Origin of the sequence: Paenibacillus sp. IHBB 10380 (assembly GCF_000949425.1) — a bacterium.
Lineage (GTDB): Bacteria > Bacillota > Bacilli > Paenibacillales > Paenibacillaceae > Paenibacillus_AQ.
Window position 1 is genome coordinate 5,592,331 of the sequence record NZ_CP010976.1, and the last position, 57,671, is coordinate 5,650,001.

Here is a 57,671-nt window from a genome sequence, read left to right on the forward strand (position 1 = left end):
ATACAAAATTTCGTAGTTACTAGATTGGGATAATAACATCATTTTTTATTAGATTCTAAAAAGATACATAATTCACCAAGATGAATCGTACAAGAATCAAATTGGGAGCTGAAGCATGTGAATAATCTAACCTCCATGGGTGAATGCAGAGATAACAGGAATAAGATGACAAGAATGCAGGCGAATAGCTCAACTCAAACAAAGACCATACATAAACTACATGATCTCTCACAGATCCATATGAATTTCACATTTCCCTTTATACAGGAGAACTCACCCCGTGTATGCTTTATATTAAGTAACCGAGCATTAGAATCGATGCTTAAAGCGCTGTATATGAAAGAAAATAATAGTGTATTCCCTCCACATTCATTATCACTGGAAGATGTGGTTCAATTCACAGCTCAAGAGTCAGGCCCTGATTTGGATACTGTTATGTTTATTCACTCCATTCACTATCTAGCAAGTCTCAAAGACATCTCCCTTATACACCAAATGCAATCGGCACATCTCAAGATGTTGATGAAGAGAGTGGACGATGTATTAATTCACTTATCACCGCGAGTCACGCTCCATCCATCAGAGCAGTATCATTCCATTTTCTAATAGAAGCATTGCATTAGCTATTCGAGGGTTAAATTGTGGATATCTTAAAATATAATGAGCTCTATGCTGATTTTGTGGATAACAAATATGAGTTTCTTACACTTGTACACCGGATTATCCAGTGTATCAACAGGGTAGGCGTTGTTTATCCGGGAATATAAAGAGGACGATATATAAGTTAATAAATCCTCCATTGTATTTCAGTAAACATTAGTTTGATTTGTTTCATAAAGATCAGATTTAAACACTATTTTTCATGCTAATATATGATTGAGCCCCAAAAAGGTCATCTCATTTGTGATATAGACCTTTTTGAGGGCAATCAATATATAACTATTAAAAAGGGTGGTGCTTTACTTGTTAGATAGGGGAAATAAGATTGCCAGTGTACTTACATGGATCGGGGTTGTTATTATCGTAGCGGGTATCATTGTAGGTGTGGTATTAGGGAGAGAGAATGTCGGTACCTATACAGAGACATATGAACAAGTGTGGTCATTAACAATCATTTACTGGGTTACAGGATTGATATCAGGAATGTGTATTATCGGATTATCAGAAGTTATAGAACAATTACATAGAATAAATTTGAAGATTGGGAAAGGACCAGAGCCAGAAGATGATGATTTGGAATTATTAAATGGTTAATTCGGGGGTTGAAATGTTGGTAAATATAGAATGTCCTATAGAATTGCTTGAATATGAATTATATGAAAGCAAAAGTACTGGCAAGATTTACTGTTCATTAACGTTTAATAGCGTGTCAGACAAAATTATTAAAGGACTTAAGGCTACGATCTATTGTTATGACCAATTTGGCGATTCTATTGGGGAAGGAAATAATAGCTTAGAATGTAAAATCGAATTTAAAGAGGGTTTAGTACGGAATCGAAAACGAAAAACGGACAACAAGATACCACTGTCCGATTTTCAAAATATTAGAAAAATAGAAATTGATGTAATAAAAGTCTTATTTGATGATAAATCGATCTGGAATAAGGACACATCAGAATCAGAAAAAGTCGAATTGACCAAGATAGAGAATAAAATGCTTTTAGAATTTGTTAAGGGTCGTGCAGGAACGGATGCCAAGTACTTTGCTAAAAAGTATGATGATAAATGGATATGTGTTTGCGGAAGACTAAATCATGACGATCAATCCACTTGTAAAAGGTGTAAAAGAGGAAGGGATGATGTTTTAACTGAGTATAGCGATGAGGAAAAGATTAGGAACGATGTGAAAGCCAATGAAGAAAAGAAGGCTGAAAGACAAAGAAAGGTAGAGGAAGAAAGAGAACAACAATTAGAAATCACCAAACAAAAGGCAAAGAAAGTGACTAAATATAGTTCTATTGTTGCTGTTATAATACTAATCGTTGGAGTAACTGTATTTGGATTTATAACGAAGTTTACGTTTTCTATGGCAAATCATCAGTTGTTAAAGGATAAGGATAATCCAGTGGTAGAAACAATAAAAGATGAGAATTTAGTGAAAGATGATTTTTTATTAGAGAATGGGGCTGAAGAAGACCTTCAGAATAGCGGTGAAGAAAAGCCATTACTTGTGGACGGCATTATCGACACTTCATTTGTATGGGGTGGAGGAAACAATGCGCGTGGAGATTTCACAATTAAGTATCGTAAAAACGGTAGCGTCAAAAATAAACAGATGAATGGTATTCTTGAGCCCCTCATTGTGGATATTGATAACAATGGCGTGAAAGAGATTGTGATGAGTTATAGAATAGATTTACCGGAACTTAGTAATGCCGACATGCCGTATTGGGACGATGTATATGATTTCAATATTGCCAAGGAAGAGTTGGTTTTTGCGAGCAGAGAATATCCAGAATATTATCGAAGTTATTTCATACCGTCCATTAAGAAGCGAGAAGCTAGAAGCACTAATGCTGCTGAAAAACATACACACGAAGTGCTTATACGAGCAGCGAATGATTTGATTGATGGGAATTTCAATCCTGATGTTAATCAAGAGAAAATCACCAAACTACTGGAAGATAATACATTTCCAGATGATCTGAAAATTACTATACAAAAAAATAATTTTTACATTCACGGTATTACACTTGATATGAATATAAGTCAGGCCATTAAAATGCTGGGTAATCCTGATGAATCTTTTGAGGTTGACTCGAAAGTCGCAGTTTGGTATTTGGAACACAATTTAGAACTAGTTGCCGAATACTACGGTGAAACAATACATTATATCGCGTTAGGAGAATTTGATCAGATGGCCATGGAGCAAAGCATGAGTAACTTGGGTGAGGCTACTAAAGAACACCAAAACGGACACTTGTACATTACTCCTAGTCAGCATCTTTTTTATAGCGTCATGTCAAAGCCCGGAAGCTTCAGGGTAGAACTTACGCTTCCAGGTGAGCCATAGAGCTAATTAATACTAGATACTGGTTCGACTCCCCTTGGCTCCATCCGTAATAGCAGTGAGTGTGCCCTTAAAGGGCATGCTCACTGTTTTTTTTCTGTATAATGAACTCCAATGAATATATATATATAGAAATCAGCTACAAAAGAAAAAGAGAGGCACTGAAATGCCTCTCTTCCCTAGAATAATCCTTTCACCTGTATTCCTAACAATCCCCGCCAGATCTGGTTCAAGCTCTAGTCACTAAACAGGATATCGTTTATTTGAAAATGAACTTTTTTAAGATCATAGATAACCATTGCAGGTAGAGCTGCGTCTCCTGGTGGTCCGTCGATCCGGCCAAATATAACAACAAACGCTTGGCCTATGATGAGCCCAAGCGTTTGTTGTTTGCTGGTTGAAAAATGATATCTTATTGTGCTTTTACAAATTCAGCCGATTGTATACCAGCTTGGCGACCGAAGATAATGATCTCCGCAACAGAGTTGCCGCCGATCCGGTTTTGGCCGTGCAAGCCGCCAGTAAGCTCGCCTGCTGCAAACAAGCCAGGAATGGCTTCGCCATCTTTATTCAACACTTCTGTGTTCGTATTGATCTTCACGCCACCCATGGTGTAGTGAATCCCAGGGGCGATTTTAATTGCATAGTATGGTCCACTGGACAAGTCGTTGTCCATTGCAGTTGTTCTGCCGAATTCGGCATCCTTTTTATCCTTCACCGCGTTGTTCCATGTATCCAGTGTGGTTTGGAGCTGATCTGCGGGAACACCTATTTCTTTGGCTAATGCCTCGATCGAATCCCCTTGAATGACAAAGCCCATTTTTTCATATTGTTGAATCGCTTTAGCGCGGGATTTTACGCCGGAATCAAATACAAGATAAGCCGATTTTTCAGGCAGTGTATTGATTGCAGCGGTGACATTGTCCCGAGTATCCAGTTCGTTTGCGAAACGTTTACCCTCACTGGAAACGAGGATCGCTCCTTCACCGCGAACCGCTTCCCCAATGAGGTAGGATTTCTCTTGCTGTACCGTTGGGTGAACTTGGATTTGATCCATATCGACCGTTACACCGCCGAGTTTTTCAATCATCTTGATGCCGTCACCGGTGCTGCCTTCTTGGTTTGTTGTCACAAGACCTTTCAGATCGGAGCGAACCTCGGCAATCATGTCCATATTGGAGCCGTAACCCCCGGCTGTAACAACGACAGCATCCGCTGCAATATTTTTCTCATCATTCTGGTCGAAGATAACTTTGACGCCACTTACTTTGCCGTCTTGTTCCGTAATTTCCATTACATTTGCGTTCACAAAAAGTGGGATTTCTTGTTCTTGTATGTTTTTCAGCAAACCGTTAACAAGGTATTGTCCTACCGCTGAGCCATCTTCAGGACGGTGTGTACGCTTTTCGCTCATACCGCCTGTAATCGTGATATTGTTCAACCGAATCCCAATGGAATCCAGCCAATCGATCGCACTCGCAGAATTGTCAACGAAGAAACGAAGCATCTCTTTGTCGTTTGTATCATGACCGCCTTTTAACGTCTCTTCATAAAATGAATCATTGCTGTCGTTAATGCCTTGCTCTTTTTGGAACTTGGTTTCAGAAGCATTCATTCCTGAAGATGATTTTGTTGTATTTCCGCCGGCCATCGGCATTTTTTCAAAAATAACCGGGTTCATGCCTTTTTCTTTTGCCTCAAGTGCAGCAGACATAGCAGCACCACCTGCACCGACAATGATAATATCATATTTATCTTTGAGTTGATCGATTGGTGTATAGCCGACTTGAGACGCCCCCGAAACAGCTTCCGTTTCTTTGGTCTCTTCTTTTTTGTCATTGCCCTGACTCTGGTTTTGATTCTGGTTCCCGTTGCCGCATCCCGCGATCGCGAGCATGAGAGAGAGAACGAGAATAAGCGTTGTTGCTACGTTCTTTTTCATGTTTGACCCTCCGCTTTTATATGTCTGTTATCTAGATGAACGTAAAGAACCCAACAAAAAAGAAGGGAGTAACGGAGAAATTGAGAAGTGGAGGAGCGTGAGCTTCGCCTTTGTTCTCCGAACTTCAAATCTATCACGGTTACCTCCCCTGTCTGAATCGTTAGTCTTTTAGGTTCACTTCATTGTAATACACCATCGGTCCTATATATAGTGATATATTTCACAATGTTTTGGTTTTCGTCTGTAATCATGCATCAGGCGGGAGGGCTAGATGGCTGATTGCAAGGTCTAAAGTCTGTAGGTAGCTCTAACTTTAAGGACGCTAAAGGTCATTGGGCAGTAGATGCAATTGCTACATTAAAAGCAAGTGGTATTATTAATGGTTACTCAAAGGGTCTTTCAAGCCGAATCAAAGCATCCCTAAAGCGGAATTTTGGCTATGTTTTCAAAAGTAATTAACACGACTTCACCTTCAAACCCGACTAAGTTCAATGATGTTTTGGGTAGATGGGCAGAGGATGCGCTTAACGGATTATCTGATAGCGATATTGTAAAAGGGCGGGTGAAGGGATCATTCAAGCCTAACGCTAGAGCTACAAGGTCAGAGTCGTTACTCATGATCCTGCGCATGCTAAACGTCAGTCTTGGTCTTTTACTAGACATAGTAGTTTCATATTACATGAATAAGGTAGGTACTGATAATACATAATTTACCGTATTTCTGTCATCCAATATAATTTCAAAAATCCTTTGTTAATATAACATACAACACATGTGGAGTGCTGTGTGTTGCTGGTTAGAGGGTAGTGACTAGGACCACATCAGAACAGCCCGATCATTTGGTGACCGGGCTGTTCTGATTTTGCAACCAGACTGTGACTATACCAGTGTAAACTAGGGTAAGAATCTTATATGCTACAAGTCTATTTATTCTTCAAATTAATTTTGAATGCATCCCCCTCATTGCCACCAAAAACGATCATCCCACCTTCAGGTAGTACTACCGAATGATTGCTCGTTGCCTTTGAAAAGTTCACAACCATTCCATTCGCGTCATAAACGGCAAATCCCCCACTTACCGGAGTCTCAACGTTCATGACTCGATTGGCTGATTTTCCATCAATCTTATACCATACAGCCTGACCATTGGATGGTATGGTGCTAATCGAGGAGTTCCCTTCATAAATGGGTTGAATCGCATCTTCACTTATATAGGATTCTCCATCGATCATTAATTGCTCTGTATGGTCCATGTTATAGAAATTCAAATCAAAAGCATCTCTTCCGCTAAAAATAGGAATATCAAATACATTTACTGCTTTATTCTTATCAACAATTTGAGTGCCGGATGCGTATCCATGGTTGACATCAACGGATAAATTTAAGGCCAAAGACGCCTTAATCATATACTTGAATGAAGTTATCTTTTCATCCAAAGCGTAGTAATTTTTTCCATTTCTTTGTTCCCATACCGTTTGAGTTGACTGATTTAGAGGATTGGAATCTAACTTTTGATACTCATACGTTACCATAACCGTTTGACCTAATCCCGGAAAATTCAAATAATTGCTAAGTTTTAAATAGGTTTTTCCATTCTTCGGTTGGTCAAAGCTTATGGTTACATCCCCATCGTTGTTTTTGAATTGTCCTTTGCCTATATATACATATTTTTGAGGCGGTATCAATCCGCTTAGAGCGGGTAAATCAATCTCTCCGTTCTTGAACTCCAGATTTACCGTTTTACCTACGTTACCGTATAATCCAGAGTAAGCAAGCAAATCCGACGGCATATCCACTTTCAATGGAGGTTCAAATGTTTTTTCAGGCAGGAGCTCTTTAATGATGCCTTTGACTCTTATATATTCCAATAAAACATTGGATGCAAAAATACCATTGTAGATAGATTTCCCTCCAGATGAAAGTATAGCTATAGAAATATCATGTTCGGGTAGGGTAGTCAAAACAGCGTGATACAGTTGCGTATCTCCACCTTTGGATAAAGCGGTTATTCCGTAATCACTAAACGGTGCTAAACGAACGGCATCCCAACCAAGACCATAATTAATGCTGTTTGTCTCTTCAGAAACCCACACTCCCTTTCTATACTCATGACTTTGCATAGCCTTTGCTGACTTCTCAGATAAAATATCCGTTCGATTTCCGATTAATACTTCAGAGAACTCAACTAATTCTTCGGCCGTGGAGTAGAGGCCTCCTGACCCAATGAGATTGACATTCTCAACGGGTAAAGCCTGATCTATCGCAGGAAAATAAGTTTTTGCGAGCTTGTCTCTATCAAATGAATCACGTGGTGTTTTAGTAGAGCTTAAATGAAGAGGCTTGCTAATAAAGGTTTCAATGAATTCGCTGTAACTTAACCCGCTTACTCGTTCGATCAAGATTTCAAGCAGTTGAAAACCATCGTTACAATATACCGAGGATTCGCCTGGGTTTGACTTTAACCTTTCTGATTGTAGTTTGACCAATAATTCATCATGATTTTTCGTATCATTGTCATCGAGCAAAAAGCTATTCTCGTAGTGACTACCATAAAGTCCTGAAGAATGATTCATCAACATGCGCGGTGTAATCTTTGTGTATCGTTCATCTGCCATTTTAAAGTCCTTGATATACGTGGTTAGTGGTTTATCAATATCAATTTTATTAGAATCAGCTAGCATCATCGCTGCAGCAGTTACATACACTTTACTTACCGAGCCTATTCCAAACATCGTGTCTTTGGTTATCGGATTCTTGGTCGCTTTATCGTATACACCAGCGCTACCCGATAAAACAATGGATCCATGGTCCATAATTGCATACTGCAATCCACTTACACCATAATCGGACACGATCTTCGAAGCCAGCCCCTGTGCCTTTTCTTTTACAGTATCAGGATTCGTTTGAGCAAAAGCAGATGTGACCGGTATTGCAATAAGCATAGTGGTCATTAATATAGAAACCATCTTCTTCATTATTTGTTCCTCCTCGTATTCTATCTAGACTTTACTTGCTGAATTCAGCATACAAGGAAGAGGGCTGTTATATTAAAAAATCACCCTGAAACGAAAAAAACAATCCCTAAACAACATGTTGTCTAGGGATTAATCAGAAGCCCGATCATTTGGTGATCGGGCTCTTCTCGATAAGAATCTTATGTGCTACAAGTCTATTTATTCTTCAAATTAATTTTAAATGCATCCCCTTTATTACCACCAAAAACGATCATCCCACCTTCAGGTAGTACTACCGAATGATTGCTCGTTGCCTTTGAGAAGTTCACAACCGTTCCATTCGCATTATAAACGGCAAATCCTCCACTAACCGGAGCCTCAACGGTCATGACTCGATTGGCTGATTCTTCATCAATCTTATACCATACAGCCTGACCATTCGATGGTATGGTGCTAATCGAGGAGTTCCCTTCATAAATGGGTTGAATAGCATCTTCCCTGATATAGGATTGTCCATCGATCATTAAATGCTCTGTATGGTCCACGTTATAGAAATTCAAATCAAAAGTATCTCTTCCGTTCAAAATAGGAATATCAAATACATTTACTGCTTTATTCTTATCAACAATTTTAGTGCCGGATGCGTATCCATGGTTGATATCAACGGATATATTTTTGGCCAAAAGCGGTTTGAGCAGATACATCATTGAAGTTATCTTTTCATCCAAAGCGTAGTAGTTTTTTCCATTTCTATGTTCCCATACCGTTTTAGTTGACTGATCTAGAGGATTGGAATCTAACTTTTGATATTCATAGGTTACCGTAACCGTTTGACCTAATCCTGGAGTATTTATATAAGTGTTAAGTTTTAAATAGGTTTTTCCATTCTTCGGTTGGTCAAAGCTTATGGTTACATTCCCATCGTTGTTTTTGAATTGTCCATTGCCCGTATATACATATTTTTGAGGCGGTAGCAATCCATTTCCTAGCTCGGGTAAATCAATCTCTCCGTTCTTTATCTCCAGATTTACCGTTTTACCTACGGTACCGTATAATCCAGAGTAAGCAAGCAAATCGGATGGCATGTCCACTTTCAATGGAGGTTCAAATGTTTTGTCAGGTAGGATCTCTTTAATGATGCCTTTGGCTTTTGTATATTCTAATAAAATATTAGATGCAAATATACTAGTGTAGGTACCACTCCCTCCAGATGAAAGCACAGCTATAGAAATATCATGTTCAGGTAGGGTAGTCAAAGCAGCGTGATACATATACGTATCTCCACCTTTAAATAATGCGGTTATTCCGTAATCATTAAACGGCGCTAAACGGACGGCATCCCAACCAAGACCATAATTAATGGTGTTTGTCTCTTCAGAAACCCATACTCCCTTTCTATACTCATGGCTTTGCATAGCCTTTGCTGACTTCTCAGATAAAATATCCGTTCGATTCCCGATTAATACTTCAGCGAACTTAACGACTTCTTCGGCCGTGGAGTAGATGCCTCCTGTCCCAATGAGATTGGCATTCTCAACGGGTAAAGCCTGATCCATCCCAGGAAAATAAGTTTTTGTGAGCCTGTCTCTATCAAATGAATCACGTGGTGTTTTGGTAGAGGTTAAATGAAGAGGCTTGCTAATATAGGTTTCAAGGAATTCACTGTAACTTAAACCGCTCACTCGTTCAATCAAGATTTCAAGCAACTGAAAACCATTATTACAATATACCGAAGATTCGCCGGGGTTTGACTTTAAGCGTTCTGATTGTAATTTGCCCAATAATTCATCATGATTTTTCGTATCATTATCATCAAACAAAAAACTATTCCCATAGTGACTACCGTAAATTCCTGAAGAATGATTCATCAACATGCGTGGCGTAATCTCTTTATATCGTTCATCTGCCATTTTAAAGTCCTTGATATACGTGGTTAGTGGTTTATCAATATCAATTTTATTAGAAGCAGCTAGCATCATCGTTGCAGCAGACACATAGGTTTTACTTACCGAGCCTATTCCAAACATCGTGTCTTTGGTTATCGGATTCTTGGTCGCTTTATCGTATACACCAGCGCTATCGGATAAAACAATGGATCCATGATCCATAATCGCATACTGCAATCCACTTACACCATAATCGGACACGATCTTCGAAGCCAGCTCCTGTGCCTTTTCTTGTACAGTATCGTTATTCGTTTGAGCAAAAGCAGGGGTGACCGGTATTGCAATAAGCATAGCGGTCATTAATACAGAAACCATCTTCTTCATTATTCATTCCTCCTCGTAATTCTTTCTAGATTGTACTTGCTGAATTCATCATATAAGGAAGAAGGCTGTTATATTAAAAAGCACCCTGAAACGAAAAAAACAATCCCTAAACAACATGTTGTCTAAGGATTGTTCGTTTAAAATGGCAGTAGGACCATATTATTAAATTCGTTATGTTTCGTTTCAATGGTCATATGACCACCGTACTTGTCGCAGATTCTAGCTATGTTTGTTAATCCAATACCATGAAATTCCGGGTTTGGTTTGTGGCTATGTAAGTGGGCAACTTCATTCTCCATATGATTCAAGATGTGAATGAGAAGGGTAGACTCGGTAGAATGTATTTTGATAAGAATGTACCTATCTTCTGCGATTTTTAACTTTTTAGAAGCTTCTATTGCGTTATCTAGCATATTTCCAATGACAACACATAAGTCATAACGGTCAATATGGATTTCTTCTGAACATAAGTTAAGCTTTGTATCTATTCTTATGCCATTGGCTTGTCCAATATTAAGCGTATTTGTGACAAGGGCATCTATAACCAGATTCCCCGTATTCACCCGTTGATAGGCTCCTTCGACTTTATTTAATGTAGTCTTAATATGTTCCAGGGCTGCTGCTAACTCATTTCGCTTAATACACTCTTCGATATACAAAAACTGTTGATTCGTATCGTGAATGATTCTTTTAATCGATTTGAAGCTGTGAACGACTTTTTCGTAATTCGCATCTTGATAGTCCATCTGATGTTGCAGCTGAGTATTCTTATGCATGAATTGAAATTTATCAATGATATTATCAAAAAGAAAGACAATCATAACGTTTAAGAAAAGAAATCCAATGACTGTAATGAAAGAATAGACGTTCTTATAAGTTAGAATATCCAGTTGGTATATACTTACGATAGGAATAACCAAAAATAAAACGTGGTAACGATAATGCAAAGAGAAACTTCGGCGTTTTGCAAGTAGTCGTATGATCTGAATGACAGCAAACATGATCATGTTACTGAGTAAAATAGCTTTCGTGTAGGCGATTTGATCTTGTTCATTTCCAGGGTCAAAGCTAAAGTCAACGGAATCTAGGGTATAAAAAAGATAAAGGGATATAAAATGAGAGAGAGACATTAAAACACAGTAAAGTATAGAAAAAGTGAACTTGGTTTTAAATTCTACTTTATAAGATTGCGCAAAACTAAATATCACAAGCAAAGATAGAATCGAAGATAAAATAAGAGAGACAGGAATAACTAGATATAGGTAATCGAGCAACCCAAAGATAATGAAGTAAATGAATCGGTTTTGCTTTTTAACTGATTTATCAAAAACCGAGTTGAAGAAAAAATTAACTTGAACACCCATCACAAGTACAATGCTAAAGACAATAAGAAAATGATTTGGAATCATATCAATCGACCTTCATAATCATAAATTTGGTGTAAACATCTTTAACCTCTTTAATTTTAGAACGGCCTATGGGTAATTCCAACCCATTGGACATTAGAACAACTCCGCTAGCAAACTTCCTCACATGAAGCAGGTTAATAATAATGGAACGATGGATTTGCAAGAAGTTACAATCTTTTAAGGCCAAAGCATAATCTGAAATGATGCCTTTGCTTTCATAGGTTTGATTAGCAGTAATAAAATGTAGTTTGCTTTTCATAGTTAGGCTTTTGGCAGCTTCAATACTAATGAGATCATCATATTTTATAACGATTTCCTCATAGGCTGATTTGATGACCATAAACTTTTTATCAAGCGCTTGAAAGTATTGGCATAGCTTTATGATTTTCTCCTCCAAGATCGAGGGGGCAATGGGTTTTATTAAATACTGGAATGTCATGACGTCAAAACTTTCCACCATATATTTAGGGTAGCTTGTCAGAAAAATAATTTGTTCATCCAGGTTATTTAACCCTCTTATTGTTCGGGCTGTTTGAATTCCGTTTATCCCACTCATTTCAATATCCAAAATCAGAATATGGAATGGAGTTTCATGACGCTCATAATAGGATACCAACTGCTCTCCCGAGCCGAATAATTCGATTTCAAATTCTATATTTGTCTTTATCGACAAAGTAATGAGGATGCTTTTAACAAGCTCTCTTTGTTTCTCCTCATCATCGCAAATAGCCACTCTATACATAAATGATATACCCCTCATCCATTCCCTTTATTCTAAAACTCTATATAAGCATGATACAACCTTTTGACTTTATATAGATAACTTTTGGATGAAATGCAAATTTGAATCCCTCAAAATCACTTCTTATGTGATGAAATGCCTTTTCAGAGATGAAACCTAATCTAGAAAGCATGATCAGGGTCTCTAACTTGAATTTTTTTCTTCCAGTCTCTGTATTGTTGTTTCGCTTGGAATAACATTTGATTTGCTAGAGTTGCAGGTTTGGTGAGAATAAACCAAATTCCATAAATAATCACTATACAAATACAACCAAGGAATTACATGATCAATGGCCGGTCTCATCAATGATTTTATTTCCACAATGAAAACAACTAAGAAAGGTGGGGGATTACAGAATGGATTACCTATTGGGGTACAATGGAAATGAGGTTTAACGAAAGTCAGATTTACCAGATTGAGAGTAATGCTAACATTTTACGTGTTTTAGAGCGTACATTACCTATCAACCAGAATTAAAGCTAGCAGCGTATTAAATCCGATCAAGACGGTAAAAGTACTGCAACATAGAACTGTTTCCAGTTTTATTCACAATATTTACTTTTTTTGTATTTTTATGAAAATATTAATATGTTATAGTTATCTAGTAATTAAAAATAATGTAAAAAGAGGGAGATTTGAAATGTTGAAAAAAGGCAAACTATTTGTTGGATCTTTGTTAAGTGTGATGTTATTGTCCGGAGTAGTAGCGTATGCTGGTACTAATTATACTTGGAACGAGTCTAGAACATTACCTGGTGGTAATGGTAATGTTACCTCATCTATTCAAGTAAAAGCCGGTCCCGGTGCTGCAGATTTAAGCATGCATGCCACTGCAGGATTGAATGTGGATGTGCGGACGGACGGACCTGGAGCTACAGGATCGTACACAAGAAATGTACGAGGTGGAAATACCTATAGACCTTCTGCGCCACAACCAAATGGTTCAGATGTTCATTTATTCTTTAGCTCCGATCTCTTTAGTCCTGATTCTACTATTACTTATGACTGGAGAAGCAATTAAATTAGTTCCCATATTCCCATATTCAGTACTAATTTTATATTCATTCTTAAAGAACGACATAGATTCTGTCGTTCTTTAAGAATTTTGTTTTTCAATACCAAGAAGGCTACAGCTAAATATGTTGGAAAGATATTGAAAGGATGTTTTCATGACTACACAATACTCCATAGTGAAAGAGATAAAGAATACCCTCTCGGTCAAACGCATCTTGATCTGGATCCTCCTTATGTTATGGCCTTTTTTGAATTTTATGCTTCAGCGCAACAATTATTCTTTCCGAGACAAATTGGATGTGTTCACTTTTATGCTTGAGGGTGTATTGCCGCTTGTTTTCGTACTGCTTGCTACATTAGTTTATTTAGGTTCTTTTTCACAGGAAATAAAAAAACGATTTTTAGTGTATACTCGTTTGCGAATTCCACTTCGAAAGATGCTACGCATCAAGTTTGCTGCTAATTTCCTGCTTACGTTCGGTGCTTTTTTTGTTTTTACGTTTGGATATTTCCTTTTTTCTTTTTATATTGCACCTATACTAGGATTAATTCAATATCATCCTGAGGTGTATAAACTTAATGAAGTTACTGTTGTTGAGGACTCTTACACGCGTCATACGTTCACACAACTGCTACAATACGGCTCCTTAACCTATGGTTTTCTTTATTCTTGTTGGGTGGGCCTTAACGCTGCTGTCTACGCTGCACTGGGTTTCTTTATGGTATTAATAGTACGAAGTCAGTTTTTGGCCCTATCTATTCCATTTCTCCTGTACATTGTTGGAAGCTTCGTGCTGGGTGCAGCTGGTTTAATGCATTTCAGGTTTCCTGATGCTATATTCCCTTATAGTTATATGCAGGTGCCGATATGGACAGCATTTGTACCCTTTCTATTTCTTATCTTCATTTGTGTCATTATATATATATATGTTAATAAACGTTTGGAATGGATGGATAACGTCATATGAGATACCTTAAACAGACTTTGGACGAATTCACAACATGGAAATGGATTTTTTTAATGGTCATTCTTTTCCCGTATGGATGGAGTATCCGAACAACTGTTGTAGCAAATGCAAACCTTCAGCAGCTTCCGCTGAACCAATGGGATATCATTTTCACCTTTTTGAGTAATCCATTCCTGAACATTTATTTTTATTTACCTTTTTGGTTGTTTTTTTCAAGCCGCCTCATCATAAAAGAATGGGATTACACACTACTCATTCGAATAAAGAGTTTTCCCAAATGGATACTCTATACCATGATTAGAATAAGCCCCATTCTCTTGATCCTTCAGTTTCTCTGGATTGTGATCAGCTTTTTAGTAACGATGGGTATACCACCAGAAAACAGTTGGAGTATCTGGGGATCAACAGCTACTTCTTTGAATAATTTTATTTTTACTTTGCAGCTGACCGGGTTATCTCCATGGTTGGTGTTGTTTTTACAAACGGCTTTGTTAAGCCTTTTTTTGATTACTCTTCATGTTATCATGGCTTCGGTGTATGTACTTTTTCCAAAGATGAGTGTTATAGCGGGGATGGGTTTGTTTCTTTTTATCGGAACCATCATCTCTTATAAAGTTGTCCCTGATCAATTCAATTTGGGAAGAGTATCAAACTATATCATTCTTGCTTTTTCGTATTTCTCTTTTGGTTCAGTTTTGCCGGCCTTTATCGTACTGACCTTAATTATAACAGTCTGTTTTGCCCTCGTAATCCTGTGGAGTAAGGGGCAATTCCAGTATGTATCAAATTTCGTCTCTGATAACTATCGCTTTATTGTGTATAGCCTAATTTGCTTAATTGGGATTGCCTCGCCATTCATAAATTCAGGAATGGAAGATATGACGGTCTGGGAAAACCTATATTTTCATTTTTATGGTGTGTCTGAAGATGGGTTTTCATTTTATGTATATATATATTTCTGTATCGTGTTTTTAGGTTTTGTGTATTTATTTCAACTTCATCTGAGCCACATAATGGATGGATACATTTATTACCTGATGATTCGGTACAAGTCCTTATATCGTTGGTTTGGCCAGTTAATGAAGAAGACGATTTTGGGTGTGGTAGCGTTACTACTGCTTTTGGCTGGTATCACAATTGTACTAGGTCTTATGCAAGGACGGACTTTGGAACCGTATGCTACCCAAATTATAGCTGGACGATTTCCTTATCTACTGTATCAATTTTTTGTTAATGGGTTGTTACAGATGCTTAATTACATACTTATTGTATTTATTGTAAGCTGGATCTGGCAAGAAGCGACGTACAGTCTGATCGCGTTAGGTGTCCTCATTGTGACAGGCTTGCCCTTTCTTAATATTCATCAATGGTTGCCGTCAGGACTAAATAGCATGGGCTATATTACCGGAGACGGTAGAGGCATCTTTCATATAACGATAGTGTTAGCGATTTATCTCCTCATAGAGCTCGGTATTATTTTCTATTTGTTTAGCAAACGAAAAATTTCATTTTAGCAAAGGAGCCCCATCTTATGACATTGATTAACATTAAGAACGTGAGTAAATCCTTTAAAGGCATTCAACTATTTGAAAATGCATCGGCACAGTTTAAAAAGGGAAATATTTATGGGATTATTGGGCATAACGGTTCCGGGAAATCGGTCTTATTCAAAATGATCTGTGGATTTATACGTCCAGATACAGGAGAAATCACAATTGATCCAGCCTACTCCGATAAGCAAACAAATTTCCCGAAAAACTTCGGCATCATTATTGATCGTCCAGGCTACATAGACGGGTTGACTGGATTTGACAACTTGAAGAGGCTTGCCGATATTCAACAGTTAATTACTAATCAGGAGATCAAAGATGCAATGACACTCGTTGGTCTCAATCCTGATGCTAAACAGAAGGTGAAAAACTACTCACTAGGCATGAAACAAAAGCTTGCACTGGCCCAGGCTATTATGGAGAATCAAGAAGTTTTGATTTTAGATGAGCCGTTTAATGCTTTGGACATTGATAGTGTTCAATCCATCCGCGACATGCTTTTAACTTTCAAAAAAGAAGGGAAAACCATTATCCTAACGAGTCACAACCAAGAAGATATTGATTTATTATGTGATTACGTCTATCAGATTCGCCAATATGTGCTCGAGGAAGTATCATGTAAAAACTAAATGTCAAAATCAGTTGGCAAGCTGTTGCTTTGGCTGATTAAACTAACGGTGGCGATTGGTTCACTTACTAAAACGTATCGAATTCGAGAATATTACAATAGGAATAGATACCTGATGAAGTGAAAAAATAGATCCTTATTTTATTATTATTGAAGATTACTGTATCAACAGCATGCATCAAATATTAGCGGCATCGGGCTACTTATTCGGGATAGAGCGCCAGATAATTGGTTGGTTGGAGATGACTAAGAAAGTCGTCCTATACATTTTTGATAATGGAAATAGATAACTCTTCTTAATCAAGAGAAGATTGGTAAAATGAGACTACATCTGTATACCTCTTTCGTTGTTAGGTGGTACTTTCAACTATAGAGGATACAGGTGTTTTTTTGTATATTCACCTTCAAGAATAGACTTTGATATTGAGCCGTTTAATGACATAACTTATTAATCTTATTAAGCGTTTAATCTTTATGTTGAAAAGTATCTTTTTCCGTTGATTATACAACTTGTTCGGACGATACAGTCTAATTTATAGTAATATTGGGTAAGAACGGAGTTTACTTTTTTTAACATTACAAGAACATTATTTATAATTTTATTATTTAGAGTGAAAGAAACCAAATACCCCTATTTTTACGTGACTCTATTCTTTAGTCTATGAAAAATATGAATCATTTAATCTTTGAAGAAATAAGAGCGCTTTCAAACATCGATTGGGAAGGGATGTTACAGAAAAATCGAACATTATTTATATGTACCAAATGATAACTATAATGGAGTGGTATAGATGATTCAGGTGGAAGGAATCTCGAAGGAATACAAACAATTCAAACGATCATCAGGCATCATTGGATCGATGAAAAATTTATTTTCAAGAGAACATACGCTACTTAAAGCCGTTAATCAAATCTCCTTTTCAATAGAAAAAGGTGAGGCAGTCGGATATTTAGGACCCAATGGTGCAGGGAAATCAACGATGATTAAAATGCTTACGGGCATTTTAGTTCCGACATCGGGGACGGTCACAGTCAATAACCTTGTTCCACACAAACATCGTAAGGAAATCGCAAAAAGGGTGGGTATTGTATTCGGTCAACGGAGTCAACTGTGGTGGGACCTTCCGGTACAAGATTCGTTCGAGCTTCATAGACGTATTTATAATCTTCACGATACGGACTATCGAAAAAATATGAATATATTTTTGGAATTACTGAATTTAAAAGAATTTATTACACAACCAGTAAGACAATTAAGCCTTGGTCAGCGAATGAGAGCAGAGATTGGTCTTGCACTTCTACATAATCCGGACATTCTTTTTTTAGATGAACCAACCATTGGATTAGATGTTATTGCGAAGGATAACATTAGATCTTTTATAAAACAAATGAACCGTGAACATAAAGTATCTATTCTATTGACCACTCATGATCTGAAGGATATTGAAGAGATTTGCCCAAGGATGCTGATTGTGAACAAAGGGGAACTTATCTTTGATGGAACCGTTGATCAATTAAAGTCAAACCTTTCACCAGGGAAAATAATTACGATTGAATTCGAATCTAATCCTGGAGATGATGTTGAGTTAGAGAATGCTGAACTAATTGCTGATCATGGAATAAGGAAAACTTTTAAAATTGATAAAGGTTTGGACTCTGCCATTGATTTTGTCCAAAGTGTCTCTAAGCGCTATCCAATTAAAGACTTCAGTCTTCATGATTCTGATATTGAGGACATCATTCGAATGTACTATCGGAGTTTGGATAACGATAATAACATTGGATTCGCCAACCAAGAGAAATTGAGTGTGATTTAGTTATGATGAGAGCCTATTACGCAATCACATGTAAAGCATTTTTCCGCAATACGGCGTATCGTTCAGAAGTCTGGCTACGAATTTTCGGCAATATCTCCATCGTATTTATTCAGATTTCCATTTGGAAGGCATTACTCGGAACTGGAACGTTGAATGGCATCGATATAGAAGCCATGATTACATATTCGCTTATCAATGCATCTGTTTCTATGATTTTAATGAACAAGGTCATTTATGTTGTAGATGATAAGTTGAAGACAGGTGATATTATATCGGATCTATTGAAACCGATCAGCTACCCGTTGCTATTATTTTATGATCAGTTAGGCAATGTTGTTTTCCAAATCATGTTTACCGTGGTTCCGACGATATTCATTGCATGGCTGTTATTCGGTTTTAGTGTCCCAACAGATCCTTATACCATTGTGGCATTTGCAATTAGTCTATTGCTAGCGTTAGCAATTTCTTTTTTGATGGGCTATTTAATAGCACTGGTGTCGTTCTGGTTTCTGACAACATTCGCCTTGGATTGGATGGTTACTGCATTGATAACCGTATTCTCAGGCTCATTTCTTCCGTTATGGTTCTTTTCAGCGGAATGGAAATTGGTTGCTGATATTCTCCCGTTTCAATTCTTAGGATTTGTACCAGCAGCCATATATATGGGGAAGATGGATGCAAGTGAAATCATATGGATGATCATGAAGGGAAGTGTGTGGATTCTGCTACTTTGGCTTGCAACCCAGTTCCTCTGGGGCAGGGCTATCAAAAGGCTAGTGGTACAAGGTGGTTAATGCAATATAGCTAAGGGTGGGAATCCATGAATATACGTTTATTTTCATATTTTGTTACATTGATCATTAAATCTCGCATGGAATATAGGGGCGCATTTTTGATTGGTGCAGTTGGCCAGATCACAGGTTATGCAGCCAACTATCTCGTTATTTGGCTACTTCTACAAAATTTCGATACCATTAATGGCTGGAGTTGGTCAGAAATTGCCTTCTTATACAGCTTAAATATACTTACATATGCCATAGGAGCATCTTTTACTTACACACCGATGGTGAGTTTAGACCAAACTATCATTAATGGTGATTTTGATAAGTATTTAACGAAACCATTATCTCCATTTACGTACTACTTGGCTAACTTGTTCAACATCGGTTATATTGCGCACATTGTTATATCATTACTTGTCCTTCTGTGGTCGATAACTCAAGTTGATGTGAGTTGGACGGCTGTTAAGATTATCTACCTTGTTCTCGCAGTTATCAGTGGTTCTTTCCTGCAGGCAGCAGGTTTAGTTGTGATTGGTTCTTTATCCTTTATTTTTCTGCGTGTAAGATATTTGTTCGAGATTTTCTTTAAGCTGAAGGAGTTTATTGCATATCCAATTTCGATATACGGAACCCTGCTGCAAATGATTCTGACCTGGATTATTCCTATTGCCATGATTAATTATTATCCAAGCATATATCTGTTTGATGATAGTGTACTAACCAATAAGATCCTTGGTATCGTGGCACTAGCCATTGGCCCCTTAGCTTTCTATATTTCCTATAAGTTATGGATGTATGGAGCAAATAAATATCAGGGGGCAGGAGGTTAGATGCTCATTTTCTAAAGGAAGCATTCCTTCATTAGTTCGAGGCGAAGTTGTGGATATCCTAAAATATAATGGGCTCCATCTGATTTTGTGGATAAGAAATACAAGTTTCCTTACACTTGTCCACTTGATATCCACTGTATCAACAGTATGGATCAAATATTAGCGCATACACTTAATCAATCCGATAAAGAGTTCTCACCGTCTACGCACTATGAATGTTAAACTCAAAAACCTCTTGCCATTAGGGCAAGAGGTTTTTCGGATTGGCTTATTCAATGCGTAATAATGAATTGGTTATCATCAAGAATGATACCGTTGATTTTCCTGCACCAGCGGGTCCAGAAATGATAAATACAGTTTTCATAGATAGATTATCCATAGGTACAACCTCACCTTGGGCGTAGTTGAGCTGTAGATTCCCGCTCAATCAGTGTCGTAGGCAGCAATGTTTCCATAAAGGGTTCATCTTTATGATTCATTCGCCAGAAAAGTTGTTCTATCGCTTTTTTTCCATATAATTTTAAATCGATCGCCATACTGGTCGTTGATGGTGTTGCGATACGTGAGAGCTGTCCGTTATCAAAGCTGCAGATGGATATATCCTCTGGAATTTTGAGACCCATTTGTTGAATTGCCGCATTGATAAGAAAACCCAATCCGTCGTTGACGCAAAACCATGCGGTCGGCTGAACGGGAAGGTTTACTAGGCGTTGTAAAATCACATCCCCTTGTTCGACAGCATCATTGATGATGAAGTGTGGATTCGGAGTGATTCCTCGCTCCTTCATTGCCATGGTGTATCCTTCCAATCTTTCATAATAACTTGGAGAAAAATGAATATCTCCCATAAAGCCAATGTCATGGTGTCCTAAATCAAGTAGATACTGAACAGCATCAAAGGCACCAAATCGGTTGTTTGTTAGAATGGAGTCGGCATAAATTCGTGGGTGATGATGGTCAATAAGTACGACAGGGATACCCGTAGAAATCACTTTTTTCGTATATTCCGTATCAATATGTGAAAGGATTAGGATTCCATCTACATTTTGGTTTTCTAAAAAAGAGGGAAGGATCAATTGATCGATCGCTTCTTGTGAAATGGACTGAATGTGCAAATTCATGCCCCGAAGAGCGGTCTCGCGTTCAATAGTGAGATAGATTTCTCCAAAAAAATTGGTTTGGGAAAAGGCGAAATCAGAAGCGATCAGCGCAATGTTGCCTGTTCCTTTTTTTATTTTCAGTTTACGGCTTTGAGGGTACATGTAGCCCATCTCATCTGCTGTTTTTTGAATTAGGTTTCGAGTTTCTTCGCTGACCCCATCTTTTCCACTGAGCGCTTGCGACACGGAGTTTTTAGAAATATTTAATTTATCCGCTATATCTTGCATGGTCAACTTTCTTTTCATCATGTCATACCTTTCTAAACAGTATTGTTCCATACAAATTTCGGTATAAGGATCTGCAAATAATCTCATAATGTATTCATAAGCAATTTCATGAAGCATGTCAAGTAGAGAGTGGACAAAAAATGAAGGTTTCATGTTATCGCTTTCTTCTATGTGTTACGTGGTGTTGCGTGAAAAAAGCTAACGAATAGGTTATAGAAACATAATAACATACATTTTGTAACGTTACAAATTAAATGTTGTAATTTAACAACTTCTTTATTTTTTGATAAAAGTTAAAAACAATTGACTTTAGCGCTATTTAGATTAATAATGTGAATACAAACGCTTTCAATCAGGTTAATAATTAATTTGGTAACGTTATTTATTAGTTACAAAAATAACATTAGGGGGTTGAAGTAATGAAAAAGAAGTTGGCCATGTTATTAATTTTTACTGTTGCGATTTCAATGCTCGCGGCATGTGGCTCGAAAAGTACGGATAACAAAGGTACGGCTGAAGGTGTCACAGCGATTGAGTTCTGGACAGCGAATAATCCGCCTCAGCAAGCTTATTGGGAAAGTTTGGCTAAAGAATACGAAACTGTGAACCCTAAAATAAAAATTAACGTAAGTCCAATGAAAGAAACACCAAGCTCTGAGGCGAATATTCAATCCGCTATTGCTGGAGGAAGTGCGCCAACGCTATCGGAAAATATTTCTCGTGGTTTTGCCGCACAACTTACAAACAGTAAAGCGCTTGTACCGTTGAATACAATGGCGGGTTGGGATGATATCGTTGCGGGACGTAATATGACGAATACGATTGAATCTTGGAAATTTTCCGATGACAACCAATATGTTCTTCCCATTTCTTCCAATGCTATGTTGTTCGGATGGAGACTTGATATTTTGAAAGAACTGGGCTATAACGAGCCTCCAAAAACATACAGTGAAATGCTAGATGTTGCTAAGAAGTTGAAAGTGAAATACCCTGACAAATATGTATGGGCAAAAGCAGATCTTGCAGATCCAGCGGCATGGAAGAGATGGTTCGACTTCTTTATGCTCTATAATGCAGCTTCCGATGGTAATAAATTTATCGAAGGTGGTAAATTCGTAGCGGATGATAAGGCGGGAATTGCAACGTTAGGTCTTATGGACAATTTGCGCAAAGAGAAATCGTTGCTTGCAGAGAATATAACAGACCCATTCGAGACCGGAGTAGGTATTTTTACAGATATTGGTCCATGGACACTCAACTACTGGGCAGAGAAATTCCCGGAATTGAAATATAACGAAACATATACATTAGCAGCGCCTCCTGTTCCGGATGATGTGAAGGTAGATCATCCAAAAACTTTTGCAGATACCAAAGGAATAGTAATCTATGCATCTGCACCAAAGGAAAAGCAAGAAGCAGCTATGGAATTTATGAAGTGGGTATACTCTGATGCGAAACATGATTTGCAATGGTTTGAGAAAACAAATATGCCTCCAGCTCGTGATGATTTGTCGACCAACGATGTGTTTAAAGCATTCCTAGATGAGAATCCAGCACTTAAGAAGTATGCTGAAGCTGTACCGTACGCTGTACCTCCAATGGACAACGCGAAATTTAATGAATTGCAAACTTTTATCGGACAGGAAGCTGTGAATCCAGTTGTTCGCGGCCAAATTGATCCGACAACGGGTTGGAATAACATGAAGAAAGCTATTGAAGAGGCTCTTAAGTAATGGAAACCAAAAATAATAATAAGTTGGGCTGGTTATTTGCCAGCCCGTACCTTATTTATGGATTCGTATTTTTCCTTGGTCCATTAATTTGGTCACTTTATCTTGCGTTCACCAACTGGGATTTGATCGCTCCTAATTACGATTTTGTTGGATTTTCTAATTTTATTAAAGCTTTTAAAAATCCAGCGGTACAATCGTCATTTTGGGTTACTTATAAATTTATGATGGTTTTTGTGCCATTGGTCACAGCAGCATCACTTGCAGTGGCAATGATTGTACAGGGACTTCCGAAATTGAAAAGTGTTTTTTTAATTGGTTTCTTCTTACCGTACCTATCTTCCGGTGTTGTATCATCGCTGATTGTAAAAGGACTTTTATCTTACAACAGCCCGGTTAACGCTTTTTTAAGGGACACCTTTGGCATTAAAATAAACTGGCTTGGCACACCATTTACAGCACTGATGATCGTGGCCTTAATTATTGCTTGGAAATTTGCCGGTTATTATGCGCTAATTCTCACATCAGGCCTTGAAAGTATCGATAAGGAAGTCTATGAAGCGGCAGCGATTGATGGCGTAAGTCGTAGACAACGTTTCTGGACAATCACGCTACCGTTATTATATCCAGCCATCTATACGACGCTGATTTTATCCTTTGGCGTAACATTTGGTATTTTTACCGAGGTGTATCAATTAACGGGTGGTGGTCCAAATTATGCGACTAACACATGGCAGATGGAAATCTATAATCAAGCGTTCAAAAACTTGCAAGCAGGTTATGCTTCAGCGATAGCTATTCTCGCTGCGATTGTCACATTCATTTCGATCTTTGTCATTAAAAAATTGTTAGAAATGTGGGGGAAACGAAATGGTTGGGTCTAATGATAAAAATAAGCTTAGTTTAACCATCCGTTATAGTGTGGCTACCCTTCTGCTTCTAGTAATGGTATTTCCGTATCTTTATATGGTGTTAAACTCTTTTGCGGATTGGAGCCAAGTCGATCGACAACTTATTCCATCAAGCTACTCGTTAAAATCGTATTCATGGTTGTTTAGCGGTGGGGAGACTGGAACACCAAGACCGTGGCTGAATTCCTTTTTTAACAGTGTTATCGTTTCGGTTGGTTCTACAGTTCTAATGATGGTGTTTGGGATCATGGTAGCTTATGCGCTTGCTAAAATTAAATTTAGAGGTCGGGATGCAGTTAACAATTTCGTTCTGTTTCATATGTTTTTCCCGGCGATTATTTTGTTGATTCCGAATTTTTTGGTCATCCAAAAAGTTGGCTTATACGACACCTATTGGGCGATGATTATTCCAAAGGCAATGAGTTTATGGGCGATATTTATGTACACAAACTTTTTTAAAGCGGTCCCGACGACGTTTATTGAAGCGGCGAAGATAGATGGGGCTACGGAGTTTCAAATTTTGTATAAAATTATGGTTCCGATGTCCAAGTCCATTACGACGGTTATTTTCTTATTCCTACTTATGGAACGCTGGACAGAACTTCTGTGGGATATGATCGTGGTACGCAGCGACGAAATGCTGACACTTAACGTGTTATTGTCACAAATGTTCGGTCCGTATGCAGGTTATCCGGGCCCAATGTATGCAGCATCTGTACTCTTGACGTTACCGATCATTATTCTATTCATCATTTTTGGTAAGAGATTTAAAGAAGGCATGCAGTTTAACTTAAAATAGTCGTATTTTATACTAAAACAAAAAAAGGAGTTAATACATCGTGAGTTTCACACAAAAAGAAACGAAAACGTGCGCGACATTGTTACGTGAGTATCAACAGTCGAATAAAACGATTCGTAATCCAGAAAAATTAACATTCATGGGTGTTGGCGATAAGGATGTCTATAATATTACAGCCCCGTTTGAAGATGAAGGCGAACAGGTTATTGCGGGGCGCGTAGAATCCCGGGATAGTGAGTATTCTGAAATTGTTTTCTTTGTGGAGCGGGATGGGGCTTGGATACCACGTGAAGGTGCGCCCATTTTTACGCTTCAAGATCCGTTCTACACGAAAATTGCCGGGGAGCTTGTGCTTGGGGGTGTCCAGATTTATCCGCATCCCAATCCAACCAAAGATAGCATATTTTCATGGCGTACGGTGTTCTATAAAGGCGCTCGAATTGCAGAGCTTAAACCGTTTTTTACAGGACCGAGCGGTATGAAAGATTTACGGTTGGTGGAATTGATAGATGGAAGCATCGGTGTATTGACAAGGCCGCAAGGCGAAAAAGGCGGACGCGGTAAAATTGGTTTTACACGTATTTCATCTTTAAAGGATTTGACGCCCGAAGTGATTGAGGAAGCGCCGCTATTGGAAGGGCAATTCATCGAGGAAGAGTGGGGTGGAGGCAACGAAATTCATCTGCTTAACAACGGATTGTTAGGAATTCTTGGTCATATTGCCTGCTTCGATACGGAGTTAGACCGCCATTATTATTCTATGGTATTTGTATTAGATCCAGAAACACGTGAATTTTCGGATATTCGCTTGATTGCCGTTCGTGCTGAATTTGTACCAGGTGTATCGAAACGTCCCGATTTGAGAGATGTCGTTTTCAGTGGAGGGCTCGTACGGAATTTGGACGGTACAGCAAATTTATATGTAGGTCTCTCTGATGCAGAAGCGCATCGTTTGACGATGGCCGATCCATTTATTTCATTTGAATGATAAGGAGTGTTTATTGTGAATATATATCGTTATGAAGAGAATCCAATCATTACCCCAGCAGATGTGACACCCTATCACCCTAATTTTGAAGTCATTGGTGCTTTCAATGCAGGTATTGCTCAATACAACGGTGAAGTGCTTATGTTGCTTCGCGTTGCGGAGCGTCCCATCAGCGAGGATCCACAGATTGTAAAAGCGCCGATTTATAATCCGAAGACGCAGGAGCTTGAATTGATCGAGCTACGTACTGACGATGAGCGTTATGATTTCTCTGATCCACGTGTGATCAGAGATCGTACAGGCAGTTCTGGATTTGCCTATTTAACGTCGATCTCCTATATTCGTATTGCACGTAGTAAGGATGGACATCACTTTACCATAGATGAAAAGCCGTTTGTATATCCTTCAAATGAGCAAGAAACGTTCGGGATTGAGGATCCTCGTGTCACTCAAATGGGAGATACGTACTATATTTATTTCTCTGTCATTTCCCCAGTAGGTATTGGTGAATCCATGGTTTCTACGAAAGATTTTGTGAATATCGAGCATCATGGCATGATATTCAGTCCGGAAAATAAAGATGTAATTATTTTTCCAGAGAAAATTAACGGTAAATACTATGCGCTTCATCGCCCGACGACGAAAAGTATCGGGAATCCAGAAATTTGGATCGCTGAGTCTAACAATTTATTGTATTGGGGTAATCATAAACATTTGATGGGGCTCCGTAAAGGAATGTGGGATAGCGGACGTATCGGTGGAGGTGCGGTACCTTTCAAGACGGATAAAGGCTGGTTAGAGCTCTATCATGGAGCGACACTGGATCATCGTTATTGTATGGGTGCAGTTCTCCTTGACTTGAACGATCCTACAAAAATTATTGCGCGTTCGGACAAGCCTGTAATGGAACCTGATGCAGACTACGAGAAAAAAGGTTTTTTTGGAGATGTCGTATTTTCCTGCGGCGTTATCGTCGAGGGTGATATTGTGAAAATGTACTACGGTGTAGCAGATACCTCTATGGCTTGCGCGGAACTAAGTCTTCAAGAGATTCTTGATAGTTTGATATATGTATAAATAGCGTTACGCCAAGGCCTGATTCGTTAGGCTTTGGTTTTTTTAGTTAAACGCTTCAAAATTTAAGATTTAGACAACAAGGAGAACAAATATGAAGCTGAACGACAATTGGAAAATTCGTGATTTTGTTGTTGGGGAAGCGAGAGACTTAGAAGTGGCATCTCCCGAATATATCGATTACTACTGGATCTCTGCTAACGTACCGGGAGATGTGCACTCTACATTAATAGATCGGAACATCATTGACGATCCATTTTTTGGTCACAACGATCAAAAATGCCGCTGGGTAGAAGAGAAGGTTTGGTGGTACCGAACGGTGTTTCATTGTGACGATCCATTACAGGATGGGGAACGAATGGAGCTGGTGTTTGATGGTCTGGATACATTCGCTACCATTTACTTAAATGGGGTTGAACTTGGCTCAACCGACAATATGTTTATTCGACATACGTTTGAAGTGACACGGGAATTAAGGCGCGGCAACAATACGCTTGCTGTTAAATTTGATCCGATCCGTGAACGGGTAGGCCATCAAGTTCAGAATTATTGGTCTGGGTTCAGTAAAAAAAGGATTTGGACTCGCAAAGCGCAGAACCATTTTGGTTGGGATTGGGGACCTCGGCTTGTATGTGCAGGGATTTGGCAGGATGTTCATCTCGAGAAACGGACTTTCGCTAAAATTGATCATGTGTTTGCCAGAACTGTGCGTTTGGATGAAACGGCGGCTGAGGTGCAGATCGATGTAGAGCTTCAGACTTTTGACAAAAACAAAAATTACGAGACACAAGTTCGCTTGGCTTACGGTGATCAAGAGATCACGGCAACTGCCATGTTTGAAAAAGGTAAAGCGTATATGACGATGCGGGTGGAGGATGCCAAGTTATGGTGGACACATGATCTGGGCATCCCTCATTTGTATGATTTGCATGTCGATGTTCTCGCCGATGGTGCATATATAGATGCACATGTTCAGAAGTTTGGTATTCGTACGGTGGAAGTGCTCCGTCACGATGAGCAGGGGAATGCTTGTTTTACGTTCGTGCTAAATGGCGTCAAAATATTCGCCAAAGGAGCAAACTGGATTCCAATAGATAGTTTTATTGGAAGTGTTTCCGATTTCAGATACTCTCACCTGATACAAATGTCCAAGGATGCGAACATGAACATGTTACGAGTCTGGGGCGGCGGCGTTTATGAACGCGATATTTTTTATGAGGACTGTAATCGACAAGGTATTTTGGTATGGCAAGACTTTATGTTTGCTTGTGCACTCTATCCTGACTATAACAAAAATTTCATGGATAATGTCCGTCGTGAAATTACGGAGGTAGTCAAGCGCCTCCGCAATCACCCTTGCCTTGCGATGTGGTGTGGTAACAATGAGAACGATTGGCTTTATGAAGCGCTGCATTCCTCTGGTGAAATTAAAGATCCGTTCTACGGAGAGAAAATATATCATGAAATGATGCCTGAGATTTTAGAAGAGCTAGATCCTACACGGTTGTTCTGGCCAAGCTCGCCGTACGGCGGTAATGATCACAACTCGCGTGAAGAAGGCGATACGCACAATTGGCAAGTATGGCATGGAAACATAGAACCGCGGACATTTGGGGAACCTCAGCTGCAAGATTATAGTGTAGAGGGTCTCTCTTTCAAAAAATTCAAAGGAGACACCACTAAATTTTCTAGTGAATTTGGGATGCATGCTTCATCCAATCGTTATACGCTGGAACGGAACATGCCGAAGGATATGTTCTATTGGGGCAGTGAAGAAATGGCTTATCGCAATAAGGATAAGTATTACCCCAAAGGGATTTTACTGATGAAAGGGTACACTGGTGTACCTGAGGATATTGAGCAATATATGGACTTTTCAATGCTAACACAGGCGGAAGGCTTGAAATATGGAATCGAGCATTATCGACGTAATAAACCGGAAACGAGTGGAGCGTTGTACTGGCAGTTGAACGATTGTTGGCCGGGTACGAGTTGGTCTGTTATCGATTACTACGGTTTGCCGAAGGCTTCATATCATTATTCACGTAAATTTTTTAGTCCAATTTTGCTTACGTTGGATCACGATGAAGGTGAAGATTTGAAATTATGGGCTTTGAACGATCTGCGATCTGCGTACAATGATGAGGTAGAACTTGCTGTTTATGATTTCAATGGGGAGAAAAAGTTCAGCCGTACCTATAGCGTATCGATCAGAGCGAATAGCGGTGAACAAATCGACGTGTTGCCTGAAAGTGAGGCAATAAACGGGCTTGATCCAGCTGAAGTGGTTATCGGTATTCGTTCTATGCAAGAAAGAACGGAAGTGAATTATTATTTTTTCCGGGACCATAAAGATATGAAGTATACGACCGCCAAGCTGACGGTTGACATTGACGAAGGTAAATCAGAACTACGTATTTCGACGGATCGGTTTGCACGTATGGTGAAAATTGAACTTTCGATGGCGTATCTAGTTCTTAGCGACAATTTCTTTGATTTGCTTCCAGGGGAGACGAAGGTGATTAAGATTCATCAGGCACAAGGACAGGCAATTCCTTGGGAAAGTCTACGAGTACAAGCGATCAACAGCAAATGAGAAAGGGAGTGGGGAACATGAGAGCCGCAGTGTTGCGAAAAACGGGAGAAATAGAGTTATCAATATGGAAGGAAGAGATGCTGGCTCCAGGTGAAGTGCGTGTTCGGGTGAAGTGCTGCGGCATTTGTGGTACAGATCAGCATATTTACCACGGCCATCCTGGATCAGCGGCAGTAACTCCGCCGATTGTTCTAGGACATGAACTTGCCGGTGAAGTCATTGAAGTCGCTAGCGACGTCATTTCTTTACAGATGGGTGATCGTGTTTCGGTCGATCCGAATATATATTGCGGCAGCTGTCGTTACTGCCGTAGTGGTCGGGCGCACCTGTGCGATCGGTTAGAGGCGGTCGGTGTTACACGGGACGGTGGAATGGGCGAGACTTGCGCTGTACCTGCAGCGAACTGCTATCGTTTGCCGGATGGCATGAGCGACATCGAGGGCGCTATGGTCGAGCCACTTGGCTGCGTGCTGCACGGAATGAGGAAGCTTTACATTCGTTCGACCGATACGGTGCTTATTATCGGCGGCGGCTTCATAGGCCAACTTTTCTTACAGCTTGTCAAACGGCAGGGAGCGGCCCGCATTGTCGTAAGCGAGCCGGCAGATAGCAAGCGCGAACAACTGCTTCGACTCGGGGCGGATGAAGTAATGGATCCCCAAGAAGCGGCACAGCAGCTAATAAACGATGCCGATGTTGTTATTGAGTGCGTAGGACGCAAAGAATCGATGGAATTCGCCATAGAAGCGGCGCGTAAAGGCGGGCAGGTTCTTCTCTTCGGCGTGTCTTCGCCCGAAACTACAATTCAACTATCGCCATTTTCGGTATTTTCCAAGGAACTGAAAATTATGGGATCTTTCATTAATCCCTATACGCATGAAGAAGCGATTTCACTTCTTCATAAGCAAATCGTACAGGTTGAGCCGCTGATTAGTCATCGTTTTCGCTTGGATGAAATTCCAGATGTGATGGGATGTTATCCAACGCTCCAAGTAAGTAAGGGTGTTATCCTTTTTTAAGTTACTAGAGAAACCTTGCCTGGAAGGGGCAAGGTTTTTTTGTTCACTTATATTCTCGACCTAAGAGATAAGCGTGGTTCAGTAGGCCTTCGATGTATTCGTTGGATTCGGACAGTGTGTCGTATAAGAACTCGACCTTGGATTCTTTCACTCTTGCGTAACCAGCGATCGCGTTATTCAGGTAATGAGTAATCATATCGTGGTATTCATATTTGATTAAATGTTCTTGATCCCCGCCGGCTAAGCAAATCCATAGTACTTTCTTAGAAGTGAATTCCTTGAGTAAACCGATGTTCCATACTTTATCCAGATACCCTTTTAACATGGAAGGGACGCTGTACCACCATAGAGGGAACACGAAGACAAGCGCATCGGCAGCGACAACTCGATCCATTTCCTTCCGTATTTCAGGTGAAAATTGCTTATCAGGACTCATCCAATCTCGTTCATCTTCTGCTGTATATACGGGATTGAATCCGTCTCGATCCAAGTCCATTATATCTACTTCGTGGTTATTCTGTTTCAAACCCTCAACAAAACGATTCATGACGGCATAGGTAAGGGAATTTTCTCTGGGATGAGTGACGACTAATAGAACTTTCATGTGTCAGAAACCTACTTTCTCATATATGATGTGGTGAACATGATTACAGATGTTATTATGAGTAATATGATATTAGATGTGAAGTACGCACTTTGAAGTACAGTAGGTACTTTGAAGTTCCTTAGTTCTTTTTCGGAGGTATGAATGAGTGGGAAGGAGAAGGTTCAATGAAAGAAAATACAAAAAAATATACGATAGGGATTGAGGCAACGCTAGAGGTAATCAGAGGAAAATGGAAGGGGATCATCGTATATCATTTGACAACGGGGAGAAAACGAACCTATGAACTGCGAAAGCTAATGCCTAGCCTCACCCAAAAAGTACTTACGCAGCAGCTTAGAGAGCTTGAAAAGGATGGAATCATTATTCGAATCATCTATAACCAAATCCCCCCAAAAGTAGAGTATGAGATTAGTGATTATGGGTGGGGTTTGATAAATATACTGGATAGTGTTTGTTTATGGGGAGAAGAGCATCTAGATAAAGTTTATGGAGATAAAACATTGGTACTAAAGGCTCAAAGTGACGTGAATTTCTGACACTGCAAACGAAGCGTTGAGGGTCGATGTCCTCGACGCTTCGATGTCCCTTTCGATAGAAACTCTTATTTATTAAAATTCAAATTGAAGTCTTTGAATAAATCTTTTCGAAACCTGTGAAGGATGCTTTCCCTTATGAAGAACCCATCCATAGTGAATAGGTTTTAAATTTGGTATATCAAGCTCTATAAGAACAATGTCAGATATGTTGTCCGCGAATGAATACTCCAGCCCGATCGTAATAGCCAACCCACGTTTCACTGCATTTTGAATGGCCTTCGTATTATTCGTTGTAAAAAGGATATTTGCATTTCCATACTTAGAAATTAAAGCGTTCGTATCGTCCCAAAGATCCTTATCATCATACAATACCAAAGTTTGTCCAACTAATTGTTTGGGAGTAATTTTCTTTTCAAAGGCAAGAGGAGAATTTTTATTTACTCCTACAACCATTTTCCCTTCTAACAGCTTTTCAAACGTCAGATGCCCATTTCTTTCTATAACATCCTCCGATAACACGATTAATCCAATATCAATCTTACTTTGTTCCAGATCATTTAATATTTCATTAGGTCCCTTTTCAAAAATCTCTATTTTGACATGGGGATAATCTTCTTTGAATGCCGAAACCACATCTATGAGTAAATGCATAGGACCTGGTATGGTAGCTATCTTTAATTCACCGCTCAAGGTGTTGCTGAAGCTTCTAGCTTCTTCTTTTAGTTCATTCACCTTTAATAAGACTTCATTCGCTTTCTTAATGATCTGTTTTCCTTCTACTGTTGGGATGGCACCTAAACCACGGGAACGTGTAAATAAGGTGATGCCTAATTCTGTTTCGAGTAAGGAAATCGATTGGCTGATTGCTGATAAAGTGACATGAGAGTTCTGAGCAGCTTTTGTAAAAGATCCCGTATTTGCTACATCTACAATATATTCCATCTGTTCAAAATTCATCGTCAGTTCTCCTTGTTAAGTTTTAATTAATTATAAGTAAGAATAATTAAATTTTATTTAAATTTAAAGAGAGTTAAAATAGGCCCGAGGAAACTTATAAACCCAATTGAATAACCTCATTGCTATTTAAGTATAATACAATACCGCATAGGAGGAATAATCGATGAACAATAAAAGAGTAGCCGTGATCACAGGTGGCGCAAGCGGAATAGGGAAAGCAACAGCCTTAAAATTTGCAAGCAAAGGGGATCAAGTGGTTGTCGCTGACTTTAATGAAGAAGCCGGCAACGAGACGGTTGGACTCATTAAAGAGAGCGGCGGCGAAGCTATTTTCGTCAAAACGGATGTATCCAAGTTTGAAGATGTTGAGGCACTCATTGAACAAGCAGTGACTGCTTTTGGCAGAGTAGATGTTATGTTTAACAATGCTGGCATCGGGCGAAATACGCCTGTCTTGGATCAAAACATAAATGACTACCATAGTGTAATCAATGTGAATCAGCATGGGGTTGCACATGGCATTATTGCGGCAGGCAAGAAAATGAGGGAATTAGGTATTAAAGGGGTTATTATCAATACCGCTTCTGTGTTTGGATTCCTAGCATCACCAGGAACCTTTGCGTACCATGCTTCCAAAGGTGCTGTCATTATGATGACCAAATCAGCGGCTTTAGAATTGGCGCCGTATGGCATACGGGTCGTTGCGGTTGCACCAGGTGCAGTTGACACACCCATTATTCAGGGATATAAAGATCAGGGCTTAGTCGAATCCATGAAAGCAAAAGTAATCGGAAATAAATTAACACAACCTGAGCAGGTAGCCGATTCCGTGTATTTGCTGTCATTAGAAGAAGCAAGTGCAATCAATGGTAGTGTTGTCATGGCTGATGAAGGATATGCTTCTTTTAAATAAATGAATGCTAAAAGGCTAAACACCGTTCAACCTTTCGGTAGTGAAACTAACTACTTCGATAGAGAGCTACCGGTATAGTTAGTTTTTGTGTTTTAGACCTATACAGCATGATTTGTGGGTTCAATTGCTTCTTTCTGCTGAACAAGCTCGTCTAGCTGTTCATTACCCCAGTTGCCGAGCTAACTGGGAGTAGAAGCTCCAGCTGGATACGTACTAGAAGGTACTGTAAAAGACGGAGTAACAGGAGACGAATTGACCGTTGTTGATCATACGATTATGGTTCAATTGTCAAGCACTACTCCTAATAAGACATTTGTTTTTGCAAATGAAGCCGTTAATTCGAATGTTCAATTCACGAAACAAAATGAATTAGCTGGTCCATTGCAAGGTGCACAATTTGGATTGTATCCTCGTGGAGCGTCTGCAAGTTATACACCACTAGCTACAGCAACGAGTACAAGTACAGGTGCCGTGTCATTTACGAATGTAGACTACGGAAGTTATGATATTCGTGGAATTTCAGCGCCAACTGGTTACCGTACATTTACGCGCGAAGAGATGATTGTCATGCTTATGCGTCTTGTGCAAGCAGAGGCTTTGCCTAGTCAACAGCAAGTGGACTTTAAGGATTGGAAAGATGTTGGTGGATTTGCTGAAGAAGCTGTACAAGAAGCTGCAAAAGCTGGGATCATTAGTGGCTATCAAGGGCGACTACGTCCTAAAGGTGAGGCTTCTCGTGCAGAAACTAGTGTGATGCTGCTTCATTTGTTGGAATTGGAAACACGAATTCAATCTATTTTAGATAAGCAGTAACTAAAGCGAGTCTTCTATTTAATGTAATCATGTAAGAAAAGCTGTTGAGGCTACCATCCCATAGGGCCTAACCACGATGCATCGGCGAATTGTGGATTTAACCAACCACAGTTCGCCTCCATATGTCAAATCCACATCATGGAGTTTAAAGATGACTTCCACATGCCTTTCGCAGACGATCACCTTTTCCACATTAGCTACCGATGAACTTCTTGATTTCAGGAAGATCGCGGTTTGCGATGTGGGCTCCAAACTGAGAAAGCAGTTGTCGCAGAGTATTCTCTGTGAGGGCTGCTTTTTTTGTAACTTTCTCAGCCGCTATCGGCTGGGTTTGGACTGGAAGCGTAATGAACTGGACTTACAGTGGTATCCAATAACTATGTATCGGACTCTTGACAAGTGAGGTTTACTACAATAGACTTATTGTCACAAGGTTTACTTCAATAAACTTATAAAGGGGGCGATCAGAATGGAATCGTACAAATTATTCGATGCCGAATACAAATTTGCATACCTGATTTGGGATAATGAACCCATTAATTCTACAGATCTCGTAAAGCTAAGCCAGACGATGCTTGGCTGGAAGAAGTCCACGACCTATACCGTTTTAAGAAAGCTGTGTGAGCGGGGAATCCTTAAGAACGAGGAAGCAACGGTCACTGCCATTGTTAAAAAAACAGATGCACAGAAATACGAAAGTCAGACGGTTGTTGAAAAAACCTTCAACGGGTCTTTGCCGCAGTTTTTAACCGCTTTTCTAGGTGAAAAGAAACTGTCTGAGAAGGAAGCTGAAGAGTTGAAGCGGATTATTGAGGAGGCAACCCGATGACGAACCTGTTTCTTATTATCCTTAATATGAGCATTACGGCAAGCTACGTGGCACTTGTGGTTATCATGGGGAGATTTCTTTTGAAGCGTGCTCCTAAAATATTCTCTTATATCCTATGGTCTGCCGTAATCATCAGACTGGTCATCCCCGTTAGTTTCACTTCAAGCTTCAGTATATTACGACTGGTGCAGCCCCAGGCCAAAGCTGGCACAGGTTTCATGGAGTTTGTGCCGCAGGATATTGGGATGCAGCTAAATCCTGTTGTGGATGCTGGAATTAGTGGGATAAGCCGTTTTGTAAATTCATCCCTTCCAGCTTCTAACCCGATGGCGAGCGCAAATCCTATGCAAATCACTATGTGGATCGGAAGTATAATCTGGATAACAGGCGCAGCCATTCTCCTTCTTTACAGCGTCTTTTCGTACTTGAAAATACTGGCCAGCGTCCGAACGGCAACCCTCGTCAAGGATAATATCTTTGAGACTGACCAGATTGCGACACCCTTTGTTTGCGGTTTTTTGAAGCCGAAAATATACATTCCGACCAGCATGAGTGAGCATGAGCTGTCTTACATTTTACTGCATGAGCAAACGCATATCATGAGACGAGATTATCTGATAAAACCTCTTGCGTTTATGATGCTTATCGTCCATTGGTTTAATCCGCTTATGTGGCTGTCTTATGCGCTTATGAGTAAAGATATGGAAATGTCCTGCGATGAGCGTGTCGTGGGCAAGATGGGCCACCAAATTAAAGGAAGCTACTCAACCTCCTTGCTTTCTCTTTCAGTAAGCAGAAGTGGGTTACTAACTGGTAGTCCTCTTGCCTTTGGAGAGAGTAATATTAAGGAAAGAATTAAAAATATTCTCACTTATCGTCAGCCCTCTTCTTGGATGGTCGCAGGCTCTATGCTCGTTATTACAGCCTTGGTTGTAGGATGTACAGCCAATCCTAAGCCTTTACAGCAATCGTCGCAGCCATCCTATTCCGGATTTAATATGGATAAGCTTATGGAGAACAAAACACTTTATGTGGGTAACCATAGCAAGGTAGGTGGTCTCATCAGTGGAATGCCCAAGCCAATAGGTTTTGAAGTTAATGGAATTGAACTTCAAACGAAAGCTCAGCCTTATGGATTGACCATCAATTATATAATGAATGACTCTACTGATGTGAAAAAAGAGGGGGCAATAAGCGGCGAATCTTTTTATCATAATTCCATTCTGCTCTTAAGCCTGATTGATAACGTCGATAGTATTACCACTTCGATTGTTGACAATACGGGTCAATATGATGGCGTAACGTATAGCTTTACGTTTACAAGAGAACAGGTCGACAAACTGCTTGGAGAGGATGTCCAGCATTATGCTACAGACGAAATAAGCCTGAGGCAACTGATCGATCGTTTAAACAGTCTACCCATTAATGAAATCAGTAAGACCATTTAATGTTTGTCCATGAAAATAAAACCCGAGCGATGGACACTTTCATGTGGCCTCACTCGGGTTTTACAGAACATCTATATAACTGCTTCATTTCTAGTGGTAGTCGATAGGAGGTGATTGACGATCATTGCTGCCTGGCCTGCCCAGTCGACTTGCATCTGCTCACTTGGCTTGCGCTGAATATGCATCGTTGCTTTCGTCGTTGCAACAGGGGGGGCTCTCACATATTAACTCGATGGCTCTTTCGCATTAAAATATTCAGAATGATAGATGAACAAGGTTAAGTTATTTCTAAGGGGAGATCCTAGACGGGCGAGATTACGCCACCTCCCCAACCAACCTCAACATTACGATTCGGCGAAATGTGGTTTTGCACAGCCACGGCTCGCCTCCATTAGTAAATCCACAACCGAATGAGGTTGTGGATTTACTAATTTTGGAAGGGATAAAGTTTCTATAAATTGTAGCGCGGTATGGGTTATTAATGTAATGGGACGAAATCAGGAATTCTAACCGGAATTCAGTGGTGCTTACACTTATGCTATAATTTAATAAAGCGCTTCTGTGCTTTTACGAAAAATTGGATAAAGGGTGCATTGACCAACCATGTATGAGAATCAGACTTCTATGCACCACAAGCTGTTTATTATCGGCGCAGGTGCTGCAGGACTAATGGCCGCTGTTACTGCGCGGGATCTGGGTATCGATACTGCCATTCTGGAGAGTAACGACCGGATTGGAAAGAAGATATTAATGACAGGTGATGGCCGTTGCAACATTACGAATGAATCCACTGCGACGGGTACGGATGAAGCGGTCGCTTTATCGCGCAAGTATCACAGTAATCAGGCTGGATTTCCATTGACGGTATTGCAGCAATTTGGCATCCGTCAAACCATTGATTTTTTTTCCGCGCTCGGGCTTCCGCTTACAAGATTGAAGGAGGGCATGATGTATCCGATGTCGCTGCAGGCTGCATCGGTGCTGGATATTTTTGAGCTTGCGCTGGAGGATCGGAATGTTCCGGTATACCTCAATAACAAAGTGTTGGATGTTACCGTTTCGACGGATCATCCGCGCTTCACGATAAAATGCCAAACGGAGACAGAGGAGCAGGTTGTTTATACCAGCGAATACCTGTTTCTATGTGCGGGTGGCCTTACCGGTCCGAATGCGGATAAAGATAGTCCTGGTTATACGCTTGCCGAACGTCTGGGGCACACCTTGGTCGAGCCAGTGCCGGCCATTGTGCAATTGAAGCTACAGAATCCGCATATGAAGGCACTGTCCACTATCAAATTTCAGGGACAAGCTCATATTATCGTCAACGGTAAAGTGATAGGTAGCGAATATGGTGAAATTGCCTTCACGAACTATGGCATCTCCGGCCCGCCAATTCTCCAGCTAAGCAGGAAGGCTGCGTATCATCTCACAAGAGGAAAATCTGTAACAGTGTCAGTTGATCTGATGCCAGGACGCACGGAGGAAGAGGTAGCTGAACTTTTGGAAATGCACTGGGAGAGCTTCGGACACCGGACTGTTGTGGATTCGCTCGTCGGAATCTTCAACAAGAAGTTGGTTCCTGTCCTGCTGAAGGAAGCTGGTATCGATCAGCAGCCAGACCTGCTTTGCCAGGATCTATCGTGGAAAACCAAGGGAAAACTTTATCGAATCTTGAAGCATTGGGAATTTAAGGTGACTGATACCAATGGTTTCGCGAATGCGCAAGTGACAGCGGGCGGCATCGATACGACTGAGATAATAGAAGGAACGCTAGAATCCAAGCTAGTACCTGGGCTTTATTTGGCTGGCGAGGTGATGGATGTAGACGGGGATCTCGGCGGCTATAATTTACAATGGGCCTGGAGTTCCGGTTATGCGGCCGCGATGGCGCTTGCTAAGCAAATGTAATGAATTCATAGGAAAAGGGATGCATCGATCAACATGTATGAGGATCAGACTTCTAAGCACCACGAGCTATTAATTATCGGTGCAGGCGCTGCAGGTATAATGGCTGCCGTTACTGCACGGGACCAAGGTATTGATACCGCAATTATTGACAGCAATGACCGAATTGGGAAGAAAATATTAACGACGGGCAATGGGCGTTGCAACATTACGAACGAATCCACTGCGACGGGTACGGATGAAGCGGTCGCTTTATCGCACAAGTATCACAGCAATCAGGCTGGATTTCCATTGCATGTGCTGCAGAAATTTGGTATCCGCCAAACTATCGATTTTTTCTCTTCGCTCGGGCTTCCTCTTATAAGCTTGGAGGATGGTCGGATGTATCCGATGTCGTTGCAAGCTGCTTCTGTTCCCGGTGTTTTTCGGCTTGCGCTGGAGGATCGGAATGTTCCGATATATTTCAAGAATAAAGTGTTAGATATTATCGTTTCGACGAAACATCCGCGCTTCACGATTAAATGCCAAACAGAGACAGAGGAGCAGGTCGTTTATACCAGCGAATACCTATTTCTATGTGCGGGTGGTCTTACCGCTCCGAAAACGGGAACGGATGGATCTGGTTATACGCTTGTCCAACGTCTGGGACACACTCTGATCGAGCCTGTGCCGGGGATTGTGCAATTAAAGTTAGACTATCCATATTTGGAGGAACTGTCCGGCATCAAATTCGAGGGACATGCTCATATTATCGTAAACGATGAAGTTATCCGCACCGAATATGGAGAAATTCTATTTACGGCCTATGGCATCTCTGGCCCGCCAATACTCCAGTTAAGCAGGAAGGCTGCGTATAATCTCGGCAGAGGAGAATCTGTGACATTATCGGTTGAATTGATGCCGGACCGTACGGAGGAAGAGATAGTTGAGTTTCTGGAAACGCACTGGGGGATCTTCGGACACCGGACTGTTGCGGATTCCCTTATCGGCATCATCAACAAGAAGCTGATTCCTGTTCTGCTGAAGGAGGCGGGAATTGATCAAGAGCTTCATCTACTTTGTCAGGATCTATCGTGGAAAACGAAGAAAATATTGTATCGAATCATGAAGCGTTGGGAGTTTGAAGTGACCGATACCAATAGCTTCACGAATGCGCAAACAACAGCCGGTGGTATCGATACGACTGAGCTAATCGAAGGAACGTTGGAATCTAAGTTAGTACCTGGGCTCTATTTGGCAGGCGAGGTGATGGATGTGGATGGAGATTGCGGCGGTTATAACCTGCAATGGGCCTGGAGCTCCGGTTATGCCGCCGCGATGGCGCTTGCTGATCGACGACGTGCAGGCACCACGTAAGGGGATAGATGCTTACTGACTCCTGGCACGTTGCGGTGGAATACTTGCATGCATTGAACACACGGCGGCGAATTGTGGTTTTGATCAGCCACGCCTCGCCTCTCCATAATAAAAACCCGCTCATTGAGCGGGTTTTTGCCTATTTAATGGTTAAAAGAGATATTTATAGACCCCTTTTTTTGTTGTTGTGACTGTAATGCTTCTATTCTATCATTCCATTCTTCCATTTTATGATTCAGTGGGGGAATTAACATACCTTTTACATCTTATTGACGCGGAGCGCATACAAGGCTGATATATTGGGGGTAACAAGGGGTGATGGATATGAAAGAATTGGAAGAATCGTCCTCCGTGGCTTCCCAGCCTGTTCTTGCAAGCGATAGATATGGTTGGGATAAGCTTCAGGTTTCGCAATGGTATAGCCCGCAACAAGCTTTCAGCCCTTCGTCGGAGTCTAAGTATTTGATAGGGATTCATTGCACAGCCTACTATGAAAATTACTATACGATTCATATTACCCCATGTAATGAGAGTATTCTTTGCCCTTGGGGCAGAACCTCGCTCTATTTTCTGAAAATTGAAATTACGCCTTCGGTCATCGAAGAGATCGCTCGTGAATCTGGTTTTCTGACAGAAGGCCATATACAATTGGATCGCAAATTTCATGTCAAAGATTCCAAGCTTCTGCAACTAGGACTCTGGATGCTTGAGGAATTGCAGAATGGCGGAGCTAAAGGAAAAATATACAGCGATTCATTAGCTAACATGTTGATCATTCATTTGTTACAGCACTATTCTTCCGTGATCCCCCAGCATTCGAACAGCAAAACGCCAGTCAATCAAGAAATTTTTCAGGTTATCCAATATATGCGCGAGAACTTGGAAGAGGAAATTCAACTGACGGAGCTAGCCTCGATGGCCAATATGAGCCAGTCCCATTTTATTCGTATTTTTAAACAGCAGACGGGATTTACGCCTCATCATTATTTAATTCGCCTAAGAATCGAACGTTCAAAATTTCTTATTCGCTCAGGTAAAGTCGGCTTAAAGGAAGTTGCCGCTCAGGTTGGTTTTGCCGATCAAGGGCATTTCACCAGATTGTTTAAGCGTGAGACAGGTCTTACCCCGAAACTTTATGCTAATCAAATCTCTTCGAAACCTAACCACGCGATTTATTGATTTATTGTTGTAAATGAGAGTTTTGTTCAAGGAAAGAAGTGTTTTGTTCAATTGGAGGGATAGAGGCTAGCCCTATAATAAGGTTGAAGCAAGGCGCGAAGGTGTCGGGCTACAACCTTATTAGGAGGAGAGAAACATGAAATTAACGAGATTATTCAGTCTGGTTTGTGTGGGAGTTCTTACAGCCGGTTCCTTATCTTTGGTAGCATCCGCGGCGCCTGTCGAAACGGGTAACCCGGCAAGCGAAGCTGTAGTTGCGACTGCAGATGCAGCTGCGGCTACTGAATCTTGGCATGAGGTATCCAAGCAAACCTTCAGGTTGCTTGACGCCCTTGAACGAGGTCAAGGCGTAACTACAGATGGAAGTTCATGGATCTTTAGTTCGCCGTATGGTCTCTTGCGTACTGCATTGGATGGCAAAACCGTGAAGGCGCGGAATGCATTGGCTATTCCGTCGGAGATTTCCGCCCTAGGTGGAGACCACATCGGCGATATCTCCTACTACAATGGTAAAATCTATGCTCCCATTGAAGACGGCAAACATTACGAGCATCCTTATATCGCCCTCTATGATGCGAATACCTTGCAATATACGGGAACTTCATACGCGTTGCCGCTGAGCTTGCATATCGGTGGCGTGCCTTGGGTTGCGGTAGATGCCGCCCGCGGACAGGTATACACTGCCCAGTGGAGCGATGCCAGCGTATTGAATGTGTTGAGCCTCGATGACATGCATCTAATTAAAACAGTTCCTCTTTCTCAAAGTATCGATCGAATTCAAGGCGCTGAAATGTATAACGGTTTCCTATACGCATCGTCGGATAACGGGACCCAGACCGTCTATCGAATCGATCCGGATACCGGCCTCGTGTCCGTTGCCTTTGACCGAAATTTATCCAGCGGCTCTGAAGCGCAAGGGATCGCCGTTTTACCGACTGACAATGGCGCTCAACTCCATATTCTTGACGTAGGTTCGAATCGCATCAGTTTGAACTTTCGCCATTATGCGCTCTAATACGAAACGAAGCGAAAGAAGGGGCTACCAAAAATGTTAAAGCAATCAAAGTTAATTTTGTTGTTGCTATTGGTTTCTATAATGGCGGTAGCAGGCTGCGGCCAATCGAATAACAATTCAGTGGGGACGGACGGCAACGCCGCTCAACCTTCAGCAAGCGCAAGTACACCAGAATCACCGGAATCTAAGACAGTCGAGATCACATTCTATTATCCGGTTAACGTTGGCGGTCCGCTGACTAAAGTGATTGACGGGATGGCAAACACATTCATGGAAAAACACCCGGGTATTAAAGTTAATCCCGTGTACACAGGCAATTATGGCGATAATACTGTGAAAATCCAAGCAGGCGTTCAGGCCAAGCATCCGCCGGATGTAGCTGTCATGATGTCGACGGAATTATACAGTATGTTGGATATGAATGCGATCATTCCGCTTGACGATTTTATCGCGAAAGACGCGGATATCCAGATGACGGATTTTTATCCTGCCTTTTTGGAAGATACGCAGACGGAAGGCAAGACGTACAGCATTCCGTTCCAACGGAGCACGATTGTCATGTACTACAACAAAGAAATGTTTAAAGCCGCAGGTATGGATCCGGAGAAGCCGCCTGCAACATGGGATGAGCTTGTGACGTATGCCAAGCAGCTGAACAGGGACGGTCATGTAGGCTTGGAAATCCCGGGTAATGACGATTCCTATTGGATGTTTCAAATGCTTTCGCGGCAAAATGCTGCTGATCCCAAGCAAAATATAATGTCCGCCGACGGTAAAAAAGCGATGTTCAATACTCCGGAAAACGTTGAGGCGTTGCAATTCTGGCTAGACTTGTCCCATAAACACAAGGCAATGCCGGAAGGCGTTATTGATTGGGCTACGGTGCCGACCGACTTCATTCAGGGCAAAACGGCGATGATGATGCATACGAGCGGCAACTTGACGAATGTGAAAAATAACGCCAAATTCGAGTTCGGCGTGGCGTTCCCGCCAGCGCAAAAGCAATTCGGATCGCCTACGGGCGGCGGCAACTTGTACATTTTTAAGGACACGCCTCCCGAGAAACAAGCTGCGGCTTGGGAATTCGTCAAGTACATGACAGCTCCGGAGCAGTCCGCGCTATTCAGCAGCTCATCGGGTTATGTCGGTGTACGGAAATCTGCGTACGATACGGAAGCGATGAAGAAGTATACGGCGGATTTCCCGCAAGCTCTCGTTGCACGGGATCAATTGGAATACGCGTTCAAAGAACTATCGACCCATAACCATGGTAAAGTGTCGACGGCGATTACAAACCAGATTCAAGCTGCTTTGGCCGGACAAATCGATGCGGCTGGAGCGCTTAAGAAAGCGCAGGAAGAAGCAGATCAGGCGCTTGCTCCCTTCAATAAGTGATCATGAATGCAGCTAAAGGCTAAATGTTCGAGTTACGTCAGGACGGCCATGTTCGCTTGTCCTGGCGTATTTCGTTCATTCGATTATCATGAAACTCTGATAAGGAAGGACTGAATGGTATGATTGCCGGATGGAGTGAGAAGCTTAGACGAAACGGATTTGGCTGGGGACTTGTTTTACCTTCGCTCCTGTTTCTATGTCTGTTTACCTATTACCCCATGCTGAAATCTGTTTGGCTTAGCTTGTACGAGAAAAATTTAGCGACGCCTGAACCCATATTCGTGGGATTCGGCAATTACGCGAACCTGTTGAAAGACCCTGTCTTTATAAAAGTGTTCGGTAACAATATATGGTTTGCTATAGGAACAGTACCGACCTCATTAGGGTTGGCTTTCTTGATGGCACTGTTTGCCGACAAGGCGATGAAAGGCAGGGGACTTGCGCGTCTTGCTTTTTTCTATCCGAATATGATACCGATGATCGCAGTGGCGAACATTTGGTTGTTTCTGTATACGCCGCATTTCGGTCTTTTTGCGAGGCTTGCTTCCTGGATCGCGGAGCAGCCGATTAATTTACTCGGAACGCCGAATACGGTGATGGGTGCTTTAATGTTCATGATGGTTTGGAAGGAAGCCGGCTACTTCATGATTTTTTATTTAGCGGGAATGCAGCAGATTCCGAAAGATTTATATGAAGCAGCTGCGGTGAACGGCGTCGGCGCGCTCGCTTCCATACGGCGGATTACCATACCGCTTACGATGCCGACAACGTTGTTCGTGGCGGTTGTAGCCATAACGAATTCTTTTAAGCTAGTCGACCATCTCTGGATAATGACTAAAGGCGGGCCGAACAACGCGAGCAACTTGCTGCTTTACTATATCTACGACACGACCTTCAATTTCTACGATCAGGGAATGGCCGCTTCGATGACCGTGGTGATGATTGTGTTGTTGCTCGTCATTTCTTCTATGCAGTTTTTTGGCTGGGATCGTAAAATCCATTATGAATAGGAGGGAGTTCATGGACAATCCATTAAAGCTGCCACTGTTGATGAAACAGAACAAACGTAAGCCTTTAGAAGAAGATCGCGCTCTGAGCTCGGAAAGTTCGAGACGTCGAATCCTTCAGGTGCTGTGGCATGGGATCGGCTTCGGCTTTGCTGCTCTATGGATTCTACCTTTCGTTTGGGTCGTCAGAACGGCCTTCCTTCCAAAGGAATCCGCCATTGGTTCAGGGTGGTCATGGGGATGGACGTTCGACAATCTCATCCATGTGTGGCACGGAGCGCCATTCGGGCAATTTCTTTTGAATACTTTGCTTGTTTGCAGTGGCGTTCTTGCTGTCCAACTCATCACTATGACGATGGCTGCTTATGCGTTCGCGCGGGTTCGTTTCGCTGGGAGAGATCTGTTATTCATGTTATTCTTGGTGCAAATTATGGTGCCACCCGATATTTTGATTTTTTCTAATTATCAAGTGTTGAACGAAATGGGATTGCTGGATACAAAGCTCGGGATCATGCTGCCTTACTTTGCATCTTCATTTGGCGTCTTCCTACTGAGGCAATCCTTCAAGCAATTGCCTAACGAGCTGGATGAAGCAGCCCGCGTAGAAGGAGCCTCGCGCCTGCATATTCTGTCACGAATCTACGTTCCGCTGTCTCGCCCGATTTACGTGTCATTTGCTATCGTGTCCGTCAGCTTTCATTGGAACGATTTTTTATGGCCGCTCATCGTAACCAATTCAGAGGAAAATCGTTTATTAACCGTGGGTTTAGCCATGTTCGCGAAGTCCACCGAGTCGGGTGCGCAATGGTCTGACGTGTGCGCGGCGACTCTGATTGTTTCGGCACCTCTTATGATAGGTTTTTTATTGTTCCAGAGGCAGGTTATCGGTAGTTTTATGAATTCTGGAATTAAAGGTTAGGGGGAAGATTAACATGAAGTTAGCCATTATTGGGGATTTACACTACCCGGACGAACTGACAAATTGCAAACCATCGATTGAAGAAGCACGCGATGCTTACTACGGGCACTTTATGGACATGTTCTTGTCCATCAATGCTGATTATCATATCTCAGTGGGGGATATGGCTCATGCAGGAGAATTTACCGAATTCAATTATATTATGAGGAAAATCGAAAGCAGCAAGCTTCTTGGTCGTTTCCTTCACGTTCTAGGCAATCATGATACGTACACCTACCCGAAAAAAGACATTCTTTCTATAACTCGGCAACAGCGATACGGAGTCATCGAGGAGCCGAATGCCATAATCCTGCTGCTGGATACTGCGCGTGAAAACCGTGATGATTGGAGCGGAACGATCGATGAAGAACAGTTGGTCTGGCTTGAAATGCAAATGAGCCGGAAAACGGATAAGCCGCTGTTCGTATTCGGCCATCACCCTCCACATGGGACGACGGCTAGATCAACCGAGCCAATGATGTCCCTTGACCCGACCTTAGACATTTGGCCGTTACTCGAACAGTGGCAGGGAATCGGATTCTATTTCAACGGTCATAATCACATTCATTCCATCTTCAGGAAAGAGAATTGGAATTTCATCCAAACAGCAGCCGTGCCGGATGTTCCCGCTGTTCGAATCGTTACCGTTCTTGACAATGAAGTCAGGTTGGAAACGGTTAGCATGGCAAGCGAGGAATTGACCGAATGGGCGTCTGTCTTTACCGGCAACATGTTTGATTATGAGAAGTACCCGAATGCAGAAGGGGATCAGGCAGAAGTCGAGCTAATCGTCAGCCGCTTGCACACGGAAAGAAAGCGGGTGGAACACAAGTGATTCGTCAGCCTGTGCGGTTAGCTATCGTTGGTGGTAATCGGGGAGCAAGCTTTATGAATGCTCTTTACTCTCTTTCGGATCGGATTCAACTGAGCGCGACCTGTGATTTGAACGAGTGGGTGCTCAATCAATGGAAGGAGAAATTTCCGGAAATCCGAACTTACCGAGATTATCAAGAAATGCTTAAGGATTCGTCCATTGACGCGGTATTTATATTAAGCCCCATGCATCTGCATGCAAGGCAGTCCATCGATGCGTTAAAAGCTGGGAAACATGTCCTGAGCGAAGTCATTGCTATCCAATCGTTAGAGGAAGCCTGGGAGCTTATAGAGACGGTAGAACAAACAGGACTGAAATATATGATGTCCGAAAATTATTGCTTCTCGCGCTCGAACCTGACGATCAAACATATTGCAGATCAAGGGATGTTCGGAGAAATTACTTATTTGGAGGGCGGTTATATCCACGATTTGCGTCACTTGACCCACCATCCGGACGGTTCCCTTACTTGGCGAGGGCAATTGCATCAACAATATAACGGCATCAATTATCCGACTCATTCCATAGGTCCGGTTGCGCAATGGATCAATCTGAACAAGCCGGGCGGAGACCGACTGGAAAGCGTGTCCACCTTTGTTTCCAAATCAAGATCCTTACAGCATTACTTCGGCGAGCATTACGGCAAAGATCACCCAGCAGCACGGAAGGGCTTCTGGCGGCAGGGAGATAGTGCGGTAGCGGTCATACAAACGGAGAAGGGAGTGCTGATTGAACTGCGTGTCGATTGGACTTCCGTAAGGCCGCACAATAAAACGCATTACTTGCTGCAGGGAACCGAGGGGGCGTATATTACGGGCCGCCATCAGCAGGAAGACGATTTGATATGGTTCAAAAATCGCTCGCCTAAAAACATAGAAGACGGGTCGGATATGTGGGAACCTTTGCGGAGCTATCAGCCCTTGTATGATCATCCGACATGGAAGGAATGGGGTAAATACGCTGCCGAGACGAAACATGGCGGGGGTGATTTTCTCGTGCTGGAGGAATTTATTTCGGCTATTCAGGAAGATCGAACTCCCTCGGTGGACGTGTATGATGCAGTGACTTGGAGCTCTGTTTTCTCCTTGTCGATGGAATCGGTCGAAGCAGGCGGTAAAGCGATATCATTTCCTGACTTCAAAGCGAAAGAGAGGAAATGACGATGGACCAGGCCCTTTCCAAACTCATTATGAAGAAAGAAATGCTGTCCGACTTGCCTGTATTTCATTGTCCGTTAGGGTACCGATTTCGTCATTTCCAGCCGGGAGACGAACGAAACTGGGAGGATCTCATTCGGCATTCTTTTACAAGGGAAGTGAAATTTGCTCATAAAATCGGAGATCAGGTACCGTGTTATTCCGATCGCGTTTTGTTCATCTGCCGAGGGGAACAGCCTGTTGCGACAGCTACGGCTTGGGAAACGGGTAGTGGCAACAACAAGAACTGGTACTTGCATATGGTAGGTGTGCTTCCAGAATACTCGGGCAAAGGTCTTGGTTTTGCTGCGAGCCTTGCGGCTTTGCAAAAGATAAGAGAAGCGGGTGGGGAAACGGCATTTCTGGAAACAGACGATTTCAGACGGCCTGCGATCCGGATTTATTTGAAATTAGGATTTCAACCTCTGCACATAGACGAGAGTCATCCTGGAAGGTGGAAGCAGATCCTTCAACAGGACAGGATTTAATTGAAGAGCAGCCGTACTTCTTAACTGGGAGGAAACGCTGAATTATCGTAATGCCTTTGAAAAAGAATGGATGTATCTTGCAGGAATAAAAGATGGCATGAAATGTCTTAAGGAGATTCAGGATTTTACATCAAATTGAAGATAAAGAGCGGAAGAGTTAAGCATTGGTGCTTACCTTCCGCTCTTTATTTTGTGTTCAGGATTTAAGTTTATCGTACTCGATTTCAATTAAATGAGAGAAAGAAGAAGGCTTAATATTCAGCCCATCACATAGTTCAAATATCTTGCTGACAGAGGGCTCGTTTCGATCTACCTCGCATTTTCCAGCTAAGTCCTCTTGATTAAGCCCTTCTTTATTCATATAGCTTTTAAGGTTTTACCGATAACTTGTTTGATAGTTTGCTCATTATGGTCCAAAGGAAAAGACTCCTTTTAAAACCATTATCAATGAGCTATCATCAGGCGCAGGAGGATTTGCAAAATGGGTATTTTAGCTATCAGTATCGGACAGAACAACGACACTGATAAAACAATTGAATTGACAAGAAATTTGTTTTTTTGCTACTATAGCAGTGTTACATATATGATAATGAATATCATTATCAGTAAAGGGAGCTATTTAGAAAATAAATCATTCTCTCTTTTTTTTGAGAACGCCCGAGAATGATTATCTTTATCAATTTACTAAGCTATTTTGAGAGGAGATGTGAGCAACAGGTTCAGGTTTGATAACTACAGATTGATTCGTGCCAACAAGAATGGTGAAAAGGAAAGTGAGACAATGAAGAAAAGTATATCAATATTTTTGAAATGTGTTTTGTCAGCTACTGTGATGTCGTCCGCGCTGCTCGTCGGATATGGAGAGAAGGCGTTCGCTGCTCCCGTGTTTAGTCAATGGGGAGAAGATGGCGAGGAGGAGGGGCAATTTAGTTTTCCCCAAGGGATGGCGATTGATCAAGCAGGAAATCTTTACGTAGCGGATACAATGAACAGCCGTGTGCAGAAATTCACATCAAATGGGCAGTTTCTGCAAGAATGGGATATTGACGGAATGGTCTACGGAATGCCACGGGCCATTGCGGTTGATCATAGTGGGCTTGTCTATGTGAATAATGGGCAAGGCAACATTCGGGTATTTCAGCCAGATGGCACCGAACTGAGGCGTTTGAATGATGATAAGTTTCTAGATTTTGGCGTATTGGGGATGGCTGTCGATCAGGAGGGCAACGTGTATGTATCGAACGCCGGATTGCATCAGGTGCGAAAATATGACCCAACTGGACAAATTTTGCTCACATGGGGAGCGCATGGAACCGCTCCCGGGCAATTCAATGCGCCGTCTGGCATCGCGATCGATCGCGATGGCACCATTTTTATCGCTGATCCGGGCAACTTCCGCATCCAGAAATTCGATGCCATGGGCGACTATCTTGGACAATGGGGAGAGGGGGAAAGCGCCGAACCGGGGCAATTCAGTTTTCCACAAGCGCTCACCTTTGATCGGTACGGAAATCTGCATGTAATGGAGACGAAGAATTATCGGATTCAAGTGCTTGATCCGTATGGGAAATCAATCAGGATGTGGGGCACGGAAGGCTCAGCTCCTGGAGAATTTGAGGTTACATTCGGTGTTGCCACCGACAATGCCGGAAATATCTATGTAGATGACTCCATGCTGCGCCGTGTGCAAAAATTTTCACTCACCTTGGACAGCCCGCAAATCGTGACAACTTCAGACCAGGCGACTGTCACATGGCCTGAGGTAGAGGGGGCAACCGATCTCGAGCTTGAATGGTCGAAAGACGGAAAAAACTGGAGCAAAAAAGCCTTGGCCGCCAATGAAACGCGGACAACGATTTATTCATTGACAGACAATACAAACTATCAGTTCCGCCTGAGTGCAAATTTTGCTCCAGGCTACAGAATGGCCTCCAATCTGGTGGAAGCCAGAACCGCGAACCTGCCATCGCCATCGCCATCATACTATCCGGAAACGGGTGTGTCTTCGACACAATCAACGTCACCAAGTGAAACCAAATTGACTTCAACGAATGGTCAAATAACGCTTCCCGTGGGTAAAATGGGCGAGGTTAGTCTTGAAGATATGATCAGGATCTCGATTCCGGCTAATGCAACAAATAAAGAACTGAAATTAGCGATAGAGAAAGTCCTGAACTCCCAAAATACTCTAAATAATAAAGAGGTTTTGGGCAGCTCGATATTTGAAATTCTGAAAAACTTCCCGGAAAACTTCAGTAAACCGGTAATGATAACTCTAACATTTGATCCAACAAGTTTGAAGAGCAATCAATCGGTGGGTGTCTTCTATTATGAGGATGGGAAGAAAGAATGGATGGGGGTCTCCGGGGGGAAGATCAACGGCAACCGCATTAGTGTGGAAGTTAATCACTTTGGGAAGTTTGCGGTACTCGTTGTAGATCAAGCTACGGGTATGCCCGTAACGAACCACCCAACGGAAACGTCAACGGTAGCTAGTATTAGTGATATCTTTGGGCACTGGGCAGAGGCGAACATCAAGCAAGCAATAAGTAGCGGAATCGTCATGGGTTATCCGGATGGTACATTTAAGCCGAATCATACCGTGACACGTGCGGAATTTGCTGTAATGCTGATGAATACGTTGAAGCCGCAAGGAGCAGGAGAGACACTGACCTTCACAGATTCTGCGAAGATCGGAGCTTGGGCGCAGAAGGCGGTCGCGCAAGCTGTACAAGCAGGTATAATTAAAGGGTATAAGGACAGTACCTTCCGTGCGGATGCTGAGATCACACGCGCTGAGATGGTAGCAATGATTGGGAATGCTCTGGGTCAGTCTATCGAAGCAAATGCCGTAACTGACTTCGCCGATGACAAGGATATTCCGACGTGGGCAAAAGGCAGTGTTGCTAACGTGAAGCAAGCAGGTATTGTACAAGGTAAAGGCGCGAACCAATTCGCCGCTCAAGACCATGCAACGAGGGCTGAATCCGTAACGGTTCTGCTGAAAATGTTGGTTCAAAAGAGCAAGTAAAGTAAAAATAACAAGCTTGGACGGTCCTTGTGGACCTTCTAAGTTTGTTTTGCATTCGGTCAAATTTGAAACCAAATTTGCGATAGTATTAGAAAGATATTTTCTCAATATTAAGCATACGACTCATGTGGAGTGCTGTGTCGGTTGTGTGAATGCATTGAATAAATTAGCTCATTTACCGTGATTTATTATTAAGCTTAAGCAGAGATAGTGCTTGAGCTTTTTCTGTTTTTGGCTGATTAAAAATTACTCTATTATAGGTTGGCTTCAAATGGTCTTCTAAACCGACTTTACTTAACACAGCATCTCTATAGCTTGACTCGCCCCTTTCTGAAGAGTTATCTCGGTAAAGACCAGGGGGATGGGTCTCCTCTTGTTAGGAACCCAGATAAGCTGAGGTATTTATTGAAATGAAACGAATTCGGAGAACGGAGTTTTCTGGATTGTGACTTGATTAGGACAGGCAATCATAGGGTAATGGACTAGAGAGATATACATATTAACTATTATGGAAAATAATAATATTATTAAAAATGCCGTTGAATATAGTCCAGGGATATATAGTTATGGCGGTGATCAGGGCTGGTATACTACGAACACCAAGCAAGACCGAGGGTGTGGTCCAGTTGCAGCAGCTAACATCACGAACTATTTAGCTACCATAAAGAATCCAGCAACGTATGGGGCATTATACACTGGGAGTACGCTTTCTAAAGCAAACTTTTTAACGCATATGAATACTTTATATGATTATGTATCTCCTGGAATATTAGGTAAAATATCTGTTGATGGCTTTGCCTCAGCGGTGGAGAAGTACGCATCCGACAAGAAAGTGAAGCTCAATAGAGTGGAGAGTAGTACATCCTTCACGTTAGACAATACAGCTAATTATGTAAAAGCCGGATTGGCGATCAATTCGCCTGTAGCGACACTGAATTTATCTAAGTGGTCTGACTATGATTATGAATGGCATTGGATGACTATTACCAAGTATTATCGTGATTCAACGGATAGCCGATGGATTGCCGTATCGACATGGGGTGAACGTCGTAGTATTAACTATAGAACTCATTTTGACGCCATTGAGGGCTTCAAGAGCTTGGGTGGAGGTTTCATGTATTTCAAATAAGGGTGGTGGGAATTAAGCATGAGACGATTTATAGGGGTAATGTTATTGCTAGTTCTCATTGTAGTAGTAGGATGTACTCCGGCTACCAGGATTTCAACGGATCAAGTGAAGGCATTCGTGAAAGATGTGAAGAACTCAAAGAATTTTGTGAAGGACATGGATGTCCAGTTTAGACCCACACAAATTGAATTCATCTATACGTTAAATGAGAACATAGACGAGACGGATCGGATCGATCTGTTAAGTGATACTAAACAGTTGGTAAATAGCGAAGAGTTTGGTCAGGAAGTCATTCAAGAAGATTATTTGAAAAAATATGAATCCGGCGGCTACCCTGATATCGCAATTATCTTCGATGCGAATGATGATGGTGAATACGATTACCAATATACTTCTAGTTATGATCAAGATGAGTTGAACACGACGGATGAACCATCCTATTTGGAGTGGTACTATCACCAGGATATGAATGCCACGGGCGAACCTATATCCTTTAAATGACCGATAAGAATCTCTAATTTCTCATAGAGATTGTGTATGGCGAACATACGAAGCAAGAAAATTTTTAATAACAACTCTACTACTCGAGACGAAATTGTGGATAACTTAAAAAATAATGAGCTGTTTTTTGGTTTTGTGGATAATTAATACGCTGTTATACGAATTTTATTGCACTTATCCACGTGATATCCACGCTATCAACAATGGTTCGTCCTTTCGTCTCATCTCAATCCTATAATCACACCCACAAACATCCTTCTATCCTGTTTATCGCAGGATGGAAGGATATTTTTTGTGTGATAGTTCGTCCTCAGCTTAAGTGCATACTTGCATCATCTTGCGAACACACTAAACGAGACTTCAAGACTGATTCAAGGAACAGGTAATAATTCCATCTTAAGAGAGGGAAAACTCTCTCTTCTTTTTTTATATTCTATTTGTGTTATAATAATGTGTTATGACGTAAAGGAACGATTTGTGGAGACGTTACAAGAAGCGTTACAAGAGATGTTATAAAGTTCGTGATTAACAATATATGTATTTAAAATTAAGGAGATACAATGACATTTAACGACTTGAATATTATACCTGAGATTCTAAAAGCACTAAGCAAAGAGAACTATACTACCCCAACACCTATACAGGAACAGGCGATCCCTGCTGTGTTAGAGGGCAGAGATTTCCTTGGCTGCGCTCAGACGGGAACAGGGAAGACAGCTGCTTTTGCTGTACCGATGATCCAACTGTTAAGCGAACAAAAAAGTAAACCTAATGCAGGGCGTCGAATTCACTCATTGATTTTGACACCAACAAGAGAACTTGCTCTTCAGATCTCTGATAACATTAAAGCATATAGCCAATATACCGATGTGAGTTGTACGGCGATCGTGGGGGGCGTATCCCAAAAAGTGCAGGAACGGGCGCTAAATCATGGTGCGGATATTATTATTGCAACTCCGGGTAGACTCATCGATCTAATAAACCAAAAACGTATTGATCTACAACACGTCAAAATATTAGTACTTGATGAAGCCGATAGAATGCTGGATATGGGCTTTATTCACGATGTGAAGAGAATTATTACAAAAATGCCTAGTAAGAGACAAACTCTTTTCTTCTCAGCAACGATGCCGCCTGAAATATCCAAAATGGTCAAATCACTACTGGTTAATCCAGTGAAAGTAGAAATCACACCGGTGTCTTCTACTGTGGATAGAATTAAGCAATCTGTTTATTTGCTAGATAAAGGAAATAAGCAGAATCAATTGAATCACCTTTTACAAGATAAAGCGATTGTTTCGGCACTGGTGTTTACCCGTACGAAACGTGGCGCTGACCGGGTTGTACGTGATCTGACGAGAGTGAACATTTCGGCTCAGGCTATTCATGGTAACAAGTCTCAAACGGACAGACAGAAAGCATTGAGCAATTTCAAGAGTGGTGCAACGCGAGTGTTGGTAGCGACGGATATTGCAGCAAGAGGAATTGATATTGAGGAACTTTCTCATGTAATCAACTTTAATCTCCCTAATATTCCAGAAACCTATGTTCATCGAATTGGGCGTACAGGTAGAGCAGGACTGAGCGGGACCGCTATTTCCTTTTGCGAAGTAGATGAACTGCCGTTCCTCAAGGATATTGAGAAATTGATCGGAAAGACCATTCCCGAAGTGAAAGACCATTCCTATCCGATGCCGAGATCATTTCAGCCTGTAAAGGCGGAACGCTCCTCGAAATCAGCTGCTTTTGTAAAACCAAAACCTGCTAAATCCAAGGCCAATCCGGCGCGCAAGCCCAAGTCCGAATGGTTTAAAAAAGAAAAAGGTAGTAAAACAAGCAGATAACATGATAGCGGAGTAAAAGAACCTTTATTCGATAATCTTTCGAATAAAGGTTCTTTTATATTTCTACGAGAAACCGTTACTGTCCCTTTAAGGACGGTAACGGTTTTTTCTTGGTTAGTTAATCGAGGGGCTTGCTTGTTTAATATATTTTTCACCAAGAATTTCTCCGAACGTAAACATACTAGGTGAAAGTTCCTTTTGTATAAATGTATCAACTTCATGTTGTTCAAGGTCATAAAAGACCTCAAGTTCTTTCGCGAACAAAAGAACTTCTTTCTCCAAAAGTTTGGTTAATGCAGAAAGTGGCTTAACTTGAAGAGTTTCTGTGGTCAGAGCTTGTCTTAGTGCTTTCACATAGGTTTCAAGTGGCTGTGCACCGACAACTTTGATGCCCTTATTCTCCTCATTCACTATGATGATCGTTGGAAAACCACGTACACCTAGCGAACCGGCAAGTGCAAAGTCTTGCTCCAACAACTCCTGTGCAGATGGAAATCCTGCTTCGTTCACAATGGTTTCTCCATCGAGATCCATTTGATTAACAATGTCAATTAACACCTGTTCATCCCCGATATTTCGATTAAAGGCAAATACAGCTTCTCTTGCACGGCGTAAAAAGGTCTTAGCAAGCTGCTCATCTTTTTGCTGAACCATTTTGAATACACGAGAAGGTGGATAAGAGGACTGGACTGGATTATCAAGCCATAGTGAACCGTCAATGGGCATGCGGGAATGTTCCCCAACTTCTCTCCAGTGGCCGGCAACATCTGCTGGACGACCAATGCCATTCTTTACGTCGGCAAATCCATCCCAGCCTTCCAGCAATCCTCCCATCACGGTATGGAATTTGACATACTGCCCGTATTGCTCTTCGAATCGTCGTAAAACAGGCTCAAGCGCCCAACAGTGGGAGCAGATTGGGTCAGTGACATAATAAAGGTTAACCTTTTTGTGGGGCGGGTTCAGATCAATGATTTCCATTACCTCGTCCCCAGTTTCACCGCATATGCCCGTTTCTAGATCACAGATCAGTTTGTTGTTATTCATTATAATCTCCTCGTCTCTTTATTGATTCTTATAGTGTTGAGTCCATTGTTGAACAGGTTCAAGTACAACGGTCAAAGATCGTCCTTTTGTCGTTAATCCATATGAAATAGTGACTGGGGAGCCAATAGTTACTTTGGCAGCGTCAAGAATTATGTGTAAATGAAAATAACCTTATCTTGTAGAACTAGGGTTAGTCTTTGGTGGAGAACATAGCTAGCAGTTCTGAACGAGCTTTATCAAAACCAATGTGACAACGGGTAGCAAAGCGTTGGTTATAGCTTTCAAACTGTGCAACCAAGAATTTTTCTAGTGCTTCTTCATGGGGGAATTGCTCCTTACGATTCGTGTATTTCTTAATCTGTTTGTTAAACGACTCGATTAAATTCGTCGAATAAATGCTTCTCCATATCGGCTTAGGAAAACTGTAAAACGTAAAGATATAGGGGTTTTCTCGTAGGGATTTAATGACCTTAGGATAAGCGGTTTTCCACTTGTCACAGAAGGCTTTTAGCGCTTCTTTACCAGCTTGTTCATCGTCGGATCGATAGACGGATTTGAAGTCCTCACAGACTTCTGCTCGATCTGAGACTCGAACTTTATGGGCAATATTACGAACTAAATGAACACAGCATGTTTGGTACTTCGCATGCGGATAGATCTCCTGAATCGCATTCACAATGCCTGTGAGTCCATCGGAGATAAACAGAAGGATTTGTTCGGTACCACGCTCTTTCACGTCCTGGAGCAGTTCTTTCCAGATGTAAGCTGATTCGGTCGGTGCAACGGCGTACGTGAGTACTTCCTTGGTGCCATCCTCACGAATTCCTACGGCAATATAGACCGCTTCCTTAGATACGGTTTTACGCTTAACCGCGATATAGGTAGCATCGATATAGACGCACACATAGCGCTTCTCAAGTGGTCGTTTCATAAAAGCATCGACATGTTCGACCATTACTTTGGTCATGTTCGATACGGTTTGCGGCGTGTAGTGGTGACCATACATTTTCTCGATTAGGTCGGCAATCTCCGTCATCGTGACACCCTTTTGAAACATGTGAATAACGAAAGATTCTAGCGTGTCATTTGAGCGTTTATACGGTGCTACGGTCTGTTGCTTAAACTCTCCATTACGATCTCGAGGAATGTTTAACTGCAGGTCCCCATACTCGGTATGAAGCGTTCGACAGTAGCCACCGTTTCGAGAATTACCTGAATTTACGCCTATACGGTCATATTTTTCATAGTCTAGAAATGCAGTAAGTTCCGTCTCTAGCAGATGATTCATGGCAGCTTCTAAGTGATTACGAAAAACCTCCGTCACATCTTTTTTTGTGACTAGAGCTTGAACTAAATCTGTTGTAAAATGATTCATAGGGAAGACCTCTCTCTGTGAATTTTGTGTGGTAACTCAATTCTACAAGAAAAGGTCTTCCTTTTTCTATTTATCTATTTACACAAAATATTTTACGCTCTCGTTACTTTATAGTATATAAAATATATTAAATATATTAAATATATAAAGTATACTTATTATCCATTTTAGTAAACCGAGAGGGGACGCATGTATCTAATCGATGTCAATGAAACTTAACATCTAGTAGAATGATTGAAAGGTCTATTTTTTATAAATACTTATACAGTTATCGGAGGGAGCCTTATGATTATTCAATTAGGAAATTTTGAAGTTACTTCTGGCAAATTAGTTGTGTCTGATCCTTGTTATGAGCTAAACACGGAAACTATTATTATGGGTGTGTTAGATAAAGTGTTAAATGGAACATGGGTCGGTCAAGTAGAGAAGACGGAAGTTAGAGATTGGGGCGAAGCGTGTTCCAAATTAATGGCTTACCATAGTTCAGTTGCTGAACAAGAGGAACATTTGGAATGGGTGAAGTGTCATTTTATTATTGGAGTGGATAGTGGGCAAGCAGGGATCTTTGACATCAATAAGTATAGAATCCCTGATGTGGAACCTCAGGAGAGTGATTCGCAGACAGATAGTGATTGGTATTTATCTTGTTGTGATATTACTGAGAGTGGTCATGAAGCTGGAGTTATAGATGGAGGTGTAGTTTCACATACAGGTATGGGGGACGGTACCTATGGAGCATATATCGCCTCAAATCATGAGAATCACATTATCGGGGTGAAGATTATATTTATTAAGACTGCAGATTTCT

Annotated in this window: 51 protein-coding genes (1 of these 51 running past the window's edge); 39 read left to right on the top strand and 12 right to left on the bottom strand. The window is 41.3% G+C overall.

Features of this window, described 5'->3' with window-relative positions; translation table 11 throughout:
* The first annotated feature begins 117 nt into the window (after positions 1-117).
* The 3 genes from UB51_RS25270 to UB51_RS25280 all read left to right on the top strand — a co-directional run bounded on the left by UB51_RS25270 (position 118) and on the right by UB51_RS25280 (position 3,013).
* Positions 118-606 carry a hypothetical protein gene (locus tag UB51_RS25270; protein ID WP_052676078.1) on the top strand — a complete coding sequence of 163 codons (489 nt, stop codon included), beginning with the start codon at positions 118-120 and terminating at the stop codon, positions 604-606.
* Between the two features lie 357 nt (positions 607-963).
* Positions 964-1,254: a hypothetical protein gene (locus UB51_RS25275; RefSeq protein ID WP_044879669.1), complete on the top strand. Its 291-nt coding sequence runs from the start codon at positions 964-966 to the stop codon at positions 1,252-1,254.
* Positions 1,255-1,267: 13 nt separating this feature from the next.
* Positions 1,268-3,013 (top strand): hypothetical protein, encoded by a 1,746-nt coding sequence (locus UB51_RS25280; RefSeq protein WP_044879670.1) that lies wholly within the window; start codon positions 1,268-1,270, stop codon positions 3,011-3,013.
* A 409-nt stretch (positions 3,014-3,422) separates the two neighbouring features.
* On the opposite strand, the gene UB51_RS25285 is transcribed toward UB51_RS25280, so the two are convergent.
* Positions 3,423-4,952: a flavocytochrome c gene (locus tag UB51_RS25285; RefSeq protein WP_044879671.1), complete on the bottom strand. Its 1,530-nt coding sequence runs from the start codon at positions 4,950-4,952 to the stop codon at positions 3,423-3,425.
* Positions 4,953-5,231: 279 nt separating this feature from the next.
* Here UB51_RS25285 and UB51_RS25290 point away from each other — a divergent pair, with 279 nt between their 5' ends.
* Positions 5,232-5,411, top strand: a complete 180-nt coding sequence (locus UB51_RS25290; protein ID WP_044879672.1) for an S-layer homology domain-containing protein — start codon at positions 5,232-5,234, stop codon at positions 5,409-5,411.
* Positions 5,392-5,661: an S-layer homology domain-containing protein gene (locus UB51_RS29870; protein ID WP_044879673.1), complete on the top strand. Its 270-nt coding sequence runs from the start codon at positions 5,392-5,394 to the stop codon at positions 5,659-5,661. Before UB51_RS25290 ends, UB51_RS29870 begins: the two co-directional genes overlap by 20 nt.
* 214 nt (positions 5,662-5,875) lie before the next feature.
* Here the strand turns inward: UB51_RS29870 and UB51_RS25300 are convergent, their stop codons facing one another.
* The 5 genes from UB51_RS25300 to UB51_RS29875 form a co-directional block, all read right to left on the bottom strand.
* Complete coding sequence (locus UB51_RS25300; RefSeq protein WP_044879674.1) at positions 5,876-7,927, bottom strand: serine hydrolase domain-containing protein; 2,052 nt, start codon at positions 7,925-7,927, stop codon at positions 5,876-5,878.
* 194 nt (positions 7,928-8,121) lie between these two features.
* The gene (locus UB51_RS25305) at positions 8,122-10,176 is read right to left on the bottom strand and encodes a serine hydrolase domain-containing protein (protein WP_044879675.1); all 2,055 of its coding nucleotides are present in this window, start codon (positions 10,174-10,176) and stop codon (positions 8,122-8,124) included.
* A 137-nt stretch (positions 10,177-10,313) separates the two neighbouring features.
* Positions 10,314-11,585, bottom strand: a complete 1,272-nt coding sequence (locus UB51_RS25310) for an ATP-binding protein (RefSeq protein ID WP_044879676.1) — start codon at positions 11,583-11,585, stop codon at positions 10,314-10,316.
* Position 11,586: 1 nt separating this feature from the next.
* The gene (locus UB51_RS25315) at positions 11,587-12,327 is read right to left on the bottom strand and encodes a LytR/AlgR family response regulator transcription factor (protein ID WP_044879677.1); all 741 of its coding nucleotides are present in this window, start codon (positions 12,325-12,327) and stop codon (positions 11,587-11,589) included.
* Positions 12,328-12,510: 183 nt separating this feature from the next.
* A complete protein-coding gene (locus UB51_RS29875) occupies positions 12,511-12,669 on the bottom strand; it encodes an HNH endonuclease domain-containing protein (RefSeq protein WP_082063253.1) in 159 nt (52 codons plus the stop codon).
* A 337-nt stretch (positions 12,670-13,006) separates the two neighbouring features.
* On the opposite strand from UB51_RS29875, the gene UB51_RS25320 reads away from it, so the two are divergent.
* From UB51_RS25320 to UB51_RS25350, 7 genes are all read left to right on the top strand, one after another.
* Positions 13,007-13,387, top strand: a complete 381-nt coding sequence (locus UB51_RS25320) for a hypothetical protein (RefSeq protein WP_044879678.1) — start codon at positions 13,007-13,009, stop codon at positions 13,385-13,387.
* A 148-nt stretch (positions 13,388-13,535) separates the two neighbouring features.
* A complete protein-coding gene (locus tag UB51_RS26665; protein ID WP_052676079.1) occupies positions 13,536-14,348 on the top strand; it encodes a hypothetical protein in 813 nt (270 codons plus the stop codon).
* Positions 14,345-15,862 (top strand): hypothetical protein, encoded by a 1,518-nt coding sequence (locus UB51_RS25330; protein WP_044879679.1) that lies wholly within the window; start codon positions 14,345-14,347, stop codon positions 15,860-15,862. Before UB51_RS26665 ends, UB51_RS25330 begins: the two co-directional genes overlap by 4 nt.
* A gap of 17 nt (positions 15,863-15,879) precedes the next feature.
* Complete coding sequence (locus UB51_RS25335) at positions 15,880-16,527, top strand: ABC transporter ATP-binding protein (RefSeq protein WP_044879680.1); 648 nt, start codon at positions 15,880-15,882, stop codon at positions 16,525-16,527.
* 790 nt (positions 16,528-17,317) lie between these two features.
* Entirely contained in the window at positions 17,318-18,343 is a 1,026-nt protein-coding gene (locus tag UB51_RS25340; protein ID WP_044879681.1) for an ABC transporter ATP-binding protein, read from the top strand.
* Positions 18,344-18,345: 2 nt separating this feature from the next.
* Positions 18,346-19,137 carry an ABC transporter permease gene (locus tag UB51_RS25345; protein ID WP_044879682.1) on the top strand — a complete coding sequence of 264 codons (792 nt, stop codon included), beginning with the start codon at positions 18,346-18,348 and terminating at the stop codon, positions 19,135-19,137.
* 26 nt (positions 19,138-19,163) lie between these two features.
* On the top strand, positions 19,164-19,955 hold the full coding sequence (locus UB51_RS25350) for an ABC transporter permease (protein WP_044879683.1): 792 nt from the start codon (positions 19,164-19,166) through the stop codon (positions 19,953-19,955).
* 389 nt (positions 19,956-20,344) lie between these two features.
* Here the strand turns inward: UB51_RS25350 and UB51_RS25355 are convergent, their stop codons facing one another.
* On the bottom strand, positions 20,345-21,361 hold the full coding sequence (locus UB51_RS25355) for a substrate-binding domain-containing protein (protein ID WP_044880443.1): 1,017 nt from the start codon (positions 21,359-21,361) through the stop codon (positions 20,345-20,347).
* Positions 21,362-21,762: 401 nt separating this feature from the next.
* On the opposite strand from UB51_RS25355, the gene UB51_RS25360 reads away from it, so the two are divergent.
* From UB51_RS25360 to UB51_RS25390, 7 genes are all read left to right on the top strand, one after another.
* Positions 21,763-23,076: an extracellular solute-binding protein gene (locus UB51_RS25360; protein ID WP_044879684.1), complete on the top strand. Its 1,314-nt coding sequence runs from the start codon at positions 21,763-21,765 to the stop codon at positions 23,074-23,076.
* Complete coding sequence (locus UB51_RS25365) at positions 23,076-23,957, top strand: carbohydrate ABC transporter permease (RefSeq protein WP_044879685.1); 882 nt, start codon at positions 23,076-23,078, stop codon at positions 23,955-23,957. The genes UB51_RS25360 and UB51_RS25365 overlap by 1 nt, the downstream gene beginning before the upstream one ends.
* The gene (locus UB51_RS25370) at positions 23,944-24,783 is read left to right on the top strand and encodes a carbohydrate ABC transporter permease (RefSeq protein WP_044879686.1); all 840 of its coding nucleotides are present in this window, start codon (positions 23,944-23,946) and stop codon (positions 24,781-24,783) included. Before UB51_RS25365 ends, UB51_RS25370 begins: the two co-directional genes overlap by 14 nt.
* A 40-nt stretch (positions 24,784-24,823) precedes the next feature.
* The gene (locus tag UB51_RS25375) at positions 24,824-25,771 is read left to right on the top strand and encodes an MTP-1 family protein (protein ID WP_044879687.1); all 948 of its coding nucleotides are present in this window, start codon (positions 24,824-24,826) and stop codon (positions 25,769-25,771) included.
* Positions 25,772-25,786: 15 nt separating this feature from the next.
* Positions 25,787-26,848, top strand: a complete 1,062-nt coding sequence (locus UB51_RS25380) for a BtaManbiosPhlase (RefSeq protein ID WP_044879688.1) — start codon at positions 25,787-25,789, stop codon at positions 26,846-26,848.
* Between the two features lie 91 nt (positions 26,849-26,939).
* Complete coding sequence (locus UB51_RS25385) at positions 26,940-29,441, top strand: beta-mannosidase (protein WP_044879689.1); 2,502 nt, start codon at positions 26,940-26,942, stop codon at positions 29,439-29,441.
* 17 nt (positions 29,442-29,458) lie between these two features.
* Complete coding sequence (locus UB51_RS25390; protein ID WP_044879690.1) at positions 29,459-30,460, top strand: zinc-dependent alcohol dehydrogenase family protein; 1,002 nt, start codon at positions 29,459-29,461, stop codon at positions 30,458-30,460.
* 43 nt (positions 30,461-30,503) lie between these two features.
* On the opposite strand, the gene UB51_RS25395 is transcribed toward UB51_RS25390, so the two are convergent.
* Positions 30,504-31,064 carry an NAD(P)H oxidoreductase gene (locus tag UB51_RS25395; RefSeq protein WP_044879691.1) on the bottom strand — a complete coding sequence of 187 codons (561 nt, stop codon included), beginning with the start codon at positions 31,062-31,064 and terminating at the stop codon, positions 30,504-30,506.
* Positions 31,065-31,231: 167 nt separating this feature from the next.
* On the opposite strand from UB51_RS25395, the gene UB51_RS25400 reads away from it, so the two are divergent.
* Entirely contained in the window at positions 31,232-31,603 is a 372-nt protein-coding gene (locus UB51_RS25400; protein ID WP_044879692.1) for a winged helix-turn-helix transcriptional regulator, read from the top strand.
* A 72-nt stretch (positions 31,604-31,675) separates the two neighbouring features.
* Here the strand turns inward: UB51_RS25400 and UB51_RS25405 are convergent, their stop codons facing one another.
* Positions 31,676-32,560, bottom strand: a complete 885-nt coding sequence (locus UB51_RS25405) for a LysR family transcriptional regulator (RefSeq protein ID WP_044879693.1) — start codon at positions 32,558-32,560, stop codon at positions 31,676-31,678.
* A 163-nt stretch (positions 32,561-32,723) separates the two neighbouring features.
* Here UB51_RS25405 and UB51_RS25410 point away from each other — a divergent pair, with 163 nt between their 5' ends.
* From UB51_RS25410 to UB51_RS25500, 18 genes are all read left to right on the top strand, one after another.
* The gene (locus tag UB51_RS25410) at positions 32,724-33,473 is read left to right on the top strand and encodes an SDR family NAD(P)-dependent oxidoreductase (RefSeq protein ID WP_044879694.1); all 750 of its coding nucleotides are present in this window, start codon (positions 32,724-32,726) and stop codon (positions 33,471-33,473) included.
* 252 nt (positions 33,474-33,725) lie between these two features.
* Positions 33,726-34,286 (top strand): SpaA isopeptide-forming pilin-related protein, encoded by a 561-nt coding sequence (locus UB51_RS25415; protein WP_044879695.1) that lies wholly within the window; start codon positions 33,726-33,728, stop codon positions 34,284-34,286.
* Positions 34,287-34,755: 469 nt separating this feature from the next.
* Complete coding sequence (locus UB51_RS25420) at positions 34,756-35,115, top strand: BlaI/MecI/CopY family transcriptional regulator (protein ID WP_044879696.1); 360 nt, start codon at positions 34,756-34,758, stop codon at positions 35,113-35,115.
* Complete coding sequence (locus tag UB51_RS25425) at positions 35,112-36,563, top strand: M56 family metallopeptidase (RefSeq protein ID WP_044879697.1); 1,452 nt, start codon at positions 35,112-35,114, stop codon at positions 36,561-36,563. The genes UB51_RS25420 and UB51_RS25425 overlap by 4 nt, the downstream gene beginning before the upstream one ends.
* Positions 36,564-37,166: 603 nt before the next feature.
* Entirely contained in the window at positions 37,167-38,471 is a 1,305-nt protein-coding gene (locus UB51_RS25430) for a BaiN/RdsA family NAD(P)/FAD-dependent oxidoreductase (RefSeq protein ID WP_082063254.1), read from the top strand.
* 33 nt (positions 38,472-38,504) lie between these two features.
* Positions 38,505-39,824, top strand: coding sequence for a BaiN/RdsA family NAD(P)/FAD-dependent oxidoreductase (locus UB51_RS25435; RefSeq protein ID WP_044879698.1), 1,320 nt, complete (start codon positions 38,505-38,507; stop codon positions 39,822-39,824).
* A 318-nt stretch (positions 39,825-40,142) separates the two neighbouring features.
* Positions 40,143-41,003, top strand: a complete 861-nt coding sequence (locus tag UB51_RS25440; protein ID WP_052676080.1) for an AraC family transcriptional regulator — start codon at positions 40,143-40,145, stop codon at positions 41,001-41,003.
* Positions 41,004-41,139: 136 nt separating this feature from the next.
* Positions 41,140-42,018 (top strand): DUF6923 family protein, encoded by an 879-nt coding sequence (locus tag UB51_RS26670; RefSeq protein ID WP_052676081.1) that lies wholly within the window; start codon positions 41,140-41,142, stop codon positions 42,016-42,018.
* A gap of 33 nt (positions 42,019-42,051) precedes the next feature.
* Positions 42,052-43,413: an ABC transporter substrate-binding protein gene (locus UB51_RS25450; protein ID WP_044879699.1), complete on the top strand. Its 1,362-nt coding sequence runs from the start codon at positions 42,052-42,054 to the stop codon at positions 43,411-43,413.
* 119 nt (positions 43,414-43,532) lie between these two features.
* Complete coding sequence (locus UB51_RS25455) at positions 43,533-44,423, top strand: carbohydrate ABC transporter permease (RefSeq protein ID WP_044879700.1); 891 nt, start codon at positions 43,533-43,535, stop codon at positions 44,421-44,423.
* A gap of 10 nt (positions 44,424-44,433) precedes the next feature.
* Positions 44,434-45,339, top strand: coding sequence for a carbohydrate ABC transporter permease (locus UB51_RS25460; protein WP_082063255.1), 906 nt, complete (start codon positions 44,434-44,436; stop codon positions 45,337-45,339).
* Positions 45,340-45,352: 13 nt separating this feature from the next.
* Complete coding sequence (locus UB51_RS25465) at positions 45,353-46,213, top strand: metallophosphoesterase family protein (protein ID WP_052676082.1); 861 nt, start codon at positions 45,353-45,355, stop codon at positions 46,211-46,213.
* 11 nt (positions 46,214-46,224) lie between these two features.
* Entirely contained in the window at positions 46,225-47,412 is a 1,188-nt protein-coding gene (locus tag UB51_RS25470) for a Gfo/Idh/MocA family protein (RefSeq protein ID WP_144407073.1), read from the top strand.
* Positions 47,413-47,414: 2 nt separating this feature from the next.
* Positions 47,415-47,936, top strand: coding sequence for a GNAT family N-acetyltransferase (locus UB51_RS26675; RefSeq protein ID WP_052676083.1), 522 nt, complete (start codon positions 47,415-47,417; stop codon positions 47,934-47,936).
* Positions 47,937-48,642: 706 nt separating this feature from the next.
* Positions 48,643-50,967, top strand: coding sequence for an S-layer homology domain-containing protein (locus UB51_RS26680; RefSeq protein ID WP_144407074.1), 2,325 nt, complete (start codon positions 48,643-48,645; stop codon positions 50,965-50,967).
* Between the two features lie 508 nt (positions 50,968-51,475).
* Positions 51,476-52,096, top strand: coding sequence for a hypothetical protein (locus UB51_RS25490; protein WP_052676085.1), 621 nt, complete (start codon positions 51,476-51,478; stop codon positions 52,094-52,096).
* Positions 52,097-52,114: 18 nt separating this feature from the next.
* Positions 52,115-52,597, top strand: a complete 483-nt coding sequence (locus tag UB51_RS25495) for a hypothetical protein (RefSeq protein WP_044879703.1) — start codon at positions 52,115-52,117, stop codon at positions 52,595-52,597.
* A 560-nt stretch (positions 52,598-53,157) separates the two neighbouring features.
* Positions 53,158-54,441, top strand: coding sequence for a DEAD/DEAH box helicase (locus UB51_RS25500; protein WP_044879704.1), 1,284 nt, complete (start codon positions 53,158-53,160; stop codon positions 54,439-54,441).
* A gap of 114 nt (positions 54,442-54,555) precedes the next feature.
* On the opposite strand, the gene UB51_RS25505 is transcribed toward UB51_RS25500, so the two are convergent.
* Genes UB51_RS25505 through UB51_RS25510 form a run of 3 tightly spaced genes read right to left on the bottom strand, consistent with a single transcriptional unit; the run spans position 54,556 to position 56,863 of the window.
* Positions 54,556-55,488: a DsbA family oxidoreductase gene (locus tag UB51_RS25505; protein ID WP_044879705.1), complete on the bottom strand. Its 933-nt coding sequence runs from the start codon at positions 55,486-55,488 to the stop codon at positions 54,556-54,558.
* 18 nt (positions 55,489-55,506) lie between these two features.
* Entirely contained in the window at positions 55,507-55,641 is a 135-nt protein-coding gene (locus UB51_RS28100; protein WP_144407137.1) for a winged helix-turn-helix transcriptional regulator, read from the bottom strand.
* Positions 55,642-55,678: 37 nt separating this feature from the next.
* A complete protein-coding gene (locus UB51_RS25510) occupies positions 55,679-56,863 on the bottom strand; it encodes an IS256 family transposase (protein ID WP_044876287.1) in 1,185 nt (394 codons plus the stop codon).
* 285 nt (positions 56,864-57,148) lie between these two features.
* Here UB51_RS25510 and UB51_RS25515 point away from each other — a divergent pair, with 285 nt between their 5' ends.
* On the top strand, positions 57,149-57,671 hold the 5' portion of the coding sequence (locus UB51_RS25515; protein ID WP_082063257.1) for a DUF4241 domain-containing protein. It continues 2 nt past the right edge of the window; 523 of the gene's 525 nt are visible here — the first part of the coding sequence; the start codon lies at positions 57,149-57,151; its stop codon straddles the right edge of the window (only 1 of its three bases is visible, at position 57,671).

Coding starts and splice junctions, on each gene's coding strand:
- UB51_RS26675 (WP_052676083.1), top strand. CDS start 47,415: ATGGACCAGGCCCTTTCCAAACTCATTATGAAGAAAGAAATGCTGTCC.
- UB51_RS25340 (WP_044879681.1), top strand. CDS start 17,318: ATGATTCAGGTGGAAGGAATCTCGAAGGAATACAAACAATTCAAACGA.
- UB51_RS25410 (WP_044879694.1), top strand. CDS start 32,724: ATGAACAATAAAAGAGTAGCCGTGATCACAGGTGGCGCAAGCGGAATA.
- UB51_RS25300 (WP_044879674.1), bottom strand. CDS start 7,927: ATGAAGAAGATGGTTTCTATATTAATGACCACTATGCTTATTGCAATA.
- UB51_RS25495 (WP_044879703.1), top strand. CDS start 52,115: ATGAGACGATTTATAGGGGTAATGTTATTGCTAGTTCTCATTGTAGTA.
- UB51_RS25435 (WP_044879698.1), top strand. CDS start 38,505: ATGTATGAGGATCAGACTTCTAAGCACCACGAGCTATTAATTATCGGT.
- UB51_RS25405 (WP_044879693.1), bottom strand. CDS start 32,560: ATGAATTTTGAACAGATGGAATATATTGTAGATGTAGCAAATACGGGA.
- UB51_RS25355 (WP_044880443.1), bottom strand. CDS start 21,361: ATGAAAAGAAAGTTGACCATGCAAGATATAGCGGATAAATTAAATATT.
- UB51_RS25400 (WP_044879692.1), top strand. CDS start 31,232: ATGAAAGAAAATACAAAAAAATATACGATAGGGATTGAGGCAACGCTA.
- UB51_RS29875 (WP_082063253.1), bottom strand. CDS start 12,669: ATGAGACCGGCCATTGATCATGTAATTCCTTGGTTGTATTTGTATAGT.
- UB51_RS25490 (WP_052676085.1), top strand. CDS start 51,476: ATGGAAAATAATAATATTATTAAAAATGCCGTTGAATATAGTCCAGGG.
- UB51_RS25330 (WP_044879679.1), top strand. CDS start 14,345: ATGAGATACCTTAAACAGACTTTGGACGAATTCACAACATGGAAATGG.
- UB51_RS25465 (WP_052676082.1), top strand. CDS start 45,353: ATGAAGTTAGCCATTATTGGGGATTTACACTACCCGGACGAACTGACA.
- UB51_RS29870 (WP_044879673.1), top strand. CDS start 5,392: ATGTTTTCAAAAGTAATTAACACGACTTCACCTTCAAACCCGACTAAG.
- UB51_RS26670 (WP_052676081.1), top strand. CDS start 41,140: ATGAAATTAACGAGATTATTCAGTCTGGTTTGTGTGGGAGTTCTTACA.
- UB51_RS25345 (WP_044879682.1), top strand. CDS start 18,346: ATGATGAGAGCCTATTACGCAATCACATGTAAAGCATTTTTCCGCAAT.
- UB51_RS25280 (WP_044879670.1), top strand. CDS start 1,268: ATGTTGGTAAATATAGAATGTCCTATAGAATTGCTTGAATATGAATTA.
- UB51_RS25425 (WP_044879697.1), top strand. CDS start 35,112: ATGACGAACCTGTTTCTTATTATCCTTAATATGAGCATTACGGCAAGC.
- UB51_RS25395 (WP_044879691.1), bottom strand. CDS start 31,064: ATGAAAGTTCTATTAGTCGTCACTCATCCCAGAGAAAATTCCCTTACC.
- UB51_RS25460 (WP_082063255.1), top strand. CDS start 44,434: ATGGACAATCCATTAAAGCTGCCACTGTTGATGAAACAGAACAAACGT.
- UB51_RS25335 (WP_044879680.1), top strand. CDS start 15,880: ATGACATTGATTAACATTAAGAACGTGAGTAAATCCTTTAAAGGCATT.
- UB51_RS25320 (WP_044879678.1), top strand. CDS start 13,007: ATGTTGAAAAAAGGCAAACTATTTGTTGGATCTTTGTTAAGTGTGATG.
- UB51_RS25430 (WP_082063254.1), top strand. CDS start 37,167: ATGTATGAGAATCAGACTTCTATGCACCACAAGCTGTTTATTATCGGC.
- UB51_RS25450 (WP_044879699.1), top strand. CDS start 42,052: ATGTTAAAGCAATCAAAGTTAATTTTGTTGTTGCTATTGGTTTCTATA.
- UB51_RS25370 (WP_044879686.1), top strand. CDS start 23,944: ATGGTTGGGTCTAATGATAAAAATAAGCTTAGTTTAACCATCCGTTAT.
- UB51_RS25350 (WP_044879683.1), top strand. CDS start 19,164: ATGAATATACGTTTATTTTCATATTTTGTTACATTGATCATTAAATCT.
- UB51_RS25310 (WP_044879676.1), bottom strand. CDS start 11,585: ATGATTCCAAATCATTTTCTTATTGTCTTTAGCATTGTACTTGTGATG.
- UB51_RS25385 (WP_044879689.1), top strand. CDS start 26,940: ATGAAGCTGAACGACAATTGGAAAATTCGTGATTTTGTTGTTGGGGAA.
- UB51_RS25510 (WP_044876287.1), bottom strand. CDS start 56,863: ATGAATCATTTTACAACAGATTTAGTTCAAGCTCTAGTCACAAAAAAA.
- UB51_RS25455 (WP_044879700.1), top strand. CDS start 43,533: ATGATTGCCGGATGGAGTGAGAAGCTTAGACGAAACGGATTTGGCTGG.
- UB51_RS26665 (WP_052676079.1), top strand. CDS start 13,536: ATGACTACACAATACTCCATAGTGAAAGAGATAAAGAATACCCTCTCG.
- UB51_RS25420 (WP_044879696.1), top strand. CDS start 34,756: ATGGAATCGTACAAATTATTCGATGCCGAATACAAATTTGCATACCTG.
- UB51_RS25365 (WP_044879685.1), top strand. CDS start 23,076: ATGGAAACCAAAAATAATAATAAGTTGGGCTGGTTATTTGCCAGCCCG.
- UB51_RS25500 (WP_044879704.1), top strand. CDS start 53,158: ATGACATTTAACGACTTGAATATTATACCTGAGATTCTAAAAGCACTA.
- UB51_RS25315 (WP_044879677.1), bottom strand. CDS start 12,327: ATGTATAGAGTGGCTATTTGCGATGATGAGGAGAAACAAAGAGAGCTT.
- UB51_RS25285 (WP_044879671.1), bottom strand. CDS start 4,952: ATGAAAAAGAACGTAGCAACAACGCTTATTCTCGTTCTCTCTCTCATG.
- UB51_RS25390 (WP_044879690.1), top strand. CDS start 29,459: ATGAGAGCCGCAGTGTTGCGAAAAACGGGAGAAATAGAGTTATCAATA.
- UB51_RS25360 (WP_044879684.1), top strand. CDS start 21,763: ATGAAAAAGAAGTTGGCCATGTTATTAATTTTTACTGTTGCGATTTCA.
- UB51_RS25305 (WP_044879675.1), bottom strand. CDS start 10,176: ATGAAGAAGATGGTTTCTGTATTAATGACCGCTATGCTTATTGCAATA.
- UB51_RS25440 (WP_052676080.1), top strand. CDS start 40,143: ATGGATATGAAAGAATTGGAAGAATCGTCCTCCGTGGCTTCCCAGCCT.
- UB51_RS25505 (WP_044879705.1), bottom strand. CDS start 55,488: ATGAATAACAACAAACTGATCTGTGATCTAGAAACGGGCATATGCGGT.